62 protein-coding genes and 3 tRNA genes (2 of these 65 cut by a window edge) are annotated in these 57,671 nt (G+C 31.9%); 49 read left to right on the forward strand and 16 right to left on the reverse strand.

All coding sequences use genetic code 11. The features are described 5' to 3' along the window. The 5 genes from dnaG to AN960_RS19240 form a co-directional block, all read left to right on the forward strand. Nucleotides 1-286: the final stretch of a DNA primase gene (gene dnaG, locus AN960_RS19220; RefSeq protein WP_056474946.1), read on the forward strand. Its footprint begins 1,523 nt before the window's first position; the window shows 286 of its 1,809 coding nt (coding positions 1,524-1,809); its start codon lies off the left edge, out of view; the stop codon is at nucleotides 284-286. A gap of 29 nt (nucleotides 287-315) precedes the next feature. Continuing rightward, nucleotides 316-1,434: an RNA polymerase sigma factor RpoD gene (rpoD, locus tag AN960_RS19225; protein WP_056474947.1), complete on the forward strand. Its 1,119-nt coding sequence runs from the start codon at nucleotides 316-318 to the stop codon at nucleotides 1,432-1,434. 845 nt (nucleotides 1,435-2,279) lie between these two features. Beyond that, nucleotides 2,280-2,636, forward strand: a complete 357-nt coding sequence (cccA, locus tag AN960_RS19230; protein ID WP_056474948.1) for a cytochrome c550 — start codon at nucleotides 2,280-2,282, stop codon at nucleotides 2,634-2,636. A 294-nt stretch (nucleotides 2,637-2,930) separates the two neighbouring features. Beyond that, nucleotides 2,931-3,638 carry a tRNA (adenine(22)-N(1))-methyltransferase gene (locus AN960_RS19235; RefSeq protein ID WP_056474949.1) on the forward strand — a complete coding sequence of 236 codons (708 nt, stop codon included), beginning with the start codon at nucleotides 2,931-2,933 and terminating at the stop codon, nucleotides 3,636-3,638. After that, complete coding sequence (locus AN960_RS19240) at nucleotides 3,635-4,753, forward strand: Nif3-like dinuclear metal center hexameric protein (protein WP_056474953.1); 1,119 nt, start codon at nucleotides 3,635-3,637, stop codon at nucleotides 4,751-4,753. Before AN960_RS19235 ends, AN960_RS19240 begins: the two co-directional genes overlap by 4 nt. Nucleotides 4,754-4,809: 56 nt before the next feature. Here the strand turns inward: AN960_RS19240 and AN960_RS19245 are convergent, their stop codons facing one another. Both AN960_RS19245 and vrrA read right to left on the reverse strand, forming a co-directional pair. Beyond that, a complete protein-coding gene (locus AN960_RS19245; RefSeq protein WP_056474954.1) occupies nucleotides 4,810-5,754 on the reverse strand; it encodes a 4-hydroxy-3-methylbut-2-enyl diphosphate reductase in 945 nt (314 codons plus the stop codon). Between the two features lie 81 nt (nucleotides 5,755-5,835). Next, nucleotides 5,836-6,627: a VrrA/YqfQ family protein gene (gene vrrA, locus AN960_RS19250; protein ID WP_056474955.1), complete on the reverse strand. Its 792-nt coding sequence runs from the start codon at nucleotides 6,625-6,627 to the stop codon at nucleotides 5,836-5,838. 225 nt (nucleotides 6,628-6,852) lie between these two features. Here vrrA and AN960_RS19255 point away from each other — a divergent pair, with 225 nt between their 5' ends. Continuing rightward, the gene (locus AN960_RS19255; protein ID WP_056474957.1) at nucleotides 6,853-8,160 is read left to right on the forward strand and encodes a DEAD/DEAH box helicase; all 1,308 of its coding nucleotides are present in this window, start codon (nucleotides 6,853-6,855) and stop codon (nucleotides 8,158-8,160) included. Nucleotides 8,161-8,411: 251 nt separating this feature from the next. Continuing rightward, the gene (locus AN960_RS19260; protein WP_056474960.1) at nucleotides 8,412-9,305 is read left to right on the forward strand and encodes a deoxyribonuclease IV; all 894 of its coding nucleotides are present in this window, start codon (nucleotides 8,412-8,414) and stop codon (nucleotides 9,303-9,305) included. Nucleotides 9,306-9,543: 238 nt separating this feature from the next. On the opposite strand, the gene AN960_RS19265 is transcribed toward AN960_RS19260, so the two are convergent. The 3 genes from AN960_RS19265 to AN960_RS19275 form a co-directional block, all read right to left on the reverse strand. Further along, nucleotides 9,544-9,843: a hypothetical protein gene (locus tag AN960_RS19265; protein WP_056474961.1), complete on the reverse strand. Its 300-nt coding sequence runs from the start codon at nucleotides 9,841-9,843 to the stop codon at nucleotides 9,544-9,546. A gap of 118 nt (nucleotides 9,844-9,961) precedes the next feature. Further along, on the reverse strand, nucleotides 9,962-10,213 hold the full coding sequence (locus AN960_RS19270) for a DUF2624 family protein (RefSeq protein WP_056474964.1): 252 nt from the start codon (nucleotides 10,211-10,213) through the stop codon (nucleotides 9,962-9,964). Between the two features lie 374 nt (nucleotides 10,214-10,587). Continuing rightward, nucleotides 10,588-11,457, reverse strand: coding sequence for a YitT family protein (locus AN960_RS19275; protein ID WP_056474967.1), 870 nt, complete (start codon nucleotides 11,455-11,457; stop codon nucleotides 10,588-10,590). Nucleotides 11,458-11,723: 266 nt separating this feature from the next. On the opposite strand from AN960_RS19275, the gene AN960_RS19280 reads away from it, so the two are divergent. From AN960_RS19280 to AN960_RS19295, 5 genes are all read left to right on the forward strand, one after another. After that, nucleotides 11,724-12,500 (forward strand): metal ABC transporter ATP-binding protein, encoded by a 777-nt coding sequence (locus tag AN960_RS19280; RefSeq protein ID WP_056474968.1) that lies wholly within the window; start codon nucleotides 11,724-11,726, stop codon nucleotides 12,498-12,500. Further along, on the forward strand, nucleotides 12,497-13,333 hold the full coding sequence (locus tag AN960_RS19285) for a metal ABC transporter permease (protein WP_056474971.1): 837 nt from the start codon (nucleotides 12,497-12,499) through the stop codon (nucleotides 13,331-13,333). Before AN960_RS19280 ends, AN960_RS19285 begins: the two co-directional genes overlap by 4 nt. Before the next feature lie 7 nt (nucleotides 13,334-13,340). After that, entirely contained in the window at nucleotides 13,341-13,751 is a 411-nt protein-coding gene (locus AN960_RS19290; protein ID WP_056474972.1) for a Fur family transcriptional regulator, read from the forward strand. A gap of 161 nt (nucleotides 13,752-13,912) precedes the next feature. Further along, nucleotides 13,913-14,086 (forward strand): DUF4083 family protein, encoded by a 174-nt coding sequence (locus AN960_RS24140; protein WP_082459596.1) that lies wholly within the window; start codon nucleotides 13,913-13,915, stop codon nucleotides 14,084-14,086. Between the two features lie 158 nt (nucleotides 14,087-14,244). Continuing rightward, nucleotides 14,245-15,027, forward strand: a complete 783-nt coding sequence (locus AN960_RS19295; protein ID WP_056474976.1) for an SDR family NAD(P)-dependent oxidoreductase — start codon at nucleotides 14,245-14,247, stop codon at nucleotides 15,025-15,027. Nucleotides 15,028-15,162: 135 nt separating this feature from the next. Here the strand turns inward: AN960_RS19295 and AN960_RS19300 are convergent, their stop codons facing one another. After that, entirely contained in the window at nucleotides 15,163-15,594 is a 432-nt protein-coding gene (locus tag AN960_RS19300; RefSeq protein ID WP_056474978.1) for a VOC family protein, read from the reverse strand. A gap of 299 nt (nucleotides 15,595-15,893) precedes the next feature. On the opposite strand from AN960_RS19300, the gene AN960_RS19305 reads away from it, so the two are divergent. Both AN960_RS19305 and AN960_RS19310 read left to right on the forward strand, forming a co-directional pair. Next, nucleotides 15,894-16,349 carry a hypothetical protein gene (locus AN960_RS19305; protein ID WP_056474982.1) on the forward strand — a complete coding sequence of 152 codons (456 nt, stop codon included), beginning with the start codon at nucleotides 15,894-15,896 and terminating at the stop codon, nucleotides 16,347-16,349. 269 nt (nucleotides 16,350-16,618) lie between these two features. Next, entirely contained in the window at nucleotides 16,619-18,229 is a 1,611-nt protein-coding gene (locus AN960_RS19310; RefSeq protein WP_056474986.1) for a M20/M25/M40 family metallo-hydrolase, read from the forward strand. A gap of 42 nt (nucleotides 18,230-18,271) precedes the next feature. On the opposite strand, the gene AN960_RS25180 is transcribed toward AN960_RS19310, so the two are convergent. Together AN960_RS25180 and AN960_RS19315 are read right to left on the reverse strand one after the other, a co-directional pair. After that, on the reverse strand, nucleotides 18,272-18,403 hold the full coding sequence (locus AN960_RS25180) for a hypothetical protein (protein WP_286131754.1): 132 nt from the start codon (nucleotides 18,401-18,403) through the stop codon (nucleotides 18,272-18,274). 99 nt (nucleotides 18,404-18,502) lie between these two features. Next, nucleotides 18,503-19,267 (reverse strand): arylamine N-acetyltransferase family protein, encoded by a 765-nt coding sequence (locus AN960_RS19315; RefSeq protein WP_056474989.1) that lies wholly within the window; start codon nucleotides 19,265-19,267, stop codon nucleotides 18,503-18,505. A 441-nt stretch (nucleotides 19,268-19,708) separates the two neighbouring features. Between AN960_RS19315 and AN960_RS19320 the strand changes: the two genes are divergently transcribed. From AN960_RS19320 to AN960_RS19335, 4 genes are all read left to right on the forward strand, one after another. Beyond that, nucleotides 19,709-20,761, forward strand: a complete 1,053-nt coding sequence (locus AN960_RS19320) for a sulfate ABC transporter substrate-binding protein (RefSeq protein WP_056474991.1) — start codon at nucleotides 19,709-19,711, stop codon at nucleotides 20,759-20,761. Nucleotides 20,762-20,868: 107 nt separating this feature from the next. Next, the gene (gene cysT, locus AN960_RS19325) at nucleotides 20,869-21,699 is read left to right on the forward strand and encodes a sulfate ABC transporter permease subunit CysT (protein WP_056474994.1); all 831 of its coding nucleotides are present in this window, start codon (nucleotides 20,869-20,871) and stop codon (nucleotides 21,697-21,699) included. Between the two features lie 2 nt (nucleotides 21,700-21,701). After that, nucleotides 21,702-22,583, forward strand: a complete 882-nt coding sequence (gene cysW, locus AN960_RS19330; protein WP_056474996.1) for a sulfate ABC transporter permease subunit CysW — start codon at nucleotides 21,702-21,704, stop codon at nucleotides 22,581-22,583. Between the two features lie 11 nt (nucleotides 22,584-22,594). Then, complete coding sequence (locus AN960_RS19335; RefSeq protein WP_056474998.1) at nucleotides 22,595-23,677, forward strand: sulfate/molybdate ABC transporter ATP-binding protein; 1,083 nt, start codon at nucleotides 22,595-22,597, stop codon at nucleotides 23,675-23,677. Nucleotides 23,678-23,737: 60 nt separating this feature from the next. Here AN960_RS19335 and ispG read toward each other — a convergent pair whose 3' ends face one another. From ispG to AN960_RS19350, 3 genes are all read right to left on the reverse strand, one after another. Next, complete coding sequence (gene ispG / locus AN960_RS19340) at nucleotides 23,738-24,838, reverse strand: flavodoxin-dependent (E)-4-hydroxy-3-methylbut-2-enyl-diphosphate synthase (RefSeq protein ID WP_056475001.1); 1,101 nt, start codon at nucleotides 24,836-24,838, stop codon at nucleotides 23,738-23,740. 117 nt (nucleotides 24,839-24,955) lie between these two features. Next, nucleotides 24,956-25,288 (reverse strand): protein YqfZ, encoded by a 333-nt coding sequence (gene yqfZ, locus AN960_RS19345; protein ID WP_056475004.1) that lies wholly within the window; start codon nucleotides 25,286-25,288, stop codon nucleotides 24,956-24,958. Between the two features lie 116 nt (nucleotides 25,289-25,404). Continuing rightward, complete coding sequence (locus tag AN960_RS19350) at nucleotides 25,405-26,163, reverse strand: DUF1189 domain-containing protein (RefSeq protein WP_056475006.1); 759 nt, start codon at nucleotides 26,161-26,163, stop codon at nucleotides 25,405-25,407. Nucleotides 26,164-26,476: 313 nt separating this feature from the next. Between AN960_RS19350 and AN960_RS19355 the strand changes: the two genes are divergently transcribed. The 17 genes from AN960_RS19355 (at nucleotide 26,477) to AN960_RS19435 (ending at nucleotide 42,277) form a co-directional block, all read left to right on the forward strand. Then, nucleotides 26,477-26,551: transfer RNA gene (locus AN960_RS19355), tRNA-Asn, on the forward strand. Between the two features lie 12 nt (nucleotides 26,552-26,563). Beyond that, nucleotides 26,564-26,640: transfer RNA gene (locus AN960_RS19360), tRNA-Met, on the forward strand. Between the two features lie 12 nt (nucleotides 26,641-26,652). Then, nucleotides 26,653-26,742, forward strand: a tRNA-Ser gene (locus tag AN960_RS19365). Between the two features lie 236 nt (nucleotides 26,743-26,978). After that, nucleotides 26,979-27,587, forward strand: a complete 609-nt coding sequence (locus AN960_RS19370) for a superoxide dismutase (RefSeq protein ID WP_056475008.1) — start codon at nucleotides 26,979-26,981, stop codon at nucleotides 27,585-27,587. A 113-nt stretch (nucleotides 27,588-27,700) separates the two neighbouring features. After that, nucleotides 27,701-28,918 carry an MFS transporter gene (locus AN960_RS19375; protein WP_056475010.1) on the forward strand — a complete coding sequence of 406 codons (1,218 nt, stop codon included), beginning with the start codon at nucleotides 27,701-27,703 and terminating at the stop codon, nucleotides 28,916-28,918. Nucleotides 28,919-29,020: 102 nt separating this feature from the next. After that, entirely contained in the window at nucleotides 29,021-31,189 is a 2,169-nt protein-coding gene (locus tag AN960_RS19380) for a peptidoglycan D,D-transpeptidase FtsI family protein (RefSeq protein WP_056475013.1), read from the forward strand. Nucleotides 31,190-31,443: 254 nt separating this feature from the next. Beyond that, nucleotides 31,444-32,265 carry a phosphate ABC transporter ATP-binding protein PstB gene (pstB, locus tag AN960_RS19385; protein ID WP_502692559.1) on the forward strand — a complete coding sequence of 274 codons (822 nt, stop codon included), beginning with the start codon at nucleotides 31,444-31,446 and terminating at the stop codon, nucleotides 32,263-32,265. Nucleotides 32,266-32,288: 23 nt separating this feature from the next. Beyond that, nucleotides 32,289-32,942, forward strand: coding sequence for a phosphate signaling complex protein PhoU (phoU, locus tag AN960_RS19390; RefSeq protein WP_056475018.1), 654 nt, complete (start codon nucleotides 32,289-32,291; stop codon nucleotides 32,940-32,942). A 137-nt stretch (nucleotides 32,943-33,079) separates the two neighbouring features. After that, nucleotides 33,080-34,066 carry a nucleotidyltransferase family protein gene (locus tag AN960_RS19395; RefSeq protein ID WP_056475021.1) on the forward strand — a complete coding sequence of 329 codons (987 nt, stop codon included), beginning with the start codon at nucleotides 33,080-33,082 and terminating at the stop codon, nucleotides 34,064-34,066. 85 nt (nucleotides 34,067-34,151) lie between these two features. Beyond that, nucleotides 34,152-34,301: a 50S ribosomal protein L33 gene (rpmG, locus tag AN960_RS19400; RefSeq protein WP_056475024.1), complete on the forward strand. Its 150-nt coding sequence runs from the start codon at nucleotides 34,152-34,154 to the stop codon at nucleotides 34,299-34,301. Between the two features lie 112 nt (nucleotides 34,302-34,413). Next, on the forward strand, nucleotides 34,414-34,977 hold the full coding sequence (locus AN960_RS19405) for a 5-formyltetrahydrofolate cyclo-ligase (protein ID WP_056475027.1): 564 nt from the start codon (nucleotides 34,414-34,416) through the stop codon (nucleotides 34,975-34,977). 199 nt (nucleotides 34,978-35,176) lie between these two features. Beyond that, nucleotides 35,177-36,124, forward strand: coding sequence for an L-lactate dehydrogenase (locus AN960_RS19410; protein ID WP_056475030.1), 948 nt, complete (start codon nucleotides 35,177-35,179; stop codon nucleotides 36,122-36,124). Nucleotides 36,125-36,239: 115 nt separating this feature from the next. Beyond that, complete coding sequence (locus AN960_RS19415; protein ID WP_056475032.1) at nucleotides 36,240-36,986, forward strand: M15 family metallopeptidase; 747 nt, start codon at nucleotides 36,240-36,242, stop codon at nucleotides 36,984-36,986. Nucleotides 36,987-37,097: 111 nt separating this feature from the next. Continuing rightward, on the forward strand, nucleotides 37,098-37,301 hold the full coding sequence (locus AN960_RS19420) for a YqgQ family protein (protein WP_056475035.1): 204 nt from the start codon (nucleotides 37,098-37,100) through the stop codon (nucleotides 37,299-37,301). A gap of 56 nt (nucleotides 37,302-37,357) precedes the next feature. Then, a complete protein-coding gene (locus AN960_RS19425; RefSeq protein WP_156339737.1) occupies nucleotides 37,358-38,332 on the forward strand; it encodes an ROK family glucokinase in 975 nt (324 codons plus the stop codon). Nucleotides 38,333-38,631: 299 nt separating this feature from the next. After that, a complete protein-coding gene (locus AN960_RS19430; protein WP_056475041.1) occupies nucleotides 38,632-40,524 on the forward strand; it encodes an LTA synthase family protein in 1,893 nt (630 codons plus the stop codon). 820 nt (nucleotides 40,525-41,344) lie between these two features. Beyond that, a complete protein-coding gene (locus AN960_RS19435) occupies nucleotides 41,345-42,277 on the forward strand; it encodes a M14 family metallopeptidase (protein ID WP_056475043.1) in 933 nt (310 codons plus the stop codon). Nucleotides 42,278-42,362: 85 nt separating this feature from the next. On the opposite strand, the gene AN960_RS24145 is transcribed toward AN960_RS19435, so the two are convergent. Next, nucleotides 42,363-42,539, reverse strand: a complete 177-nt coding sequence (locus AN960_RS24145) for a DUF2759 domain-containing protein (RefSeq protein ID WP_069034124.1) — start codon at nucleotides 42,537-42,539, stop codon at nucleotides 42,363-42,365. Between the two features lie 157 nt (nucleotides 42,540-42,696). Here AN960_RS24145 and AN960_RS19440 point away from each other — a divergent pair, with 157 nt between their 5' ends. Then, nucleotides 42,697-43,323: an MBL fold metallo-hydrolase gene (locus tag AN960_RS19440; RefSeq protein WP_056475045.1), complete on the forward strand. Its 627-nt coding sequence runs from the start codon at nucleotides 42,697-42,699 to the stop codon at nucleotides 43,321-43,323. Between the two features lie 12 nt (nucleotides 43,324-43,335). Further along, a complete protein-coding gene (locus AN960_RS19445; protein ID WP_056475048.1) occupies nucleotides 43,336-44,466 on the forward strand; it encodes an SAM-dependent methyltransferase in 1,131 nt (376 codons plus the stop codon). A gap of 29 nt (nucleotides 44,467-44,495) precedes the next feature. Here the strand turns inward: AN960_RS19445 and AN960_RS19450 are convergent, their stop codons facing one another. After that, nucleotides 44,496-44,738 (reverse strand): DUF2626 domain-containing protein, encoded by a 243-nt coding sequence (locus tag AN960_RS19450; protein WP_056475051.1) that lies wholly within the window; start codon nucleotides 44,736-44,738, stop codon nucleotides 44,496-44,498. Between the two features lie 349 nt (nucleotides 44,739-45,087). On the opposite strand from AN960_RS19450, the gene comGA reads away from it, so the two are divergent. From comGA to AN960_RS19495, 9 genes are read left to right on the forward strand one after another with little or no spacing between them, the layout of a single operon-like run. Next, the gene (gene comGA / locus AN960_RS19455) at nucleotides 45,088-46,149 is read left to right on the forward strand and encodes a competence type IV pilus ATPase ComGA (RefSeq protein WP_056475054.1); all 1,062 of its coding nucleotides are present in this window, start codon (nucleotides 45,088-45,090) and stop codon (nucleotides 46,147-46,149) included. After that, nucleotides 46,142-47,185, forward strand: a complete 1,044-nt coding sequence (gene comGB / locus AN960_RS19460; RefSeq protein WP_056475055.1) for a competence type IV pilus assembly protein ComGB — start codon at nucleotides 46,142-46,144, stop codon at nucleotides 47,183-47,185. Before comGA ends, comGB begins: the two co-directional genes overlap by 8 nt. Nucleotides 47,186-47,196: 11 nt before the next feature. Next, complete coding sequence (gene comGC, locus AN960_RS19465; protein ID WP_082459599.1) at nucleotides 47,197-47,493, forward strand: competence type IV pilus major pilin ComGC; 297 nt, start codon at nucleotides 47,197-47,199, stop codon at nucleotides 47,491-47,493. After that, on the forward strand, nucleotides 47,459-47,932 hold the full coding sequence (comGD, locus tag AN960_RS19470; RefSeq protein WP_056475058.1) for a competence type IV pilus minor pilin ComGD: 474 nt from the start codon (nucleotides 47,459-47,461) through the stop codon (nucleotides 47,930-47,932). The genes comGC and comGD overlap by 35 nt, the downstream gene beginning before the upstream one ends. Then, nucleotides 47,919-48,248, forward strand: coding sequence for a pilus assembly FimT family protein (locus AN960_RS19475; protein WP_056475059.1), 330 nt, complete (start codon nucleotides 47,919-47,921; stop codon nucleotides 48,246-48,248). Before comGD ends, AN960_RS19475 begins: the two co-directional genes overlap by 14 nt. Then, nucleotides 48,229-48,663, forward strand: coding sequence for a competence type IV pilus minor pilin ComGF (gene comGF, locus AN960_RS19480; RefSeq protein WP_056475060.1), 435 nt, complete (start codon nucleotides 48,229-48,231; stop codon nucleotides 48,661-48,663). The genes AN960_RS19475 and comGF overlap by 20 nt, the downstream gene beginning before the upstream one ends. Further along, the gene (locus tag AN960_RS19485) at nucleotides 48,632-49,036 is read left to right on the forward strand and encodes a hypothetical protein (protein WP_056475063.1); all 405 of its coding nucleotides are present in this window, start codon (nucleotides 48,632-48,634) and stop codon (nucleotides 49,034-49,036) included. Before comGF ends, AN960_RS19485 begins: the two co-directional genes overlap by 32 nt. Before the next feature lie 13 nt (nucleotides 49,037-49,049). Next, entirely contained in the window at nucleotides 49,050-49,574 is a 525-nt protein-coding gene (locus tag AN960_RS19490) for a shikimate kinase (RefSeq protein ID WP_056475066.1), read from the forward strand. Between the two features lie 22 nt (nucleotides 49,575-49,596). Continuing rightward, nucleotides 49,597-49,806, forward strand: a complete 210-nt coding sequence (locus AN960_RS19495; RefSeq protein WP_056475068.1) for a YqzE family protein — start codon at nucleotides 49,597-49,599, stop codon at nucleotides 49,804-49,806. A 124-nt stretch (nucleotides 49,807-49,930) separates the two neighbouring features. On the opposite strand, the gene AN960_RS19500 is transcribed toward AN960_RS19495, so the two are convergent. Then, nucleotides 49,931-50,737, reverse strand: a complete 807-nt coding sequence (locus AN960_RS19500) for a YqhG family protein (RefSeq protein ID WP_056475072.1) — start codon at nucleotides 50,735-50,737, stop codon at nucleotides 49,931-49,933. Beyond that, on the reverse strand, nucleotides 50,724-52,409 hold the full coding sequence (locus tag AN960_RS19505; RefSeq protein ID WP_056475075.1) for a DEAD/DEAH box helicase: 1,686 nt from the start codon (nucleotides 52,407-52,409) through the stop codon (nucleotides 50,724-50,726). Before AN960_RS19505 ends, AN960_RS19500 begins: the two co-directional genes overlap by 14 nt. Nucleotides 52,410-52,766: 357 nt before the next feature. On the opposite strand from AN960_RS19505, the gene gcvT reads away from it, so the two are divergent. Genes gcvT through gcvPB form a run of 3 tightly spaced genes read left to right on the forward strand, consistent with a single transcriptional unit; the run spans nucleotide 52,767 to nucleotide 56,711 of the window. Continuing rightward, complete coding sequence (gene gcvT / locus AN960_RS19510) at nucleotides 52,767-53,870, forward strand: glycine cleavage system aminomethyltransferase GcvT (protein ID WP_056475077.1); 1,104 nt, start codon at nucleotides 52,767-52,769, stop codon at nucleotides 53,868-53,870. Nucleotides 53,871-53,896: 26 nt separating this feature from the next. Beyond that, nucleotides 53,897-55,282: an aminomethyl-transferring glycine dehydrogenase subunit GcvPA gene (gene gcvPA, locus AN960_RS19515; protein WP_056475079.1), complete on the forward strand. Its 1,386-nt coding sequence runs from the start codon at nucleotides 53,897-53,899 to the stop codon at nucleotides 55,280-55,282. Next, a complete protein-coding gene (gene gcvPB / locus AN960_RS19520) occupies nucleotides 55,254-56,711 on the forward strand; it encodes an aminomethyl-transferring glycine dehydrogenase subunit GcvPB (protein WP_056475082.1) in 1,458 nt (485 codons plus the stop codon). The genes gcvPA and gcvPB overlap by 29 nt, the downstream gene beginning before the upstream one ends. A 108-nt stretch (nucleotides 56,712-56,819) precedes the next feature. Here the strand turns inward: gcvPB and AN960_RS19525 are convergent, their stop codons facing one another. After that, a protein-coding gene (locus AN960_RS19525; RefSeq protein WP_082459615.1) for a bifunctional metallophosphatase/5'-nucleotidase crosses the window boundary here: on the reverse strand, nucleotides 56,820-57,671 show its 3' portion. The gene runs 705 nt beyond the window's last position; the window shows 852 of its 1,557 coding nt (coding positions 706-1,557); its start codon lies beyond the right edge, outside the window — the gene reads right to left on this strand; its stop codon occupies nucleotides 56,820-56,822.

Here is a 57,671-nt window from a genome sequence, read left to right on the forward strand (position 1 = left end):
TGAAGAGGGCAATGAGTCTAATATTAGTAAATTTATGAATTACCTTCCTTCAAAAAGGTTACTTGAAGTAGTTTCAAAAATTGTCAATTTACAGATAGCACCTGAACTAACAGAGCGAGAGTTAAAGGATTATTTAGATGCATTAAACAACTATGATAAACAACAACGTATACGTGAAAAAGAAATAGATCTGAAAAAAGCTGAACGTGAAGGAGATTTTGTAAAAGCTGCAACGATTCTTCAACAAATCACACAGCTAAGATCTAGTATGAAATATGTTAAATGATTCGCGAACTTTTCGAAGGAGGGGAACAGATGGCTGATAAATCGGCTCGTTCTAAAGATACGGAAACAGAAGTAACACTTGATCAAGTAAAAGCATTATTAATTGAAAATGGTAAAAAACGTGGTGTAATTACATATGAAGAAATTGCAGATCGTTTAAACGGATTTGAAATTGATTCAGATCAACTTGAAGAATTTTATGAGCAACTAGGTGAACAAGGTATTGATATTGTTGGTGACGCTGATGATGAACCTAGAGGAGCTCAATTAGAGAAGGAAGAAGAATTTGACTTAAATGATTTAAGCGTTCCTCCTGGAGTAAAAATTAATGATCCAGTACGTATGTACCTAAAAGAAATTGGTCGAGTTGATTTACTTTCTGGACAAGATGAAATCAATTTAGCGAAACGTATAGAAGAAGGCGATGAGGAAGCAAAACGACGCCTAGCGGAAGCGAACTTACGATTAGTAGTAAGTATTGCAAAACGTTATGTAGGACGCGGTATGCTGTTCCTAGACCTTATTCAAGAAGGGAATATGGGATTAATCAAAGCCGTTGAAAAGTTTGATTATCGTAAAGGTTATAAATTTAGTACATATGCGACTTGGTGGATTCGTCAAGCGATTACTCGTGCAATTGCTGACCAAGCAAGAACAATCCGTATTCCAGTTCATATGGTGGAAACAATTAATAAATTAATTCGTGTTCAACGTCAATTACTTCAAGATCTAGGTCGCGAGCCATCTCCTGAAGAAATTGGTGAGGAAATGGATTTACCACCAGAAAAAGTTAGAGAAATCCTTAAAATTGCTCAAGAGCCAGTTTCTTTAGAAACACCAATTGGTGAAGAAGATGATTCACATTTAGGTGATTTCATTGAAGATTCTGAAGCAACTTCTCCAGCTGAGCATGCAGCTTATGAAATGCTTAAAGAGCAATTAGAAGATGTTCTTGATACATTAACAGATCGTGAAGAAAATGTTTTACGTTTACGATTTGGTTTAGATGATGGACGCACTCGTACTTTAGAAGAAGTTGGTAAAGTATTTGGAGTTACACGTGAGCGTATTCGTCAAATTGAAGCGAAAGCTCTACGTAAATTACGTCATCCAAGCCGCAGCAAACGTCTAAAAGATTTCTTAGAATAGAATGTTTAAAAAGAGTTTATCCTTTATTGGGTAAACTTTTTTATTTTTAATCAAGAATATCAAAAATGAAAACGTTTTAATTAGTAAATATGTCACGATAAAAATTTTGTCAAAATATATCGAATGTCCGTACTAAATATATAATTGTAGTGCTATGCTACATACTAAGTAATACTGAACTGGATGACCAATGAACGAGATGGAAATCCGATTCTCTTAGAACAATATAAAAAATGATCTTTCAACTATTTATTCTAAAGATGAATCAAAGGATAATATAAGCAAAAATGGTTATTATAAATTATGGAGACGCTAGTAGTAATTCCATCATTTTAAAAAATTGGTTACCTATTTACTTTATTTTACAGAATTGTCTTTAAATTTGCAAATACTCATTTTCCCCACTTTTTTAATAATTTTTATAATTAGTTCAATACTACTAAATATAAAATAATTGGTTTGAAGACATATTACCTATATTGTAATAGCAATTATTTATTAGAATTTTCATAATAAAATTTAGTTGAATCTTTTGCTTTAGCTTTTTAGTGGAGATGATTAAATTCGATTTAAGAGTTTAATGGGTGACAATGGTTTTAAATGGTTTCTTAAAAAAACTTACTTATTTCAATTATTAAGAGGTGAGTTTATACAAATATAATTTGCAAATATGCTAGATCGAATTTAATTCTTTATAGTAGGAAGGTTTATATAATTTTGAAATCGTTTAACAATTTTTAAATTTATCCAATATAATACTTTTTTTATTGTTTTTAATCGTATACAATAATAATGTTATAGTAATTAATTTTATTTTTTTAAGGGGTTACATAAGGGGGATCATAATGAAACGAAATCCATTAATTCCTTTTGCTCTAATTGCAGCACTAGGAATCGCAGTCATGCTAATTATTTCATTAAAAGGAGCAAAACAGGCTGATGAAATTGCAAACGGTGACAAAAAACCGGCGCAAACAGCATCAACTAAGCCAGATGAAATATATGCTCAAACATGTGTTAGCTGTCATGGTGATCAATTACAAGGGGTTGTAGGACCAAACTTAACTAAAGTAGGTTCAAGATACTCAGAAGATCAAATCAAAGACATTCTTAAAAACGGTAAAGAAGGCGGAATGCCAGCTGGTTTACTACAAGGACCACAATTGGATGCTGTTGCTAAATGGTTATCTGAGAAAAAATAAGCAAGCATATAAAATGACCTCTTCGGTAGAAGGGGTCATTTCACTGTTAGTCAAAGTGCAAAAATTTGATTTTCAGACTGTTTGAAAGCGCTTGTCTTTCGAGCGCGAAGGTCGAAGAGGAGCGGAGTTATCTAAGACGGTAATGAGCATCGCAAGCGGCTGAAGCTACAAAGAAGGCGAGCGTTTGTCAGGCAGTCTAAAATGACCTCTTCGTTAAGAAGAGGTCATTTTGGTTTATTGACTACTTTAGTGTAAAATGATGTTATGAAAATAAAATGAAATGGTGATTTTTTTATGAATGAAGTTAATTTATCAAAGCGTTTAAAAAGAGTATTTGATTACATACCAGAGGGCACAAAATTAGCTGATATTGGATCTGATCATGCTTATTTACCTTGTTATGCAGTTTTAAATAAAAGATGTACCGCAGCAATTGTAGGGGAAATTACTGAAGGTCCGTATAATTCAGCACGTTCTACGATTCGTCAAAGTGGGCTAGAAGGAATTGTTGAAGCGAGAATGGGAGACGGGCTGGAAGTTTTAGTACCAAGTGAAGTAGATGTCATAACAATAGCTGGAATGGGTGGTTCTTTAATTTCTAGCATATTGGAAAATGGTAAAGAAAAACTTCAAGGTGTTGAAACGTTAGTTTTACAACCAAATATTGGTGCACAACAAATCAGAAATTGGCTTGAGCAAGAAGGATATTCTCTTGTGGAAGAAGATATATTAGAAGAGGATGGAAAAATCTATGAAATTCTAGTAGCTTCCAAATCAAATCCTAATAGTGCATACGGTGAAAAGAAAGATATGGAGTTATTTATAGGCCCATTCTTATTAAAAAACAAAAACGATGCATTTAAGAAGAAATGGGAACATGAAAGAAATAATTTTGAAAGAATCCTAACTCAACTTGAATCAGCAAAACAAACAGAGGAATCAGTTCAGAAAATTAAAGAAGTCGAACAGAAACTTGAGTGGATAAAAGAGGTGCTTTCATGAAATCGATAAATGGTTTTCAGGTAGTACAGCAATTTGAAGAACTATTCCCTAAGCATTTAGCTGAGGAAGGTGATCCAAATGGTCTTCAAATTGGTACATTATCAAAACAAGTGACAAAAGTATTAATTGCATTAGATGTCACAAAGGATGTCGTAGAAGAGGCAATTTCAATAGGAGCGAACCTAATTATTGCTCACCATCCTATTATTTATCGTCCTTTAAAAAAGATTGAGACAGACAGTGAACCGGGTAAAATTGTGGAACTTTGTATAAAACATGATATAGCCGTTTTTGCAGCACATACAAATGTTGATATTGCAGAGATCGGTGTGAGTGATTTTTTAGCTGAAGCTTTACAATTAGAAAATACGAAAGTTCTCGCTCCTACATATGTAGAAAAATTAATTAAGTTAGTTGCATTTGTACCGAAAACACATGCAGAAATTGTATTAAACGCAATTTGTGATGCTGGAGCAGGTCATATTGGCCAATATAGCCATTGTACCTTTAGTTCGAATGGAACAGGGACATTTATGCCTTTAGAAGGGACAACACCATTTATTGGGCAACAGGGTCAATTAGAAGAAGTTGATGAGGTAAAGCTCGAAACAGTTGTTCCCCAATTAAAATTAAAACAAGTTCTTAAAGTGATGCAAAAAGCTCATCCGTATGAAGAAGTGGCATATGATACTTACACACTAGAAAATGAAGGCAAAACATTCGGGATTGGAAGAATAGGAAGCCTTAAAGAAGAAATTTCGTTAGAAGAATTTGCTTATTATGTGAAAGAAAAATTAGATTTACAAGGTGTAAGAGTGGTTGGGAACTTAAGCGATCGAGTAAAAAAGGTTGCCATTGTAGGTGGAGACGGAAATAAGTTTGCCTATCATGCAAAAAGAAATGGTGCAGATGTTTATTTAAGTGGTGATATTTATTATCATGTGGCACAGGACTTTAAAATGCTTAATTTAAATATAGTTGATGCAGGACACAATATTGAAAAAGTAATGAAATTAGGTGTTAAACGTCTTTTAGATAATAAATTAAAAGAAAAAAACATGGCTTGTGAAATTATCGCTTCAACGATCCACACTGATCCATTTACATTTATTTAATCGTTTTTTCACTAAAAAAAGGACTTCAGGGTTAAAAATCCAGAAGTCCTTTTTGTTTAGTCTTTTATTCTAACTTTAGGTAGTATTTTATTTAATTCTACTATTGATTTTGTATCCCAAGTACTTTCATCGTTTGGATCGTACTTCTCCAAAAATGCGATAACCTCACGTGTTATCGGAGTTGGAGTTGAAGCTCCAGACGTAACGGCTACAGTCTTAACGCCCTCTAACCATTTTAACTGAAGTTCTGTAATATCTGAAATACGAAATGCTTTTGTTCCTGCAATTTCATGTGAAACTTGTGCAAGTCTATTTGAGTTGTTACTCATCGGGTCACCTACGACAATTGTTAAATCGGCTTGACTTGCTTGATCAGCAATCGCTTCTTGACGTACTTGAGTTGCCATACAAATTTCTTTATGAACATGAGCAGTCGGATATTTTTTAATTGCGTATTGAATTAATTCTACTACGTCCCATTGGCTCATAGTTGTTTGATTTGTAATGATAATTTTATCAGTAGGAATATCTAAAGCATCAATATCAGATTTATTTTGAATTAAGTGAACAATCGAAGGAGCGATTCCAACTGCGCCTTCTGGTTCCGGATGTCCTTTTTTACCAATATAAATAAAGTGATAGCCTTCAGCCATTCGTTCTTTAATTAAATCATGTGTTTTAGTTACATCTGGACATGTTGCATCAATCGTCGTAAGTCCTTTTTTGATTGCTTTTGATTTTACTTCTGGAGAAACTCCATGGGCGGTGAAAATAACAGTACCCTTTTCAATCTTATCTAAAATATCTAATCTGCTTGGACCATCTAAAGTAATGATTCCTTCTTCTTCAAATGCGTCTGTAACATGTTTATTATGAACAATCATACCAAGTATGTAGATTGGTCTTGGTAATGATGGATCTTTAGCTGCATTTCTAGCAATGACCATTGCATCTACAACTCCATAGCAATAGCCTCGTGGGGTAACTTTAATAACTTTCATGGAGTAGCCCCTCCTTTATAATATTGTTGTCATTTTTTATTATAAAGGAGGGAGATACTACTATACAAAGAAAAAGAAAATTTACATAAACAATTTTGGTTTTGGATTTACATTTGATGCAGGTTCTTCAATATTATGAGATGGTTCTACTTCTACTTCTGACTTAACTGGAGCTTTTTTTCTTCTTTTTGGTTTTGTTTCTTTTATTTGCTCTACATCTATTATTGCATTCGCTTCATTTTTTTTGCTTTTTTTTGTGTCGACCGGATCATCGGTATTTACTGCTTTAAATATTTTGTAAATTGAAGGGAAATTTTTAATAGCAGGAGCGTATTGTTGAATCATTGGCGTAACTTGTTGAGCAGCTTGAACAGCTTTTTGCATACCACCGATGACACCTGTAATAGAAGTGTCTCCACCCATTAAACGTGAGAAAAAACCTGGACTGCCATCATCTTCTTTTTCGGGTTTTTGCCCAGTCATTGGGTATTGATTTTGTGGTCCTTGTTGCTGATAATTACTACCGCCTTGTGCCTGCATTACTGGCTGATTTTGAAAAGGAACAGGTTGTAAAATTTTATTTTGGCTTATATATTGTTGATGTGCGTTTAACTGCGGCTGATATGAAATTGGTTGCTGATAATGACCTTGTTGCCCAACTATTTGTTGGATAGGTGGATAAAACTGTTGTTGAAATTGCTGATAAGGTTGCTGTGGCGATTGGGGATATGGATATCGTTGATCAAAATTTGGTCTTGCACCGTATGGATTTTGTGAATTTTGATAAGGCTGTTGATAACTATTATAATAATTTGGACCGTTCATAGGAAAAGGCTGTTTATTTTTTTTCTTAAACTTATCAAGTAATCCCAATCTAATACCTCCTTTCAAAAATGCTCTTTATTACTTAGGCTATGCACATAATTTGAAATGGTTAGTATAGGACAGAATAAAAATTAAAATGCTAAAAAAGAAGAAAGAAAAATTAGAATTAGCCTTATTGGGCAAATCTATTGTATAATAGATAATTGTAGCAATTTTGTACGAGGAGTTAGATTCCTCATTACATAGAAAGTTTAAATTAAGAAGGTGAGTTATATGGCAATTTCATTTAAAAATTTTCAATTAAAACCATTTATTTTGGAAGCGATAGAGAAGAAACACTTTTCAGAACCAACAGAAATTCAACAAAAGATCATTCCTCAAGTTAAAACTGGACGTAGTGTAATCGGTCAATCGCAAACAGGGTCAGGAAAGACTCATGCATATCTAATTCCGACAATTAATACATTAGATCCATCTTTAGATCAAGTACAATTAGTAATAACTGCTCCAACTCGTGAATTAGCGACTCAAATTTATAATGATGTTCAAGCAATCATTGAATGTTGTCCAGAAGATGAGCAGTTAACTGCAAAAAACTTCGTTGGAGGAACCGACTACAAACGTACTGTTGAAAAACTAAAAAAACAGCCACATATCGTAATCGGAACTACTGGACGTATTAAAGATTTAGTAAATGATAATGTATTATTAGTTCATACTACGAAATATTTAGTAGTAGATGAAGCAGATTTAATGTTAGATATGGGATTTATCCATGATGTGGACCAAGTTGCGTCAAAAATGCCAAAGAAACTACAAATGCTTGTTTTTTCGGCGACAATTCCTGAGAAGCTTAAACCGTTTTTGAAAAAGTATATGGACAATCCTGAACATATTCATATTAATCCGCAACAACTTTCAGCTCAGAAAATTGAACATATTATTGTTCCAAGCAGACATAAAGACAAAGTTAAAATGGCTAAAGATATTTTATTAAGTTTTCAGCCATATTTAGCAATTGTCTTTACAAATACGAAGAAAAAGGCTGAAGAAGTTGCGACTCAATTATCATCATATGGCTTAAAAGTTGGTCAAATTCACGGAGATTTAACTCCTCGTGAACGTAAAAAAATGATGAAGCAAATTCAAGATTTAGAGTTCCAATATATTGTTGCTACTGACCTAGCTTCCCGAGGCATCGATATTGAAGGGGTAAGTCATGTAATAAATATTGAATTACCAGCAGATTTAGACTTTTATGTCCACCGTGTAGGACGTACAGGGCGTGCAAACTTCTCTGGAACTGCGATTACTATCTATGACCAAGAAGATGATCAAGCATTAGACAAGCTTCAAGACCGTGGTATTACATTTGAGCATCGTGAACTTAAAAAAGGTGAGTGGGTTGATTTAGGTCCACGCGCAAAACGTAAGCTTCGTAAAAAAACAGATCGTAATTTAGATGCAGTTGCTAATAAAGCAATTAAAAAGCCATCTAAAGTTAAACCTGGCTATAAACGTAAATTGAATGCACAAAGAGAATCATTTAAAAATAATGTGAAAAGAAAAACGAGTAGATAGTTTGAAAAAAGAAAGGAAGAATATTCCTTTCTTTTTCTTTTACACTTTAAGAAAGTATAAATTGGCAACGAGGAAGTTAATTCGACGTGGTAGCCAATTTTAGGAATAAAGTATAAGTGCAACTAAACCTCTGTCTTCGCCTAAGACTTGCCAATCGGCAAGTTTTCTTTATAAACGGGCGAACAATTTAACCATGTTTGATTTTCGTGTTAAAATGGTAAGTATGATTAATTAAGGTAGGAGCTGAAAGAATGTTACGAATAGGATCTCATGTTTCAATGAGCGGTAAGAAGATGTTTTTAGCCGCTAGTGAAGAAGCTGCAAGTTATGGTGCTAATACATTTATGGTGTATACAGGTGCACCTCAAAATACACGCCGTAAAGCAATTGAAGATTTAAATATTGAAGCGGGTTTAAAACATATGGCTGAAAATGGAATTGCTGATATCGTAGTCCATGCACCATATATTATCAATATTGGAAATACTACAAATCCAGCTACCTATGAATTAGGTGTTGAATTTTTACAAAAAGAAATAGACCGTACAGCAGCATTAGGAGCAAAACAAATCGTATTACACCCTGGTGCTCACGTAGGCGCTGGTGAAGATGCTGGTATCGCTAGAATTATACAAGGTTTAAATGAAGTATTAACATCTGAAACTCCTGTACAGATTGCGCTTGAAACAATGGCTGGAAAAGGATCAGAATGTGGTAAATCATTCGAAGAAATAGCGAGAATTATGGAAGGTGTACATTACAACGATAAATTATCAGTTTGTTTTGATACATGTCATATTAATGACGCTGGATATGACATCGTTAATGACTTTGATGGTGTCTTAAAGCAATTCGATCACTTAATCGGGATTGATAAAATAAAAGTACTTCATATTAACGATAGTAAGAATCCAATGGGAAGTCGAAAAGACCGACATGAGAACATTGGCTTTGGATCGATTGGATTTAAAGCATTAAACTATATTGTTCATCATCCACAACTAATGGACATTCCTAAAATTTTAGAAACTCCATATGTTGGGGAAGATAAAAACAACAAGGTTCCGCCGTATAAATTAGAAATAGAAATGTTACGCAATCAAGAATTCAATGAAAATTTAATTCAAGAATTATTGAAAGCATAATTTAAAGAAACCAGTCCAATTTAAATAAAGGGCTGGTTTTTATTTTCTTATTAGTGATAAACTAGCAAATATGCTCTTATTCTTCCTAAATTGAATAAAAAACTGTTAATTATATTTAAAATAGAGCGGTTTATCAGCTACAAATAAAAATCCTTGTAGAGATACTCCCCCAGCAATAAAAAAAGGGCACCCATATGTCAGTTAATCCGACTTATGAGTCCGCCCCATTTGATCTTCTTTATAATTCTATTTCTACAATTTTTTTTAACTTACTATCTAAATATGAAGCAATTATCTTTCCGTCTTTAATTCTTTTCACAGTGACAACATTACTAACTAATTCATGATCATGTTCGTCTAAGTGCATTAATTTAATATAGACCACATGTGCCTTGTCACGTTCGATTAAACTACTAGCGATATTAAGAGCTAAGTTATGGCTTAAATCATCCATATGAAACATGTGTTTGAATTTCACTTCATCATCTGTTTCTTTGTCTAAATAAATTATTTCATAATGTAGCTCATGCAAATCCATATTAATCCCTCTCATTTCGTTTTGGAATAATTAGGTGATTCGTTGTATGAGCATTATATGATTAGTGAAATGAGGAGAGTAATAAATTAAAGCTTTTTAATGAACATTTTAACCAAGCTTAAGTTAGCTTTTGAAAAATAATATCAATTTGTTGTGCAGTGGCCTTAGAGGTAACATTTGCAATTTGGGAAAGAATTTGTTTTTTATGTTCAGTGTCATATATATTATAATTTTTCCCGTTTAATATTGCAGCCACTTTATTGGCTTGATCTGGAGTAATATACACTTGATATTGTTGACTTAATTTTAATAAATCCTTTGGTGTTATACTATTAACCTTTTTATTTATGAGAGTCTGGATAATATTCATTCTGAACCTCCTCTTAGGTGAAATACTTCATCAATAAATTTTATGAAAGGTCATTATAAATAATGAGCATAGGACACTAATCTCAATTAATTTTTCAAAAATAATATGTAAATCAGTAGGAGGAGCGTTATAAAACTTTGAAATTTCTATGATTTCATGTGGAAGATTCAGAAGTAACTAAAGGTGTTTGAAAAGACAAATACTACATAATAGCCGTGGAGTTCTTTAAACAGTGTTAAAAGGATCAAATCGTATTGAGGAGTTGAGGTATTTGATTGATGAGATTGAAAATGGAATTAAATTAACAACTCAATTAAACTATTAAAATAGAAAAGCTTGAATTCATGATCGAATTCAAGCTTAATTGTTTACTATTAATGGATTGCTTTCTTCTTAAACTTTCCACCTTTAACATCAGCTATATTTCCGATGGCTACAAAGGCATTTTCATCATAGTCTTCAACAATCGATTTTAATTTTGCTTCTTCAAGTCTAGAAATGACTGTAAAGATGATTTTTTTATCTTCACCCATAAAGCCACCTTCGCCATGAAAATATGTAACTCCTCGACCTAATCGGGCATTTAATGCATCACCGATTTCTTTATCATTATCACTAATGATCCAAACAGATTTAGTATCTTGGAACCCTTCAATTGTTAAATCAATTGTTTTAAATGCTACATAATAGGCAATTAATGAATACATAGCATTATCCCATCCAAATACAAATCCTGCACTTCCGAGAATAAAGACATTAAATGCCATAACAACTTCACCAATTGAAAAAGGTGATGATTTTGTTAAAAGTATTCCTATAATTTCTGTCCCATCAAGTGAGCCACCATTACGAATTACTAAGCCTACGCCAATTCCTAAACCTAATCCACCAAATAATGCAGCTAGTAAAGGGTCATTAGTTAAATGAGGAATGTCCTTAAAAAGAGAGGTAAATACTGAGAGAACAGTGATACCAAATAAAGTTGAGATAGCGAATGTTTTACCTATTTGTTTATAACCTACTATTACAAAAGGTAAGTTTAACAAGAATAGAAAAATACCGAGATTAATCGAAGTAATATGGGAGAGGATCAAAGAGATACCTACGATTCCACCATCAATGATATCAGTTGGAATAAAGAATGCTTTTAAGCAAGCTGCCATCAGAGCAGCCCCTAATGTAATAAAAAACCCCCGTTTAATAATCTTAAAGTTTGAAAGCTTACGATGTGTAATTGCGTTCAAAAAACCACCTCTTTATCTATATTTATATGTTAATTGTAACACATTGTATTTTTCGTCACAAAGTGATAAGTCTTATTTATTAAAAATACATTAAAGATTTTCCGTGGAAATTAAAGGATTTAAAGTATTGATAAAGATGAAATTAAATTAAAAACGTATATAAATTTTGCCGAGTTTTCTTTGTTTACAAATAAGAACTATTCTCTTATACTAAGAACTTGAAGTAAAACGTAATTATTCCTAAATAGATGAAGGTGTTTTAATAAATGAGTCAAGATATCATAAAAATTGAAGATTTGTCTTATAGCTATGAACGTCAAAAGGTATTAACCGACATTAATCTTCTAGTAAAAAAGGGAGACTTTTTAGGTCTAGTTGGTCCAAATGGTAGCGGCAAATCAACCCTACTAAAATGTATATTAGGTATCCAACAACCAGATGAAGGAAAAATAGAGATATTCGGTACAGATATTCGAAAAATGAAAAGCTGGGATAAGATTGGTTATGTATCTCAAAAAGCGAATAGTTTTAACTCTGGATTTCCAGCATCGGTTTTTGAAGTAGTATCATTAGGTCTTGTTTCTAAACTAGGATTGTTTAACGGTTTTAAAAATTCGGATAAACAAAAAGTCGCTGAGGCCTTAAAATCAGTTGGTATGTATGAATTTGCAAATCGTAATATCGGCGAACTATCAGGTGGACAACAGCAGCGTGTCTTTATTGCGCGAGCACTTGTAAGTAATCCCGAACTATTAATACTTGATGAACCAACCGTTGGGGTAGATGCTGAAAATGTAGAAAGCTTTTATGAATTACTTAGCGATTTAAATACTAAGCTTGGTATTACTTTATTATTAGTTTCTCATGACATAGGCATTATTACTGATAAAGTATCACATGTTGCATGTTTAAATAAAAGATTACACTTCCATGGTAGTAGAGATAAGTTTAAAGATGCTACTGAGAAGGATTTGTCTCTTCTATATGGCCATTCTGTGCATGTACTATCTCATAATCACGAGAATGGGGGAGAGCGAATATGATGGATTTTTTTCATTATGATTTTCTGAGAAATACATTAATCACTGGTATGATTATTGGAGTTATGGCTCCTTTATTAGGTGTATTTGTTGTATTTAGGAGATTATCACTTATTTCTGATGCGTTGAGTCACGTGACTTTATCAGGAGTTGCAGCAAGTCTTTTACTTGAAAAGTATTTCTTTACATCTGGTTTTGTTAGCCCTTTATTTATGGGGATGACATTTTCAGTTGCAGGAGCATTTTTAATTGAAAAATTAAGAAGTGTTTATAAACATTATCAAGAGTTAGCAATTCCAATCATTCTTTCAGGAGGAATGGGATTAGGTGTTATTTTAATTTCATTAGCTAATGGATTTAATACAGATCTATTTAGTTATTTGTTCGGTAGTGTTAGTGCTGTGTCACAAGAAGATTTAATTACTGTCATAATTATAGCTGTTTTTGTAGTAATATCTATTATAGTACTTTATAAAGAATTGTTCCTATTATCATTTGATGAAGAATATGCAGTTGCTTCAGGTATAAATGCAAAATGGATTCATTACTTGTTTATTTTATTAGTTGCTTTAGTAGTATCCATTTCAATGAGAGTTGTAGGTGTTTTATTAGTATCTTCTCTAATGACTTTACCAGTAGCATCGAGTATACGAATTTCGAAGGGGTTTAAGCAAACAATCATCTTTTCAATTATTTTCGGAGAGTTTTCAGTAGTTGCAGGTATTTTGCTTTCTTATAATTTAAATCTAGCGCCTGGTGGTACGATTGTGATCCTGCAAATCCTTATTCTTATTTTTACTTTAGGTTTGAAGAAGTTAAGAACAAGTCAAAGGTAGTGATTAAATGAAATTAGCAGATGCATCAAAATTATTAAAAGAAAGAGGCTTTAAAAATACGCCTAAACGATATGATATGCTTGAATATATTTTTAGGCAAAATAAATATGTAACTGCAAGAGATATTCAACAAGCATTAATAGATAAATACAAAGGCCTTAGCTTTGATACAATTTATCGCAATTTATCTACGTTTATTGAAGTAGATGTAGTGGAAGTTACGGAACTAGATGGTGAAAAGCGTTTTCGATCAAAGTGCTCTTCTTCAGAGCATCATCATCATTTTATTTGTTTAGATTGTGGTAATACAAAAAGTATTTATCGATGTCCTATGGAAAATTTATCTGTTGATTTACCTGGTTATACAGTACAAAGCCATAAATTTGAAATATACGGACTATGTCCAGAATGTAGTTGAATTCCAACCACTTTTAGAGAGTACAAATAGTACTCTCTATTTTATTTTAGGGATAAGATCTAATTTTTAAAATGTATTACATAATTTACCAATTTCGTATATACTTAAATTAGAAATGAAGAATTATTTAATGTACATTGATAAAACTAAGGAGTAAAAATATGGAAAATATAGCTATAGGAGATTTAATCTTTCAGTTGATTGTATTTTTAATACCGGTTGCTATTATTATTTTTGTTGTATTTATTTATCGATCTACTAAGAATAATAGGGTTCAAATGCAGAGACTTGAGGCAAAGCTTGATAAAATAAACGAAGACATAAAAAAAGATTAGTAGACTATATTCCAAGTTTCTAAAGACAATATATTATTGTCTTTTTTTCATTTATAAGGTATAGTAAGTTTCAACATATGTTTAAATGTTTAAACATATAATCTTAATTGAAATTAAATGATAAATAATATAAATGTGAAGAGCAGGGAGACAAAAAGATGAAATCAAATGAGACCGTATTAATTACAGGAGCGTCTGGAGGAATTGGTAAAGAATTAGCTATTTTATTTGCAAAAGATGGATTCGACTTAGTTTTAGTAGCTAGATCAATTGATAATTTGTTAAAAGTAAAAAATGAAATTGAATCAATGTCGAATGTAAAGATTCAGCTATTTTCAAAGGATTTATCTAAGGAAGATGAAATAGTTTCTTTAGAAAAGGAATTAAATGCTGAAAATATTCAAGTTGATTATTTAGTGAATAATGCTGGATTTGGATTATTTGGGGAGTTTGCAGCTACAAATTTAGACGAAGAGTTAAACATGATTGATTTAAATATACGTACAGTTACACATCTGACAAAACTGTTTTTAAAAGGGATGATTGAACGAAATAAAGGTGGGGTGATGAATATTGCTTCTACAGCAGCATTTCAACCAGGGCCTTTAATGGCAGTTTACTATGCATCAAAGTCCTATGTTCTTTCTTTTACAGAAGCACTTTCGAATGAAATGAAAGGAACAAATATTAAAGTAACAGCTGTTTGTCCTGGTGCAACAGAAACGGATTTTGGAAAACGTGCTAATATGCATGAATCAAATTTATTCCAAAGTGGAGTAGGGAATGTAAAAGATGTTGCTAAAGTAGCATATAGGGGATTTAAAGATGGAAAGACAATTGTGATTCCTGGAATGACAAATAAAATACTAGCAAATTCTGTTCGATTCATGCCAAGAAAATTAGTTACGAATGTTGTAAGGTATATCCAAAGAAGAATATAATTGATCAAAACGACTCAGTCCTTGACCGAGTCGTTTTTTGCAGCTAAATTATGTATGAATTTCTAATTAAGAATTTTTTGAAACCTGGAAGTTTAGAACTTGTAAAAATTAAACAAGCAATTATTCACTAATAGATTATTGCTGCCCGGCAGGGTGTGTAAATACTTGGAATAATACGCCAAATTTGTCGACTACTTTACCATAACATGGGCTAAATCCAGTATCTTGTAAAGGTAATTCTACTTCACCGCCATCTGAAAGGCCTTCAAAAAATCTTTTTGAAATTTCAATTTCATTTGTAGAAATACAAATTGTTACTTGGTTTCCACTTTGGAATGGGTAACCAGGATAAGTATCTGAAACCATTAATACTGATTCTCCGATTTGGATCGTTGCGTGCATGATTAAATTCTTAGCATCAGACGGTATTTTTCCTTCTGAGTCGTCTCCAACTTCTCCATAAGTTTGACTAAATAATACCTTAGCATCAAGTGCTTTTTCATAAAAATTAATTGCTTCTTGAGCATTTCCATCCATGATTAAATAAGGGATTAATTCTAATGACATGTCCACTACACTCCTTGTTTAAAAATTAAATTGTGAATTGAAAAAAATATGACTTAAATAGTCTAAAACGCTTGTCTAACTATTACCATATTCTATTCTATTCATATCTAAATTATAAAATAGAGAACATGCGTTTGCAATATAGATTATTTTAAATTTTTTTCGACATAAAAAGGGAACTTTTGTTCTTTTTTAATTGTTGTTTTATCCGTTAAATAAAGGGGAATTCCCTCTATTGTTGAATAGTATGCATTAGGGCAAGATGTTTAATAAACTTATAGCCTAGGAGGCTGAGTGGTTTGCAGGAGCTCAAAAAATATAGAAGAAATGTCTTCTTATTATTGTTTGTTATACTTATTTCATTTATAGGACATTTTGCGAACTCATTGCCAATTGTTAGCAGAAGAATCTTAGAAGGGATTTTTTGGCTTTCGCTAATTAGTTGTTTTGGAATTATTACAAATGGAGTAATAAAGTTTAGCCAAAAAATCGGTAAGTTAGCATACTTTTTTGTTTTAGGTAGTTTAATTAGTGCAATTTTTGCGTTTACGGTCGAAACTTTAAATACAATAAAAGTTATCTCATTTTATATTTATTATATTTGTCTTTTTGCAAGTTTAATTACTGGTGTAATAGCAATTATAAAAGAAGAAAAAGGGTTAGCAAAATTATCAGGATTTATATTGATGTTCGTATTTGGATTAATTTTTGTGTGTACTTTTATTGTGTGGAATATAAATGGTGCTCAGTATTAAGCATCAGACTGTCTACTAAGCGCCTGCAAGTAGTCTGACATTCAAGATTTTTAGATACTTTGACTAAAGACAATTTTAAATATTAATTTAGGATGCTATTAATTCAATTTTTTCCATCTAGAAATAGATGGTTTTTTATTTTTTACCGTTTCTACTATTTAAAAAAGGTATTCAGTCACATTTCTAGAATAGGTGAATTATTGATCGAATTACCCATTACAATTAGAGATCTTTAAAATTAAATTACAGAATGATTATGGGGGACAAATATGAATAAGATGTTATGGAATTCACCTGAAAACTTGAAAAAATTACTTACAGAGCTAGTTAGCTGGAAAAGTATAACGCTAACAGATGGCGAACGGCAATTTCCAGTAAATTTATTTAAAAAGCTATCTGCTTTACAATATTTTAAAGATTTACCGCATCAACTGAAGTTGCATGATTCAGATAAAGGTCGGAAATTTTTAACTGCATTGTATAAACGGCCAGATATAAAGGATACGATTTGTCTTATAAGTCATTTTGATACAGTAAATACAGAAGAATATGGTGAGCTTGAACATTTGTCTACAAATACAGAGGATTTAACAAATGCTTTTCAAGAACGGATAAATGAATTATCAAAAGATGTTCAAAGTGATTTGAATTCTGGTGAATATTTATTTGGTCGTGGTTCGATGGATATGAAAATGGGACTTGCGATGCATATGAGTATTATTGAGAAAGCTAGTATTGAGGAATGGCCAATAAATCTTTTATTATTAACCGTTCCTGATGAAGAGGTAAATTCAGCTGGAATGCGTGATGCGGTCTCAACACTTGTAAATCTTCAGGAAGAATATGATTTGAATTTCAAATTATTTTTAAATGGTGAGCCTGTATTTTCACAAGAACCGGGAGATCCAAAGTATTATATTTACTCTGGTACAATTGGTAAAATAATGCCAGCAGCATTATTTTATGGGAAAGAAACACATGCTGGAGAACCATTAAGTGGCGTAACCTCTCCATATATTGCATCCTTTTTAACTAGAAAAATGGAGTGGAATGAGGAGTTTCAAGAGATTGATTTTGGTGAGAAGACTCCGCTACCTGTTACATTACAGCAGAAGGATTTGAGGTTAGAGTATTCGACTCAAACGCCATTTCGTTCATGTGCGCTATACAATGTGTTTTTAATGAAAAGAAATGCTTCTGAAGTCTTTAATTTATTCGAAAAAATAGCACAAGAAGCTGCTGAAGAATGTAATTTTGAATATGAAAAGATTTGTAATAGACATAACGTAAATCCGGTTGGAAAAGTAAAGGTTATCCAATATACAGACTTGCAGCAATATGCTATCAGGAAGCTCGGCGAGGATTATGTGTTGAACCTTAAAAAAGAAATTCATTCGCACAATGAGTGGGATGATCGTGAGAAGTCCTTTAGAATTGCAGACAATTTAATGATTGAATGTCAGGAGCTTGCGCCTGCTATGATCATTTTATTTGCACCACCTTACTATCCAGCAATAAATTCTACTGGAGATGAGTTAGTGGAGCAGTGTATAAAATTTTCTTCAGAGCTTGCTAGTAATCAGTTTAATTTACCAGTAAAACGTATTCACTATTTTAATGGAATAAGTGACTTAAGTTATGTAAATTACAGTGATTCGCTTGGCGGATGGACAGCATTCGAGTTGAACACACCAGTATGGGGAGATAGTTATACTTTACCTTTTAGCTTAATGGGAAAATTAAATGCTCCTGTGTTAAATATCGGACCGTTCGGAAAAGATGCACATAAGTTAACTGAGAGGTTACATATGAGAAATGCATTTGAAGAAGTGCCTTATATAGTAGAAGAAGTGATTCATATGATTAGTAAAATGAAATGATAAAAGGACCTTCTAATTCCAAAAAATTAGAAGGTCTTTTTTTTAGTATTCTATTTCTTCAATATCCTTTGGCTGCGGAAGTGGTTGGTTATTTTTTTGGTTCTGATTTACAATACTTATTTCGTCTTCTTTTCTTTCTCTTATAATGCTGTTTTGCTTTTCGTGATTTTTCAAATTATTTGCTCCCTTCTCTTCGAATACAGTTAATTTGTGCAAAATTAACTAATTTATTAGAAGATTGAGGAGGAAAATGTCATGGCATGGCCAATTTGTTTAACCTTTCATTTCTGCTTTTTGATTAAATAGATGATTAAAAATTGATTGCCACTCTTCTTGATTTTTTATTTCAGTTACACAAATTCTATGATTTTTGGTTACTTTTAATTGGTGATCTGATAATGAAATTCTTCCTTCTTTCGTTAATAAGTTGACGATTTTATATTGGGTGAAAATTGTTTCTTTACTAGTTTGGAAGTAATGAAATTGTTCTTCGAATTGTTGTAGCTGCTTAGGAATAATTGAAATGAATAATAAGTCATTCCAAGTTCCATTAAACTTTTGAAGTATGAAGTTCGAATTGTCTTGTTCAATCATTCGATAGGATCCATTTGGATCTGAGTATTCATAATGGTCATGAAGCAAGAGGGGTTCTAAAAAACCGCCACCAATTCCTACGTCTGCGAGATAATTTTGATCGTTAATTTTTACTAATATAGATAAATGTGAGAATTCAGGATTCCAACATTGTTTTTCTTCATTCCAAAATTTGGTTGAAATAAATGATACATTAAAACCTAATTCCTGTAAGACTGAAAAAAGTAACGAATTCGTTTCAAAACAAATCCCACCTCGCTTACCTGTAGCTATTTTTTTCATAATTTTTGAAGGATTCATTGAGAGCGGAATTTGAGAAATAATATCGATATTTTCAAATGGTATTGAAAGTAAATGATGCTTATGAATTTGTTTTAATGAGGAATATGAAATTGTTTGGATTTGTTTTAAACGGATGTGTTTAAAATATGACTCGATTAGCATGAAATCCTCCATAAAATTTAATGTAAATAGTAAATATAATGAGTATACAATGAGGCATGTATAAAAAGTGAATAATAAGAGAAATAATTTTAAAAATTCTAAAATCATAGTTGACACATAGGAATAGTGTGTTTATTATTAAGCTTATATAAAAATTCAATATGGCTGATTGGAAGACCAAAGGCCCTTAACTATTTTCATTAGTTAAGGGTCTTTTTGCACTTTAAAAATGATAAATTGGCAGCGATGAAGAGTACTCGCCATAGCTGCTGATTATAGGAATAAAGTATAAGTGCAACTACGTCTCTGCTTTCGCTTAAAAGGCTAGGCAATCGACGAGTTTTCTTTATATTTGTGCCTTAAAGGGGAGATTTTAATGTGTTGAAGTGTAGGGATGGGTACAAATAAAAATCGGAAAATTGAAATTGAGAGGGGCAGATCATTGTGGGGGCAAAGAAATGGATTATTAGCTCGGTAGTTGTTGTATTAGCAGTTTCAGGAGTGTTATATGCAACCTTGAAAGACGATAAATCTGAGGCAACCAATACTGAAGCAGCAAATAAAAAAGTAGAATTGTTAAATGTTTCTTATGATCCAACTCGCGAATTATATGAAAGTTATAATAAAGCTTTTAGTAAATATTGGGAAAAAGAACATAACCAAACTGTCACAATTAAACAGTCACATGGTGGTTCTGGAAAACAAGCTAGGGCAGTAATCGACGGTTTAGATGCTGATGTAGTAACACTGGCTCTTGGATATGATATTGACTCGATCAATGAAAAGGCACAACTATTATCCCCTAATTGGCAAAAAGAATTTGAATACAATTCAACGCCTTATACATCAACAATTGTTTTTTTAGTAAGGAAAGGAAATCCGAAAAATATTAAGGATTGGGATGATTTAACGAAAAAAGGAGTTCAAGTAATTACTCCAAATCCAAAAACTTCAGGTGGTGCAAGATGGAATTATTTAGCTGCTTGGGGCTATGCAGATAAAAAATATAATGGTGATGAGAAAAAAGTAAAAGCATTTATGAAGAAATTATATAAAAACGTTCCAGTTTTAGATACTGGGGCACGTGGTTCAACAACTACATTTGTTGAAAAAGGAATTGGAGATGTATTAATAGCTTGGGAAAATGAAGCATTACTTTCAGTGAAGGAATTAGGTGAGGGGAAATATAAAATTGTTTACCCTTCGATTAGTATTCTAGCTGAACCACCTGTTGCGGTTGTAGATAAAAATGTGAAGGAAAAGAAAACTGAAGAAGTGGCAAAGGGCTACTTATCTTATCTTTATAGTAAAGAAGGTCAAAAAATCATTGCCGAAAATTATTATCGTCCGAGAGATAAAGAGATTCTCGCTAAATATAGTAAACAATATCCTAGCCTACCATTGCTAACAATTGATAAAGATTTCGGAGGATGGGCGAAAGCTCAATCGAAGCATTTTGATGATGGTGGAGTATTTGACCAAATTTATCAATAATCACGTAATTGAAAAATAAGGAGGACATTGGACTTTATTGGGCGTTTTACTAGAGCTTAAGCCAAGTCTTCTTTATTTGATTTTTATTTTAAGGAGGATTGACATAATTGTTTAAGAAGCGAAAAAGAATCCTACCTGGATTTGGATTAACGTTTGGATTTTCAATATTATATATAAGCTTTTTTATTTTTCTTCCGGTATCGATGCTGTTCTTACATTCTTTCGATATAGGTTGGTCTAAATTTATAAAAATCGTGAGTGAACATAGAGTACTAATGTCTTATAAAGTAAGTTTTGGAACTGCCTTTATTGCTGCGATTATTAACGCTGTTTTTGGTTTATTAGTAGCTTGGGTGCTTGTACGTTATCGTTTTCCTGGAAAACGAATTGTAGATGCATTCATTGATTTACCTTTTGCATTACCGACTGCAGTTGCTGGTATTACTTTAACAACATTGTATTCTCCTGATGGATGGGTTGGAAAATTTTTCTCTTTCAAAATTGCTTATACACCACTCGGGATTATTATAGCTCTTACATTTATTGGTTTACCATTCGTAGTAAGAATGGTTCAACCTGTTCTTGAAAATTTTCAAAAAGATGTTGAGGAAGCAGCGGCAAGTCTAGGTGCAAGTCGTTTTCAAATTTTTTGGAAGGTAATTTTTCCAGGGATTTTACCAGCATTATTGACAGGATTTTCTTTAGCATTCGCAAGATCATTAGGGGAATATGGGTCAGTCGTGTTTATTTCGGGAAATATGCCAATGAAAACTGAAATTACTCCATTGTTAATTATGACAAAATTGGAGCAATATGATTACTCGGGTGCAACTGCACTTGCAATTGTGTTATTAGTAACTTCTTTCTTACTCTTATTGATCATTAGTATTTTCCAGAGATACGCAAATCGTGCTTTTGTTCAAGGGGGTAAGGGTTAAAAATGGAAAGAGAATTTAAGATTGAGAGAAAAATAGAAATGAATGCTAGTACTGAGAAAAGAGCAAAATTGAGCGTCAATACTATTCCGATTATTTTAATCAGTATTGTCATACTTTTTTTAGCGCTATTTTTATTTCTTCCTTTAGTTTCAATTTTTATAAAGGCTTTACAAGATGGTTTTGGAGTTTATAAAGAAACGATTGTAAATGATGAAACATTGGCAGCAATTAAATTGACGTTTTTAGTAACGATTATTACGTTACCACTTAATGCCATTTTTGGCGTTTCGATTGCGTGGGCTACAACGAAATTTAATTTTAAAGGGAAAAATATATTAGTAACTCTAATTGAATTACCTTTTGCAGTGTCGCCGGTTGTTGCAGGATTTTTATTTGTTCTTTTATTTAGTCCGAATAATGGAGTTTTTGGTGGTTGGTTAAAGGAACATAATATGAAAATCATTTTTTCAACCCCAGGAATTGTTTTAGCAACAATATTTGTCACATTGCCTTTTGTAGCGAAAGAATTAATTGCGCTTATGCAGGCAACAGGGAGTGCTGAAGAAGAGGCTGCACTAACTTTAGGTGCGAACGGATGGCATATTTTTTGGAAGGTGACACTCCCGAAAATTAAATGGGGACTTTTGTATGGCGTAATATTATGTAATGCAAGAGCGGTTGGAGAGTTTGGTGCTGTATCAGTTGTATCTGGACATATTCGTGGAGAAACAATTACAATGCCACTTCATATTGAAAATTTGTATAATGAGTACCAATTTCCACAGGCATATACAGTTGCATCACTTATGTCCATTTTTGCGATACTGACATTAGTTATTAAAAATATAATTGAATGGAAAGTTCAAAAGGAAGAGAAACAATAGGAGAGGATTGTATGTCAATTAAAGTTTCAAATGTAATAAAAAGCTATGATAATGAAACTGCCTTAAAAGGAATTGATTTAAATATAAAAAAAGGGGAATTGGTTGCTTTATTAGGTCCATCTGGGTCGGGTAAAACAACATTGTTAAGAATAATTGCCGGTTTAGAAAATCCAGACTTGGGTGAAATATTTTTTGAAGATCAGGATGTAGCAAATGTGCAAGTAAAAGAAAGAAATGTAGGATTTGTATTCCAGCATTATGCTTTATTTCAGCACATGACTGTTTTTGATAATATTGCATTTGGTTTAAAAGTTAGACCAAGAGCTACACGTCCTTTAAAAAGAAAAATTCATGAGAAAGTGATGGAATTGCTATCATTAGTAAAATTAGAAAGCTTTGCTAATCGATTTCCTTCTCAATTATCTGGTGGACAAAGACAACGTGTTGCATTAGCTAGAGCATTAGCTGTTGAACCAAGTGTATTATTATTAGATGAGCCATTTGGGGCATTAGATGCAAAAGTTCGAAAAGATTTAAGAAGATGGTTACGTAAACTCCATGATGAAATTCATATTACCAGTATATTCGTAACACATGATCAAGAGGAAGCGCTTGAAGTTGCAGATCGAGTTGTCATTATGAATGGCGGGAAGATCGAACAAATTGGAACACCGGAAGAAGTTTATCATACGCCAGCAAGTCCGTTTGTTTATGATTTTCTTGGCAAAGTCAATTTATTTCATGGAAGGATCAATAAGGGTAACTTAATAAGTGGTGGATTAGAAATCCCATTACCAGAATTAGATGAACAAGAACATAAAGAACATAAAGAAGTTACGGGTTATGTTCGTCCTCATCAAATTACAATCGAAAAATTTGAAACAAATCAAACTTCGATCAGTGCAATCGTAACCCATATTCATGCTGTAGGACCGATCGTGTATGTGGAAGTCCTTCGGGAGGATACAAAAGATTATGTTGAAATCGAACTCATGAATGAATTATTCTACGAACTAAATATTCAACTTGGAGAAAGGGTATTTGTTCGTCCTAATGAATTGAAGGTATTTATTCCTCAGGATTATTCGATTTGATAAGATAGGAAAAGAATAAAAAAAGGTTAAGGAGCAGTGTCCTTAACCTTTTTGTTATTATTAACCTTTTGCTGCTTCTAGTTCAGCTAGTTTTTCTTTTGCAATAATGTCGATTTCGCGTTTTAGTTCTTCTACCATAGTTGCTTCTGGAACTTTACGAACGATTTCTCCATGGCGGAATAGTAATCCTTCACCACGTGCTCCAGCAATACCGATGTCTGCTTCACGCGCCTCACCAGGACCGTTTACTGCACATCCTAGTACGGCAACTTTAATTGGTACTTTTAGTGTTGAAATGTATTCTTCAACATCATTTGCAATACTAATTAAGTCAATTTCAATTCGGCCACATGTAGGGCATGAAATTAATGTTGCAGCGTTTGAAGATAAACCGAAAGACTTAAGTAATTCTCTTGCAACTTTTACTTCTTCAACCGGATCTGCGCTTAATGAGATACGCATTGTATTTCCGATTCCTTTACTAATGATTGCACCTAAACCAGCGGCACTCTTAACTGTACCAGCAAACAAAGTACCTGATTCAGTAATACCTAAATGTAAAGGATAATCGAAAGCTTTTGAAGCTTTTTCATAAGCTTCGATTGCTAGGTTTACATCTGATGCTTTCATCGATACGATGATGTCATGGAAATCTAAATCCTCAAGAATTTTAATGTGATGTAATGCACTTTCAACCATTCCATCAGCAGTTGGGTAACCATATTTCTCTAAGATTCGTTTTTCTAATGAACCAGCATTAACACCGATACGAATAGGAATTCCTTTAGCTTTAGCAGCATTTACTACTGCTTCAACTTTTTCTTTACGACCGATATTACCTGGATTAATTCTAATTTTATCTACTCCGCCTTCAATTGCTTTTAAGGCTAATTTATAATCAAAGTGTATATCTGCAACAAGAGGTATGTTAATTTGTTTTTTAATATCAGCGATTGCATTTGCAGCTCTTTCGTCTGGTACTGCAACTCGAACAATCTGACATCCAGCTTCTTCAAGTCGTTTAATTTCTGCAACTGTTGCTTCAACATCGTGTGTTTTTGTTGTTGTCATACTTTGGATTGAAATTTCATTTGCTCCACCAACAACTACATTACCAACTTTAACTGCACGTGTTTTACTTCTATGTGTAATTTCGTTCACGAGTAACTCGCTCCTTCAAAAATAACTTTATTTCTATTTTGTATAAATCTACATTATCATATTTTCTTCATGATTACTCATTTTATCAACTGGTTCTAAAGAAATATATCACAAATTTTATTTTTGTGAAGAGTAAATTGGGAATTTATATGATTTTCCACTTTGAATTTTAGTAGGTGAAAGTCCATTATTTAATGCACTAAAATCTTTTGTAATTTGGCTGATTGGCTGGTTAAAATCAGGGTTAAGATTTTCGATAATACCTAAAACAGTGTCACCGTTTTTGACTTGAATTTTTTCATATTTTGGAAGTGAGGTTGATTTTTTTTCTGATTTTGTTGCTTTTGCTACTGTAGCAATATGTTTAGTGGGGATCGTCCCTACTTGAAGGTCAAAGAATATTATATATGCAAGCAATAAAGAACCAAGTAAAAAAGCTATTTTTTTCATTAATAATCACTCCTTTTGTAGACTATATGCTTGTCCACAACGAATATTCCTATTAGGAGCTTGGAATAAAAAATTTAAAACAAAAAAAAGAAGTGTGCAACACACTTCAGTAAACATTATTTTTTAGAAGGTAAGTTTTTAATTGTTAATGTGTACATACCAGCTGTTATTAAAATAAAAATTAAAGTTTGGAATGGGATATTTATTTTCAATAATCCTAGCAATAAATAGATAATTGTAGGTAATGTTAAGCTATATGAAACCATTGCAAAGCGTTGTCTAAAAGGCAAATGCTTAGTCGACTTAAATAAAGCTGTTAAAAACGCTAATAATGTAGCAACTATAAATATGAAGATACAAGAACCTAAATAAAATAGGAAAAATAATGCGATTAAGAATACTGGAAGAGCTTCTTTTATACTTTTAATAAATTTTGAAACTTGCGTTTTGTGTATTTCTTTAGATTTTAATGAAGGATAAGGATAATCTTGTTCGCCTTTATCATTTTTAATAACTAGTCTATTCTTTAATACAACAAATGCATACTGTTCGTTTTTTAATTTTGAAGGTATAACTGTTTCATTTGGATAAAAAGCATATTTATATTCACCGATATTTCGTTCAAACGGCGTATTGTCGTTAATTGTTAAAGATCCTTTGTTTAAAGAAATCGACTGAATATTATCTTTAAGCAAGTCAGAAACATTGTTGACCTGAAGCTTCACATCTTTTACTAATGAAAAGAATCCCGGAAGAGTATATAAAATTGCTAGTAGGAAAAGAAAAAAGATTGTTTTACCGATTTTTTGGAGTCTATATCTTGATATTGTTTTTGGAGAGTATAAACTAAACCAAAATTGTTTAAATATATTCATAAACTCATCCTTTCTTATTATTGTTATTTCACTTCCCGAAATTTATTATGTAACTTTCGGGCTATTTTGTATATTATAATCTTTTTTTGGAAATTGAATATTAAACTTTAATTAAAATGATAAGAGTAAATAAGAAGAGAATGACAATGGTTTAAGGATTGAATTTATGTTTGGCTTTAAATATCGTTAAAACAATTTATTTTCAATAAAAAATAGTTAATATAAATTAATAATGAAAAAAATAATAAAAAGTGTTGACGTTTAGTTTGAAACATGATAAATTAAATATTGTCTTAAGGACAACGTGAATTATTCCGCAGTAGCTCAGTGGTAGAGCACTCGGCTGTTAACCGAGTGGTCGTAGGTTCGAACCCTACCTGCGGAGCCATTTTTATAGTTTGGCGGTGTAGCTCAGCTGGCTAGAGCGTACGGTTCATACCCGTGAGGTCGTGGGTTCGACTCCCTCCGCCGCTACCAATATTTTATTATGGAGTAATACCCAAGTCCGGCTGAAGGGATCGGTCTTGAAAACCGACAGGGGTGTAACAGCCCGCGGGGGTTCGAATCCCTCTTACTCCTTAATTAGTGAAAAAGTCTTCAACTATAATGTTGAAGACTTTTTTCGTTTTGGTTATTAAATTAACAAATGATGAGTTTAAATCTTCGATAATCCACTTCGCTTAATCAGAATTTTTCTTCCAAAAATTAATCTTTTTTACTTTCTTTCCCTTTTCTCAAGCATTACTATTGAAATCTTTCAGTTTATTTGATAACTTTAAATTGAAATTCACTATTATCTTTGGGAGGAAATAAAAATGTCAAAATTTGAATTACCACAATTACCTTATGCTTATGATGCATTAGAGCCACACTTTGATAAAGAAACAATGAATATTCACCACACTCGTCACCACAATACATATGTAACAAACTTAAACGCTGCTTTAGAAGGTAAAGAAGTAGCTGCTTCTTCAATTGAAGAATTAATTTCAAACTTAGATGCACTTCCAGAAGGTATCCGTACAGCTGTACGTAACAATGGTGGTGGACATGCTAACCATAGCTTATTCTGGACTTTATTAACTCCAGAAGGCACTGGCACTCCAGTTGGTGAAGTTGCTGAAGCAATTAACGCTAAATTCGGTAGCTTAGATGAGTTAAAAGCTGCGTTCACTCAAGCTGCATTAACTCGTTTCGGTTCTGGTTGGGCTTGGTTAGTAGTAAACAATGGTGAGTTAGAAGTGACTAGCACAGCTAACCAAGATTCACCATTAATGGAAGGCAAAACTCCAATCTTAGGTTTAGATGTATGGGAGCATGCTTACTACTTAAACTACCAAAACAAACGCCCTGACTACGTTGGTGCATTCTGGAATTTAGTAAACTGGGATAAAGTAGAAGAATTATACCAAGCTGCTAAATAATTTATAAAAAATGAACACTACTTAATTAATTAAGTAGTGTTTTTTTATGTTTAAAAAAGGATAAATTTTCATTTACTCGGAAAACTAGTTCATGAGACAAAGGAGAGTTTATTATGAGTAAGTGGAAATTTTTATTAGGTGACGTAGATTTAAATAAAGACTTAATTCTTTTACTGAGTGTAGGTGGATTGTTTACTTTAGCGACAGCTTTATCTAGCACATTTGTAAATGTTTATTTATGGAAGCAATCAAATAATTATTTACCAATTGCTTCTTATCAATTTTCGATTGCGTTTTTTCAAGCTCTTACATTCATAATTACAGGTAGATTAGCTAAAACAATCGATCGGGTTGTCATTTTAAGAGTGGGAATTTCTTTTTTGGCAGTATTCTATATAGTTGTTTTACTATTTGAAACGAAAACATTATTAGCAACAATTATGATTGGAGCAATTTTGGGAATTGGGAATGGCTGTTATTATTTAGCGTTTAATTTATTAACATTTGAAGTAACAGAACCAGAAACTAGACAATTTTTTAATGGTTTTTTAGGTCTAATTAATTCTTTTACGGGAATGCTTGGCCCCTTTATAGCTGGAGCGATTATTTCTTCAATGATAGGAAACAAAGGTTATCATTTTGTGTTCCTCGCTGCAGTCATTTTATTTGTATGTGCAGTTGTCTTAAGTTGTTTCTTAGTTAAAAGGGAACTTGATAGTGAGTTCAATATTAAGCGCGTCATTCTAGAAAGAAAACTAAATGAAAATTGGCGAAAAGTTACACATGCTAATTTCTTTCAAGGGATTCGTGAAGGGATTTTTATGTTTGTTATTTCGATTTATATTTTCTTATCTACAGGAAGTGAATTCGCATTAGGGAAATATGGATTAATTACATCGTTAATTAGCTTTATTACCTATTATATTGTTACAAGAATTATAAAAGAAAATTTTAGAATGAAAGCGATCTTTATTGGTGGTTTACTTTTATTCAGCGCTGTTTTTGTAATCGCTTTTAAAGTTACTTTTCCATTATTAATAATTTATGGTGCAATAATTTCTTTGGCATATCCAATCATTTTAGTACCTTACTTATCTTTAACATATGATATAATAGGAAAATCGTATAAGGCCAGGGAATATAGAGTGGAATATATCGTAATACGTGAAGTGTATTTAAATAGTGGTAGAATGTTTTCAATTGCAGTTTTCATTGTATGTACTAAATTATTTCCACCAGAACAATTTATTCCTATATTAATGTGTATATTTGGTGCAGGACACTTTTTGGTCTATTTCGTAATGAGGGACTTAGAATATGAACATGCTTAAGTATTGTCACTAAATTGTCAAAAACTTAGCAGTGATTCTTTTTCCGAATCATTAAAATATTAATATGTAGAATTAGTAATTGTAGAAAAAAGAGGAGAGAAAATGAATAAGCCTAAGAAATATAAAATCACATTACCCACACGACTAAATACACTATTTTTTCTTGTGTTTGTCTTATTTTCTTTTTTAATTCTAAGATTAGGTGTCGTACAAATTGTAAAAGGTGAAGACTATAAATTAGAATTAGAACGTACAGAAAATATGACCGTCGATCAAGCTGTACCAAGGGGAAAAATTTTAGATCGTTACGGAAAGGTTGTAGTAGATAATACGCCTTTACGTACAATTACGTACACTAGAAAAAAAGGAACATCTTCAAGTGAGTTATTAACAATGGCTACAAAGTTAAAAAGTTATCTTAAGATGCCAACTAATAAAATAACTGAACGAGATCGAAAAGATTTTTGGTTATTAAACAATCCTGAAGATGCAAAAAATCTAGTATCAAAAGAAGAAGATAAAACACTAAAAGCTCAATATAAAGATGATGACGCTTCTTACAATAAAGCTTACTATAATTTACAGCTTGATAAAATTACAGCAGATGAAATGAATTCATTTAATGCAAATGAACTGCAAATACTTGCAATTTACAAGCAAATGAGTGCTGGTTATGCACTAACTCCACAAACGATTAAAAGTGAGGGAGTTACTGAAAAAGAATATGCAACAGTTAGTGAACATTTGGACGATCTTCCAGGTGTAGATGTAACGACAAATTGGGAAAGAAAATATGTTTATGGTGATACATTCCGAACAATTTTAGGTAATATTACTTCTGAAAAAGAAGGTTTACCTGCTCAAAATGTAGATTATTATTTAGCACGTGGTTATGATCGTAATGATCGTGTAGGAAAAAGTTATATCGAAAAGCAATATGAAGATGTTTTACGTGGTACAAAAGGTAAGGCACAAAATGTTATTGATTCAAATGGCAATGTTGTTGATACGAAAGTGATTACAGAAGGGGAACCTGGAAGTGATTTAATGCTATCAATTGATATTGAACTTCAAGGTAAGGTTGATAAAATAATAAAAGATAGGCTTTTACAAGCAAAAGCAACGTCAAATGGTCGATATTTGGACCGTGCATTTGTTACGATGATTAACCCGAAAACGGGTGAAGTTTTAGCAATGTCAGGAAAGCAAATTGTTAAAGACAAAAAGACAGGAAAAAATAAAGTTGTAGATTACGCAACTGGAAATCTTACTTCATCTTATGAGATGGGTTCAACTGTAAAAGGTGCAACTCTTTTAACTGGTTATCAAACTGGGGCAATTACTCCAGGACAAAGGCAATTCGATACACCGATTAAAATTGCAAGTACACCAGTAAAAGCGTCATATAAAAACTTCGGATGGATTAATGATTTAGATGCTCTAAAGTATTCATCAAACGTTTATATGTTCCGAACAGCTATGGCTATTGGACATGCACATTACGTAGAGAATAAGCCTTTAAATATCGACGTAAAAGCGTTTGATACATTCCGAAACAGTTTCAGTCAATTCGGGCTTGGTGTTAAAACTGGAATTGATTTACCAAATGAAGCAATTGGATTTAAAGGTGTAGACAAAAGCCCAGGTTTCCTACTAGATATGGCGATTGGGCAATATGATACTTATACACCACTTCAATTAGCTCAATATGTATCTACAATCGCAAATGGAGGTTACAGAATTCAACCACATGTTGCGAAAGAATTGAGACAACCTTCAATCGGCGAAGATACTGGTGTCATTAAACAAGAAATTAAACCTAAAGTATTAAACCGTATTGATATGAAACAATCATACATCGATCATGTTAAACAAGGTTTAATCAAAGTATATAATGAGACTGGTGGTACTGCTCACAAATACTTTACAGGTGTAGACTATAAAATAGCCGGTAAAACAGGTACAGCACAATCCGTATACGACGGTCCAGATCGTAAAAAATACAATGGACCAGTAAAAACTTATAATGAAACATTGATGGGATATGCTCCATATGATGATCCCGAAATTGCCTTTGTAGTAGTAGTTCCTTGGTTACAAACTGACCAAGCGCCAGTAAATAAATACATTGGCCGAGATATTATGGATGAATACTTTAAATTGAAAAAAGAAAGACAATCAATTTATAATGACGAACCAAAAGACATTTTAGATAACCAAGACAATCAAGGCACTCAAGATAATCAAAACACTCAAAATAGTAATCAATAAGAAGAGAAGGGGTTAAACCCTTCTCTTTTTTATTTGGAAAACTCCTTTTTTACACCTTTCCTTCAGCTTCTGAACTTATTTACATAATCTTTACATTCGGTTAAAACAGGTTTAATAGTTTGAGAATATGATTATTCATGTAACGTATTACTGAATTTACACGATTATAAATTTTATCTAATGATTAGTTAATATTTTATCTATCAAAAATAGAAAGCTTCCTTTAGGATGAGAGGGGATCGAAAGTTATGACAATGACATTAAATAGAGAGAATACAATTAAAAACGATGATATTGAAGAGACAAATACAAACGTAAAAAAATCAATTGTTTATGATACTCAAGATTTGAATTTATGGTATGGACAAGATAAAGCATTAAAAAATATAAATTTAAGTATTTATGAGAATGAAGTTACTGCAATTATTGGACCTAGTGGATGTGGTAAATCGACTTATTTAAAAACGTTAAATCGTATGGTTGAATTAGTTCCTTCAGTTCGTACGGAAGGGAAGATTCTTTACCGCGAACAAGATATTTTTGATAAAAACTATCCTGTTGAAGAATTAAGAACGCATGTAGGAATGGTATTTCAAAAACCAAACGTATTCCCTAAATCAATCTGGGAAAATGTTGCATATGGACCAAAAATACATGGTATTAAAGATAAAGCTACATTAAACCAGATTGTTGAAAAAAGTTTAAAAGGCGCAGCAATTTGGGATGAAGTTAAAGATCGTTTACATGAGAATGCTTTTGGTCTTTCAGGGGGGCAACAACAACGTTTATGTATCGCGCGCTGTCTTGCAATTGAGCCAGATGTCATTTTAATGGATGAGCCTACTTCAGCACTTGATCCTATTTCAACTTTAAAAGTTGAAGAGTTAATTCATGATTTAAAGAAAGATTTTAGTATTATTATTGTTACTCATAATATGCAACAAGCAGCCCGTGTTTCTGATAAAACTGCTTTCTTTTTAAGCGGTGAAGTAGTTGAGTTCTCAGATACAAATAAACTGTTCTCAACACCTAAAGATAAACGTACTGAAGACTACATTACTGGACGATTCGGATAATAGAAGGGAACAGGTGAAAAGAGATGAGAAATCAATTTGAAGCAGACTTAAAATCATTACAAGAAATGATTATTGAATTGGCTGAGAAAACGAAAAAAGCAGTTATTAAAAGTATGGAGGCATTTCGTACTGAAAATATAGAATTAGCTTTAGAAGTAATCGATGAAGATGATCGCATCAATAAATTAGAAAAAGAAGTGAATGAATTAATTTTAGTAATTATTACAAGACAACAACCAGTTGCTGTGGACTTAAGAAGAAATTTAACGGCTATTAAGATTGCTCATGATCTTGAACGAGTGGCAGATTATGCAGTAAATATTGCAAAATCGACAATTCGTATACGTAGTCGTCAAGAAAACTTACCATTAGAGAATATCGAAAAAATGCATGAACTTGGCTTAGAAATGTTAACAAAAGCTTCAGAAGCATACCGAACAGAAGATTTACAAGCTGCTAAAGAGATTGGTGAAATTGATGATCTCGTTGATGAACTATATGGAACAACTGTTAGAACTCTAATGACAAGTATTGCAAATTCACCTGAGCATGTATCCAATATCATGCAAATGGCATTTATTTGCAGATATCTTGAAAGAATTGCGGACTATGCAACAAATATTGCAGAGAATATTTATTATTTAGTTAAAGGGAAACATTATTTATTAAATCAATAAATATAAGACGATCGTTTATAACAGTCAAATATGTTAAAAGGGTGTTCAGACAAAATTTACCTGAATGCCCTTTTGTCATATTTGTGTAATATAAAGCATACTTCTTTAACTAGTAGAAGATATTGAGGTGGTAATAAATGAAGGTTGTTATTTTAGCTGGAGGATATGGTCAAAGGCTTTTACCAATTACTAACAACATTCCTAAGCCACTATTACCAATCGCAAATAGAGCGGCAATTGAACATTTAATATTACATTTAACAAGACTTGGGTTTAATGAATTTATCATTCAGCTTCATTATATGTCCCAAGCAATAATAGAGACGATTAATGCAATGAAATTAATAAATGTTTCAATTGATTATATTATAGAAGAAAAAAGTTTAGGTTCAGCTGGTTGTTTAAGACTGTCTAAGCATTTTCTTAATGACCCCTTTCTATTAGTGAATGGTGATATTTTATTTGACGGTGATATTAGAGATGCAATTAAAATTCATTTTGAAAGTAAAAGTAAATTTTCTATGTTTGTAAAACAAGTTGATAAATGTGGATCATACGGAAATGTAAAAATAAAAAATGGACAAATAATCGATTTTATTGAAAAGCCGAATGAAGGTAGTGAAATTAGTAAATTAGTTAATACGGGAATTTATATTATGAATCCTGAATTATTAATTCAAATTCCAGAAAATCGTTATTTTGACATTAGTAATGATCTAATACCTTTAATGTTAAAAAATAATATCGGTTTAAATGCTTTTCATTTAGAAGGTTATTGGATTGATTATGGGACACCTAGAAGGTTTGCAAAGCTGAACGTAGATTGGATTGAAGAGAAATTAAACTTACCTATTCCTGCTGTTCAAATTTTACCTAGAATCTTTTTAGGTGAACATGTAACGATAAATAATAATGTTAAGATTGTTTCTCCCGTTATAATTGGGAATGATGTTACGATTGAAGAGAACTGTGTAATTGGCCCATATGTGTCGATTAGTTCAAATATTCGAATCGATCAAGGGAGTGTATTACATCATCAAGCTGTCTTTCAAAAATATACTCTGAATTATGAGAATAAGTTTGTACATAATTCAATAAAAAAAATTTCAAAAGAAATACATTGAATCAATAAAAACTATGGAAATTATCGCGAAAGAATGTTATTATATACAAGTCTGATTATGTCACTATGTCAGGAGGGAAAATAAAATGCGCGTAAATATTACATTAGCATGTACAGAATGCGGAGATCGTAACTACATCACTACTAAAAATAAACGTAATAACCCAGACCGTCTTGAGCTTAAAAAATATTGCCCAAGACTTAAAAAAGTTACAGTTCATCGCGAAACAAAGTAAACAGTAGGAATTTTCCTACTGTTTTTTTTATATTTAAATACTTATAATTTTAATTAGAATACATTTTATTAAACTCTTGAAAATTTAATCCTGACCTAAGGAGGACATTATTATGAAAAAAAAAGAAATTAGAAATTCTATGATGAAAAACTTGAAAAATATTTCAGTATCGGACCGAGAAGAAAAGTCAAACCAAATTATTGAAAAATTATTAAGCACAGAACAAATGAAGAATGCAGATATAATAGCAACAACAATGCCAATGGAGCATGAAATAAATACTAAGTATTTAATAACTGCTTGTTGGAAAATGAATAAATCAGTTGTTGTGCCTAAATGCAATCATGAAACTAGAGAAATGCATTTTTACAAAATCAATTCCTTCGATGATTTAAAGAAGGGGTATTTTGGAATACAAGAGCCAATTGAAGAAAAATGCGAGGAAATAAAGAAAGAATTTATTGATTTAATCATTGTTCCTGGCGTAGCATATACAAAAAATGGTGAAAGACTAGGATATGGTGGTGGTTATTATGATCGCTACTTAGAAGATTATAATAAACAACTCCTAGCCTTAGCTTATGACATTCAAATCATTGATGAACTACCGACAGAAAAACATGACATTATAATGCCGTTGGTTTTAACAGAATCAAGAATCATAAAAGCGATTTAATAAGTGTATAATGTGACACGATTTGTTTGAAAATAGGTAAGACTTAATTAGAGTAATTCAACATTGCACACAATGTATTTGTATACGACTAATATTGTAACAAATTTGTAAAAAGTTTCACAAACTTTGAGTGGAAATACATATATAATATAGAAGTCCCAGTTACTTACACTTTTATAACACAAATGAGGTGGATATTATGTTACACAAAGAAATAAATCGTGTCGCACTTATCGGAACAGGCGCAGTTGGAGCTAGCTATGCTTTTGGTATGTTAAATAAAGGTGTTGCCGAAGAATTAGTTATGATTGATTTAAATAAAGATAAAGCAGAAGGGGACGCAATGGATTTAAGTCATTGTCTGCCTTTTGTAGATTCTAGAACAAAAATTTGGGCTGGAGATTACAGTGATTGTAAAGATGCGAGTTTAGTCGTCATTACGGCTGGAGCAGCTCAAAAACCAGGAGAAACTCGTTTAGATTTAGTTGCAAAAAATTGCGCTATTTTTAAAGGGATCGTTGGAGAAATTATGGCTTCAGGATTTGACGGTATCTTTTTAATTGCCACAAATCCAGTAGATATATTAACTTATGCAACTTGGAAATTTTCAGGATTACCAAAAGAAAGAGTAATCGGATCTGGAACAAGTTTAGATACTGCGCGTTTTAGATATATGCTTGGGGATTATTTTAATGTTGATGCAAGAAATATCCATGGATATATTATCGGTGAACATGGTGACAGTGAACTACCAGTTTGGTCTAAAACAAATGTTGGTACCTCACCAGTACACCATGTATTAAAGAAAAATCCAAAATACAGTCAAAGAGAGCTTGATGAAATCTTTTTAAATACACGTGACGCTGCATATCACATTATTAAGAAAAAAGGTGCAACATACTATGGAATTGGAATGGGCTTAGTTAGATTAACAAAAGCAATTCTAAAAAATGAAAATAGTATTATTACGGTTTCTGCATATTTAGACGGACAATATGGAGAACACGATATATATATTGGTGTTCCAGCAGTAATTAATCGTGGTGGAATTCGAGAAGTTGTTGAACTAGATTTGAATGAATTAGAGCAACGACAGTTTAAAAACTCCGTAGACACATTAAGAAAAACGATGGAACCTATTTTATAAATTGTACAACTAAGACCTCTTTCTATTGAAAGAGGTTTTAGTGTATAGATTATTTGAAAAATATGCCATTTTTTTATATTGTTAAAGTAACAAAAAAGATGTTAGGGAGGTAATTTTGAAAAAGATAAATGGGAAGTACTATTGGGTTTTAATAATATTTATCATAATTATTATTGGACTAGCTCTATTTTTTAGAAATCAAAATTACTTCAATCATCAGAAGACATCACTGAAATTTCCGAATTACGATTATACAGCAGTAGAAGTTGAGGATGGATTATTAGCTGTAAAGAATCCTACATCTAATTTAGTATTAGTTAATAAAGAAAGAAAGCTACCAGATGGGTATGAGCCACCGGATTTAGTTTATCCGATTGTTCCTTTACATGGTGTAAACAAAGATAAGACATTAATGAGGAAAGAGGCAGCTCATGCTTTAGAAAAATTATTTGAAAGAGCAGAAAAAGATGGCATAAAGCTTACTCCAGTGTCAGCATATCGCTCTTTTGATCGACAAAAAAGCTTGTATAATTATTATGTACAAATTCATGGTGAAGATTGGACGCAATCTTTTAGTGCTGTTCCTGGTACAAGTGAACATCAAACTGGTTTATCAATAGATGTATCATCTCCAAACTTCGGTAACAAGCTTGAACAAGCATTTGGAGAAACGATAGAAGGAACTTGGCTTGCAGACCATGCACATGAATTTGGATTTATCATTCGTTATCCAGAGGACAAAGTAAAGATTACAGAATACAATTATGAACCATGGCATATAAGATATATCGGAATAAAATACGCTACATATCTCTATAAACATGATTTAGCTTTAGAGGAAGTAATGAAGCCTAAAAAATAATTATAAATGCCTATAAAATTAATGGTTTGTTTGGTATCTCACATTGACGAGTAATCGTTTGCAACTTATACTTATTACATGTTTAGAAAGATAAAATAATAGGAGTTAAGTATGAAATCCGTATATGATATTCAACAATTTCTAAAAAGTTATGGCACCTTTATTTATACAGGTGATCGATTAGCTGACTTAATGTTAATGCAAGATGAGCTAAAAGAATTATTTTTAGCGAATATACTTGAAAGTAAAGATTTACAAATTGCTACTATGATATTAAAGAAAGAAATGGATCAAATAAAAAATAAAACGGTTTGAAGAAATCGTTTTTTTTAGAATCTATTGCAAACGATTTCACTGCGAAGGGAGAAGGCATAATGGCTAAAATGATTGTAGGTGTAGATTTAGGTGGTACAAGCATTAAATTAGCATTATTAACAAATAACGGGGAATTCATCGATAAATGGGAAGTACCAACTGATAAATCTGATAGTGGTAAGCATATTCCTAAAACAATTACAATTGCAATTGAAGAAAAACTTAAACAGATGGATAAAACAAAAGAAGATATCGCTGGAATCGGTATTGGAGCTCCAGGTTCAGTTCGATTAGAAGATGGACTTATATTTGCAGCAGTAAACTTAGGGTGGGTTAATTTTCCTTTAAAGGAAATTCTAGAAAAGGAATCAGGTATTCCTGTAATCGTTGATAATGATGCAAATATAGCAGCTGTTGGCGAAATGTGGAAAGGTGCTGGAAATGGAGCAAAAGATGTAGTAATGGTCACACTAGGTACAGGTGTCGGCGGAGGCGTAATTGTAAATGGTGATGTTGCGCATGGTATTAGTGGATCTGCAGGTGAAATTGGCCATATAACAGTACAACTTGAAAATGGAGTACTATGTAATTGTGGAAAAACGGGATGCTTAGAAACAATTTCTTCAGCGACAGGAATTGCAAGAATAGCAAATGAGAAGTTACAAAATACGACAAAAGAGACAGTTTTAAAAGAAATGTCGAATGATTCGCCAATAACAGCAAAGGATGTTTTTGAAGCTTATTCAAATGGTGATGAAGTTGCAGAAGAAATCGTTAATCATGTAATGAAATATCTTGCTTTAGTTTTAGCCGGAGTAGGAAATACATTAAATCCTGAAAATATCATTATTGGTGGTGGAGTATCAAATGCAGGTGAATTACTATTAAGACCACTAAAGAAATATTTTGACGAATTTGCTTTTACTACAGTGCGTGATTCGACAAAACTTTCAATTGCCAAGTTAGGGAACGATGCAGGAGCAATTGGAGCTGCATATTTAGTAAAAAAATTTATTACTAATGAAATTTAACTTAAATTTAAGGTGCTTCTAATTGAAGTGCCTTATTATGTTTATTGTATTGAATTGAAAAAAAAATTAGTTATTTGACGAGGGAACTAGTTTATGATAAATTGAATGACGTTAGAAAAAAACCTAAGGTACGTCAGATAAAATTTTTTTGATCCATACATTAGTAGCTAATAATTGTATGAATCATTTCAAAAATTCTTGGTATTAAAATGCCAATAAAATAGATATGTGAAATGCCAAACATTGTTTTTATATTAGATAAAATAGATTAATAGTCTTAACAAGAGGAGGAACAGAATATGTGGAAAAAGTTTATTAAAAACTTTGGATTCCCGTTACTTGCTGTATTCCTTTTATGGATTAAAGCAACGATTCTAAGCCAATTTTATTTTGATTTAGAAATTGAAAATTCAATGCAAGAATTTATTTTAATAATTGCTCCTATATCTTCATTATTAATATTTTTAGGTATAGCTCTTTTTGCAAAAGGACCAAAACGAAATAGAGCAGTTATTTGGATTAGTATAATCATGTCCTTTATATTAGTGGCCGATACGGCTTATTATTCATTCTTTGACGATTTCGTAACGATCCCAGTTTTATTTATGACACGAAACTTTGGTGATCTAGGTTCAAGTGTTAAAGCAATGATCAGCTATAAAACTATCTTAGCCTTTTCAGATATTTTTATCCTAATTGCAGTTAATTATTTCTGGGGTAAAAAATTCTTTACTACTGGTAACATTAAAGGGAAAGCTAGAACAGCTTATTTCTTAGTAGCAGTTGCTATTTTCTTAGTTAACCTTGGTTTAGCAGAAACTGAGCGTCCTCAATTATTAACGCGTTCATTTGATAGAGAATACATTGTTAAATTCTTAGGATTATACAATTACCATTTATATGATATGGTTATTCAATCAAAAACATCTGCTCAAAAAGCGATGGCTGATGATAGTCAATTAGCAGGAATCGAAAACTTTATTCGTGCTAACGATACTGGTGTGAATGCACAATTACATGGTAAATATAAAGGTAAAAACGTTGTTGTAGTTTCATTAGAATCATTACAAAATTTCGTAATTGGACGAAAAATTAATGGACAAGAAATAACTCCTTTCTTAAATAAATTTACGAAAGAAAGTTATTATTTTGATAATTTTTACCACCAAACTGGACAAGGTAAAACATCTGATGCTGAATTCTTAATTGATAATAGTTTATTCCCGTTAGATCGTGGTGCTGTATACTTTACAAACAGTAGTAATACGTTTACAGCTACACCAGCGATTCTTAAACAGGATCAAAATTATTACACTTCAGTAATGCATTCAAATAATAAATCGTTCTGGAACCGAGATATGATGTATCCAAGTCTAGGTTACGATCGTTATTATAATGAAGTTGACTTTAAAGTATCTGCAGCTACTTCTATTGGCTGGGGACTAAAAGATAAATATTTCGTTGAACAAGCAGTAGACAAAATGGTAGCAGAGCCTAAACCGTTCTACAACCGTATGATTACACTAACTAACCATTATCCATTCGAATTAAATGATGAGGACTTAATGATCCCACGTTTAAAAACTGGAGACCAAACTGTTGATAATTATGTAACAACAGTACGTTATTTAGATGAATCAATTAAACATTTCATTGAAGAAATGAAAGCAAAAGGTTTATATAATAATACAATCATTGTTATGTATGGTGACCACTATGGTATTTCTGAAAACCATAACCGTGCAATGAGTGAAGTATTAGGACAAGACATTACTCCTGCAGAACATGTTAAATTACAAAAAGTACCTTTCTTTATCCACTTACCTGGACAAACTAAAGGTGAAACAGTTCATAAAGTTGCAGGTCAAATTGATGTTAAACCTACAATTTTAAACTTATTAGGTGAAGATCCAAATAAAACATCTATCAACTTTGGTAATGATATTTTCTCTCCTAAACACAAAAACTTTGTAGTTTTCCGTGATGGAACAATTGTTACTGATAAATATATTTACACTGGTGAGAAGATGTATGATCCAAATACTGGTGAAGAATTAAAAGGTCAAAAACCACCTAAAGAAGACTTAGCAAAAGCAAATAAATCACTTGAGTATTCAAACTCAATTATTTATAAAGATTTACTTCGTTTCTATGAAGTTAAATATAAAAAAGCTGATACGAAGTTTGAATAAACATGAAAAGCACTTCCTTAATGGGAGTGCTTTTCTTATGAACAGAAAAAGTAGTTCATATAAAAAAGTAATATCATGTTAATTTCCACTTTAGGATGCATGCCTTTAAGTGCGGCAAGAATTTTGGATCCCTTGTCATATTCATTCCTCCTGCAAGTCTTTTAACTCCATCTCTCAGCCATCACGTATCTTCACAGTAGTCGAATTCATGAATCTTTAATAATTCAATATGACAATGATAAAAAGCTAAATAAAGCACTTCCTAAACGAAAGTGCTTTCAGAGTGTTGCAATATAAAATCGTCAATAGGGAAAACGGACTTTAAGTGAACATTTAATAATGATAAAATTAGCATTTTTTGAATAATCTTTTAATGGTTTTAAATATAAATATGTTTGAGCAATTTTATTATTTCAATAACACTAGAAATGATTTTTTTTAGAAGTTAAAAATATTATAAGCTTTTTTAGAAAACAAATTCGATTATTCTAAGTAAATGCTATTTGATTAGGGTTTATCGCAGACATTTTTTGATGAATAAGTTGATTGGAATGGAGGGATGCTGGACTCCTATGGGATTAGCGGGAAGGCTGAGACCCCGCAGGCTCGCCGAGGAGGCTAAAGAATCTCGCCCCATGGAAAGCGAGCATCCTGGCATCCTGCAATGGAAATCAACATCACTCTACTCCTTTTACGAAAATTTAATAATTAATTGACAGGTAGTTTTTCAACAGCATGAGAGCACTTTCATAAACGAAAGTGCTTTTCTTAATTTTAATTACATACAATTAACTAGAAAATAACTGATGAGGTGAAAATTTTGTATAAAAACAATCTACCTTTATCCTTTCATCCAAGAAGATACGATTTTAATGAACTTTCGAAAGATATTAGTTTATTAGTACAAGAATTTTCTTTTCTTCGTTTAAATACAATTGGGCGGAGCGTCTTAAATCAACCAATATATGAGATTCAAATTGGAAGTGGACATAGAAAGGTGCATTGGAATGGTTCGTTTCATGCAAATGAATGGATTACAACCTGTGTAATCATGAAAATGCTTTATTGGATCTGTAACACTTTAACCACTGAGGATTTGCCATTTCATAAAGAATTATTAGGTTTATTTAGTGAAAATACCTTGTCGATTGTCCCAATGGTAAATCCTGATGGGGTAAATTTGGTTATAAATGAAACTGTTGAACAAAGTGATTATATGGAATTTGTTCATAAAATTAACGAAGGAAATGACGGTTTTACTGGATGGAAAGCGAATATTAGAGGTGTTGATTTAAACAATCAATTTCCTGCAAATTGGGAGTTAGAAAAAGAAAGAAAGAAACAAAAAACTTTCTCTCATAGAGACTACCCCGGAGATGCTCCATTAACTGAACCAGAAACAATTGCAATGAGTAACTTAGTAATCGAAAGGAAGTTTGATCTTATTTTGGCTTTGCATACTCAAGGTAAAGAATTTTATTGGGGTTATGACAATCTTGAACCGCCTATCTCGGAGGTTTATGCAAATTATTTTTCTAGTATCAGTCCCTATAAGGCAGTAAAAACAATTGATAGCCATGCAGGTTTTAAGGATTGGTATATACAAGATTTTCGGAAACCAGGATTTACACTTGAATTAGGTAAAGGAATCAATCCATTGCCACTCTCTATGTTTGAATCTATTTTTTCAGAGACTTTCCCAATACTGTTAGCGTCTTTATTTAATTTAGAAAACCAATCATTCTCAAAATAAAAAAGCTGACAACTTTGTCAGCTTTTTTATTTTAGTAACATGTTTTCTATATGTAGAAAATAGACCGTTACAAAATAAATAAATATTATAAGTGCGCTGGTGGATAACCGTTATGTAAAATTGTCATAATGGCAAACCAACCAAATAAAACTAATGTAGCGGCAGACCAAAAAACGGCTAAAAAGTTCTTCTTCTTTAATGATCCTAATAAAGCAGGAACACTTAGAATAGCTACTAGTATAAAAATAATAACTGTACCCATTGTAAACCCCCTATAAATTTCGTCAAGCAACCCCTGTTTGCTATCACATCATTATTATTGTAAAACTTTTGTGAACAATTGTCTATTTGAAATTAAGTGCTGAAACAAAATTATGATATAGTATTATATAGATTAAAAAAGAAAGCAGGGTATGAATATGAATGTTTTACAATTACCATTAGGTCCATTACAAACTAATTGTTACATCTTAAGTAATGATATGAATGAAGCGGTTATTTTTGATCCAGGCGAAGAAGCACATGTAATCTTTAATGTTATTGAAGAAAATAAATTAAAGCCATTAGCGATCCTTTTAACCCACGCTCATTTTGATCATATTGGGGCTGTTGATGATGTGCGTGATGAATATAATATACCCGTTTATATTCATAAATATGAAGCAGATTGGTTAACAGATGGACAAAAAAATGGTTCTGAATTATTTATGAGAAATCAGTCAATTTTTGCAAGAGAAGCAGATCACTTGATTGAAAAAGAAGGCAAAATGGAAATTGGTCGTTTCTTATTTTCAATTTTTGAAACTCCAGGCCATTCACCGGGAAGTGTTTCATTTTATTGTAAAGAAATAAAGACAGTTTTTTCTGGTGATGCATTATTTGAAGGAAGCATTGGACGAACTGATTTACCAGGTGGGGATCACGACCAGTTGATCAGAAGTATAAAAGGTAAGCTTCTTTCTTTACCTGATGATGTCGTTGTATGTAGTGGTCATGGAGAAACTACAACGATTGGTGATGAGAAAAGACATAATCCATTTTTATAATAAGGTAATACAATGAAAAACATAATTATTAATGCAATAAAAAACAGTAAAGAAGGTTTTATTACATACGAACAATTTATTTCGTTAGTGCTATATGATCTTGAAAAAGGTTATTATCAAATGGAAAATGAAAAAATTGGACGAAAAGGTGATTTCTATACTTCAAGCTCAGTTGGTTCAGTATATGGTGAAGTAATTGCAGCTTCATTTTGTCGTTTTGTTAAGAATAAGCTAATCGAACCTTTTTTTGTTGAAGTTGGTGGTGGAAATGGCAGATTCGCATCATCCTTTCTTTCGTACTGTGAAAAAAAAGAGCCCGAAATATATCGTAATTTAACTTACTATATGATTGATGCAAGTCAATATCATCGTAAATTACAAATAGAATTATTGGCGAACCATTTGAATTGTAAATACTTCTCAAATATATTAGAAATCGAGCAAATCAAAAATGGAATGGTATTTTCAAACGAATTGTTTGACGCTTTACCCGTTCGAGTAGTTGAATTTAATCAAAACGAATGGCTTGAGGTAGTAATTTTAATTGATGAACTAAATAATCTGAAAGAAAATCTCGTTAAAATACAAGATGATAAAATTAGTGATTTTCTAAGAAGAAATAATTTTGTTGGAACAAATGGGCAAAGAGTTGAAATTCCTGTTGGTATGAAAAAAGTTTATGATCTTTTACAATCGAAAATTAGTAAAGGAATCATTTTAACTGTTGATTATGGTTTCACGAGGGAAGAATGGGATGCACCCCATCGAATTAAGGGAAGTTTGCGCGGTTATTACAAGCACGAAATGAAATCAAATATACTAGAGAATTTGGGACATATGGACATTACAACTCATATTCACTGGGATGAATTAAAAATGTTCGGATTACAGAATCATATTGAAAATCTATACTTTTCTAGCCAAAGAGAAGCAATATTAGATTTTGGTATATTAAATTGGCTTATTCCGCATGCTCAGTCAAATCCATTTTCAAGCGAATATAAACAAAATAGAGCAGTGCAATCTTTAATTATGCCAGGGGGAATAAGCGATTCGTTTCAATGGCTATTACAAACAAAAGGTATGTCAACAAACGATCATACTAAGTTGAATGAATTGATTTCATTAAATGAATACAAATAAAAAAACCAGTCATATGACTGGTTTTTCTATTATTCACTAAAGCCAGGTACTAATAAGAAAGTACTATAATATGTAAATCCAATAAAGAACACAGTTAAGTATGCGCCAAAGATATAGATGTACATACGCTCAGAAAGCTTTAGATAGCCTAATACTACGAAAAATGCTGTTTGACATGCGAAAATAAGTGCAGCTGCTGACATATGTCCAACAAAGAACATTACCGTAAATATTGCTGTCCAGAATCCTAGAACGCGGAACATTCGATCCATCCTAAATCCCCCCATAAAAAATTTCTACCCATTCATTATTATAAAATAAGAAAGTTACAATTGTAAACAATGTATTAATACAATTCTAAATTGATTCAATAGATATTCAAATGAACTATATCTGATATTATTTTTCTTATTTAATGATTTTCTATACATTAATTTGAAAACATACTTTTTGTTTTACAATATATAATTGATTTTTTTGAAAGTTATTTCGTTAAATTACCTTTAGTTGGTAAATAAATTTTAGCTAAATTTAATATTTTCGTTCAGTTTTATAAATATCATGATTTGATAGACAAGGGGAACAGAAATATAATTGCTTATATAGAAAGGGGGAATAAAAATGGTATCAGTAGAAAAAATGGTTGAAGAACTTCTAAAAAAAGCATGCTATTTTGGAGCATCGGATATACATTTGTTACCAAAAAAAGATGATGTACAAATCCTTTTTCGTGTTGATGGTGATTTGAAACTTATTCAACGAATAAATAAGGAGAAGTCTAAGAGGATCATCATGCATTTAAAATTTTTAGGAAGTATGGATATAGGAGAAATAAGGCGGCCACAGACTGGAATTTTAGTTGTTAATATTAATGAAATTATATTATCACTTCGCTTGGCAACTTTACCAACAATTATTGATGAATCAATGGTTATTCGTATTCATCCCCAACAAAAAATCGCCCCAATTGAAAGTCTTTCCTTATTCCCATCTACAACTCGTAAGCTTTTGTCTTTATTACATCATTCACATGGGCTAATGATGTTTACAGGACCAACTGGCTGCGGGAAAACGACAACTTTATATTCATTATTACAATCAGCTAAAAAAGACATAGCAAGAAATATTATTACTTTAGAGGATCCGATTGAACGGAAATCTGATGAATATTTTCAAGTCCAAGTTAATGAAAAAGCAGGCTTAACATATGCAACAGGATTAAAAGCTATTCTTCGATCTGATCCGGATATAGTAATGGTAGGAGAGATTAGGGATGAAGAGACTGCGAAAATTGCCGTTCGGGCAGCATTGACCGGTCATTTAGTATTAACGACAATTCATTCTAACAACACAAAAGGTGCATTATATAGAATGTTAGAGCTTGGAATTCCAAAAGAGGAATTATTTCAGGCAATGGTTGCAATCGTTTCTCAAAGATTAGTTCCAATAAAATGCCGTTATTGTGAAGGTGAATGTAAACCAAATTGTTTTGTTAATCGAAATCACCGAAGATTAGGGGTATATGAATTGCTTTATGGTAATGCTCTAAATTCGGTTATTAATGAATTTAGAGGGATACAAGAAGAAGTTCAATTATCTACATTAAATAGTCAACTCATTAAAGGATATGCCTTAGGTTTTATTGATAACAAACATTTGGACAGAAGTATGATCTATGGGTAAATTTTTTAATAAAAGAAAATTAACTTATATTGAACAAGCTAAGCTATTAAAAATATTAGGAGAGCTTTTACAAAAAGGTTATCCTCTTATTCAAGCAATTGAATTCTTAACGATTCAATTCCCAGATGACCTAAAAGAATTGATTCATAAAGCTAACATAGCTTTGGTGGAAGGAAGATCATTTATCGATTTTGCTAAAATGCTTGGTCTTCATCAAGATGTACTCGTTTACTTGTATTATGCAGAAAAGCATGGCGATTTGTCCTTAGCGCTAAATGAAGGCAGTTTTATGCTTGCAAAAAAGATCCAACATAGAGCTTACATAAGGAAAATCATGGGGTATCCTATTTTTTTAATCGCAATATTGGTGCTAATTTTGTTTTTGTTTAGAAATATAATCATTCCTCAATATGAAATGCTATTTTCAACATTCCATTCCAATCAAAATTCTTTTATTTTCATCTATCTACAAGTTATAAAAAGATTACCTTCAATTATGTTTTCTTCTCTTTTCTTAATTGGATTGATCGTTTATGGATACTTATTTGCAATTAATAAATTAAATTCAATCGAACGGATGGATAAATTAATTCAAATTCCTTTAGTTAGTAAGTATTTAATAACAATGAATACTTATGAATTTTCAATGCAGTTAAGTATATTATTACATGCTGGATTTCCCATAGTTGATGCCCTAAAAACGATGCAGAATAATGATAGTAGGACATTTATAAAAGAAAAAGCCGTAGTATTTTACAATCAAATTTTAAACGGAATTTCTATGCAGGAAGCATTTAAAAATGAACGTGCATTTCATAAAGATATTATATTTGTGATTGAACATGGCATGAACAATAGTACTCTTAGTAAAGAACTTGCTGATTATGCTGATTATTTAAAGGATAGTATTGAAGCATACTTTCACCGATCGATAAGGATCATTCAGCCGATTATATTAATCCTTATTTCATCAAGTATTCTATCACTGTATATAGCCATCCTGTTTCCTATGTTTCAATTGATGAACAATATCTAGGAGGAGTTAGTTTGAATGAAAAAGGATTTACTTTAATTGAAATGTTAATTGTTTTATTTATCATTTCACTTCTTTTATTGCTAGTAATACCAAATTTAGGAAAGCAACAACAGTCGATTCAAACGAAAGGATGTTCTGCACTTCAAAAAATGGTCCAGTCAAGTGTTGAATCGTATCGATTAGAAAATGAACAATTACCTGAAAGTTTATCAGTCTTAAAAGAACAGGGCTATATAACAACATATAAATGCAATAACAAAGTTGAGTTATCGTATGACAAAGCAACTGGATCCGTATCTATACCTTAAAAAAAAGTTGGGTAATTCGTTTGGTTTTACATTTGTTGAAATGTTATTAGTCCTTTCAATTATGATATTGTTATTAATTTTACCAATCAATCAAGTTAGGAAGATTGAAGATGAACAAAAGTTAACATTATTTATTCAAATGCTTCAAAATGATATTTTTCTTGCACAAAGAAACGCTATAATAAAACAAATTCCTACTAGGATCATCTTTTATCAAGATAAATATGAAATGGAAGATAATTTACTAAATCCCCCTGTAGTTATTCGAAATTTTGACAAATCAATTAGCATAACTTACCTTACTTTAAAACCTCCGTTAAGATTTAACTCCGATGGTAATATCTCAAGCTCTGGAACAATTTCAATTAAATATAAAAAAGCTGAATATATTATTACTTTTTATTTAGGAAGTGGTCGATTTAAATATGATCGGAAATGAAAAAGGGTTTACATTTATCGAGGCAGTTATTTCTTTAAACTTATTAATTATTTTTTGTATTATGATTGTTCCTTCCATGTCATTATTTTTACAAAAAAAAGATAAGTTAACGATTAACAATATGGCAGATGACCTATTAACAGATATGGTTCATCTTTATTTTATTAACAGAGAAGATTTTAAAGAGGGTTTCCATACAAAGAATGGAAGAGAGTTTTTAGTAAAAATAAACTCTAGAAATAATTTAAATTCGATTTGTATTCTTTGGACTGATCGAAATAAGGAAAGTGAAATATGTGAAGAATTTACTGAATGAAAGAGGATTTACTTTACTTGAAACACTTTTTTCACTTGTTTTATTTTTAATGATTATTTCGATTTCAACTTCAAGTTTAAAAAGCTTTGTTAAACGTAATTACAGTTATGAATCCGTAAATAGGTTAGAATTAGATAATTTTATAAAAGAAGTTCAAAAAGAGGCAAACAAGAGTATAAGTTTTACAGTTCATCCTGACCTTCTTCTCTTTGAAGAGTTTAATCAAGCTACGATTAGTTATCGTAAATACGCAACGATTATTAGACGACAAAGGCTTGGATTAGGACATGAAATTGTACTTCAAAATATAAAGGATATAAAGTTTGTACAAATAAGTGAAAGGCAAATCCTAGTAAAAGTAATCGATTTAAATGGTGGGACTTATGAAAAAACTATTCGGATATTTATCAATTAAATTTAAAATACTTGGTGAAAATGGAGTGTATATACCTTACACGATCTTTATGATAAATATTTTACTAATTTTTTTTCTAATACAGATTGATATGTTTCATTCGTTAAATACCTTTTATTCTTATACGAGAAATCAAAACGAACTAGACCGTATACATTCACAAGCAATTTACGATTTAAGGCATGGTAATTTATCACTTCAAGGAAATACAATAAAGTATTATAATAATACAAAAATTATATTGAATACTTCTTTAATAACAAATGATGAATATCATGTAACTTTAACTAGTAGTAATTCAAAAATAAAAAAATATGTAGTTCAATTTAAATATAAAAAAAGTACAAACCAAGTATTTGATTGGATCGATTAAGTTGGAGGATGAAATGGAATCAATTTATTTAGTAGGATTTATGGGGTGTGGTAAAACAACTGTTGGAAAGGAATTAGCTAAAAAAGTAAACAAAAAATTTATTGATTTAGATGAGGAAATTGTTTCTCAAACAGGCAAAAGCATACCAAAATTGTTTAATGAGTTTGGTGAAAGCGGATTTCGTGAGATAGAAACGCAAATATTAAAAAATTTACCATCAAAAAAAATGATCACTTCAACAGGAGGTGGAATTATTCTTCGTGATGAAAACATTGGGTATATGAAAGAAACTGGCAAAATAATTTATCTTGAAACACCAATTGAAATAATATACGAAAGAATACATTTGGATTCTAACCGACCAAACGCTGTAAATCGATCGGTAGAAGAATTGACTGAACTATTTCAAAGGAGAGAATCACAATATAAAAAAGCAGATTATGTGATTTCAACGAATAATTTAACGCCAATTGAAATTGCGTTGGAAATCATTGACTGTTTAAATTATTCAAAAGGAGGAGATAGTAAAGATAAGTGATAAGAAAGTAAGGTGATTTCTTTTGAAAACAAATGATTATGTAAAATATATGACAGAACAATTTATTAATTATATCGATCAACCAAAAGAGAAACGTGATTCAATAAAACAAGAAAAAGAAGAGTTGAAAGCTCCATTTTCTACTAACATGTTTGGAATGTTACCATTAAGTCTAGCTTTATTTATGAAAAAAATTCAAAATCGTAAAGAAAAAGAAAAGAAAAGTATTTAGTAAATAAGACTGATTTCAAATTTAGAAGTCAGTCTTTATTTTTTTTCTATAAAATTTTTAATAGTAGGAAGAGGAACAATCTAATATAGATCTCCCTCATTAACAATTCTTCACTTAAAAGCCTTTAACTTAATTTATTCATTGTGTTTGGTGATAGATAAAAAAGTCCACCATTAATTGCATCAACATGAATAATTGGTTCATAAAGTTCTTTAAGTGCATTGAATTCTACATGGTAATTTTCAGGTTTGTCTTCATCATCTTCATAAAATTGATTTAATAAATCTAAATCATGTTGCCATCTATTCCGTGCTTCTTCAGCCCATACCATATCTTCTTTTTCAATTTTGTTTCGAAGTAATTGTTCCATTCGATTTAAACCACTAATTGGTTTAATTATAGGTGACATCGAATAGCAAAAATCAGGTATTTTAGAGTTGAACTGGATTTTTTCAAGTTTTGTATGAAAATCTTCTATAATTCTTCCAGAAATTAAATGGATCCCAAAAGAATATAAATAATCTTTTTTATGATCACAAGTAAAAGAAACCTGATAATTAACAGCTAACCAAGGGTGTAATGCAATTTGTTGGCCCATAGGTGCTTTTGTGTCTTCATAAAGTCTAATTGACTGTCCTAGTTCATTAACGATTGAGAAAATTTGGTGAAGACGTGGCGAACCGAAATGAATTTGTTCACCTTTAAGATCTTCAGGTGCATTATCACTATCTGTAATAAGTGTTAACTTCATTGGATTTGGGATGCCGCCTGTTTTTTCTAAATAATGCCAATAGAAAGGGCGATTCATTAATTTTTTATCCATCTCAATTGTTAATTGTATTTCTAAATATGTCGGAGTTTTCTTTATGATTTCACAATCATTATGTGTGAAAAAGTATTCGATATAATCATGGATTTCATGTTGCTGCATAACTATCACCTGCTTGTTTATGTTGCTGTAATTGAATGATGGACGTTAAATTTTCCATTTTAATTTTCATTTCACCTTCAGTTTTAGAGTGAATAAATATTTCATTCATATGAGCTTCAAAATCCTTATAAGGTATTCTGGTTAGAATATCATCCAGTTCTCCAATCACACGCTCAAATAAATTGATTTTTTCATAAAGTAGCCTTAGTATGTGTTCTTCAATTGAGCCAACGGTCGCAAAGTTATAGATGCTTACATCTTCTGTTTGACCAAGTCGATGTATACGACCTATTCTTTGTTCTAGTCTCATAGGATTCCATGGAAGGTCATAATTAATCATGTTTGAACAAAATTGTAGGTTAATACCTTCACCACCAGCTTCAGTTGCAATTAGAACTTGTACACGGTTTTTAAATAATTCTTTCATCCAGTCTTTCTTACCACGTTTAAAGCCACCCCGAAATGGTACAGATGTAATACCGTTTTGCTTTAATAACCATTGTAAATATAACTGTGTTGCGCGATATTCGGTAAAAATAATTACTTTATCATTTATTTTTTTTATTAATTCAACTACTTTATTTGCTTTTGAATTAGAGGTAATTTGATTAATTTGATGAAAAATTTTCTCGATATAAGGATCGGTAATCTCGATATTTTCTTTTTCAAATCTTTGAAGCATTTTTTTCATTGATACATAAACTGCTTCGCGACTGCTACAAGCTTCACGCTTAAATGTTAAAAAGGAGAAGGCTGAGTTTACCCCAGTATATTGTGATTTCTGCCATTCATCGATTAAATCATAAAGTTTTTGTTCTTCCTCATTAAAATTAATTAATACTGTTTCTACCTTTCGCTTTGTCCATTCGATGCCTGTATCCTGTCTACGATTTCGAACCATTACTTTTCCAATTAGTTCACGTAATAAGTCTTCATGTTCTAGTGAGCGGTTTTTAGCAGAAAAGTATTCTTCAAAACTAGATTTATTACCTAAATGGCCAGGTTTTAATAAAGAAACTAAATGGAAAATTTCTTCTATGTTATTTTGAACTGGAGTAGCAGTAAGCAATAAACAATATTTCTTTTTAAGATGTTGTACAAACTCATAGTTTTTTGTTTTATTATTTTTAAGTTTATGAGCTTCATCAATAATGACGAGATCATAATTAATACTTAATATTTTTTCTCGATGAGGATCTCTTTTTGCAGTATCGATTGATGATACAACAACATCACAGCTATCCCACACATAATTCTTTTTTTGTTGTGCGATTGCAGGAATATGGAATTTTGTATTTAATTCAAAGGTCCACTGTGATACAAGTGATGCTGGAACTAGTATAAGCACCTTATTAACTAAACCACGAATCATGTATTCTTTTAAAATTAAACCAGCCTCAACTGTTTTACCTAATCCTACTTCGTCAGCTAAAATTGCTTTTCCATTCATTTTTTCAATTACAGTCGTTGCTACATCTAATTGATGAGGCAATGGAGTTAAGTTAGGTAAATGAGTAGGAGCAATCATTCCTGTAAAAGATGGAATTACTAATTTTGTAGAAGTATGATAGGCAAGCTTATAATTCTCCCAATTTGACCATGGTCCATCATTTTCAAGCTTCTCTAAGAACTCCTCTTGCCACTCTGTATGGAATTTAATCTCAATTGACATGTAAACCTCACCTATTTCATTTTTATATTGGTTAATCATGAACATTATTGTGAAATAACAGCTATAATGTTCGTTATTTTATTTTTAAAAAAATTCACTTTGATATTGCTGAAACTTGTCGTTTAATGTTAGGATAATAGTGTAGAAAAAAGTAAAAATTTATTATTCTTTTATTAAACAAAAAACTCTTATTGTTAAGAAAAAACAGTTAACTAATATAGTTTGATAATATTTTCTTGTTTTCTACTAGTTTTTCCGAAAATATACAAAATATGTAAATTATTTAATGGTTAGCTGGACGAACTATTAATTTAGTTTTCCATCATGCTAGCATGTAGATAAGGGGGAAATGGCTACATGACGACTTTATTACGCACACCATTGTTTGAAGATTACAAAGTATTAGGTGGTAAAACAATTGATTTTGGTGGCTGGGAGCTACCTGTGCAATTTTCGAGCATTAAAGAAGAACACGAAGCTGTTCGTACAGCAGCTGGTTTATTTGATGTTTCTCACATGGGAGAAATTGAAGTAACTGGTAAAGATAGTCTTAAATATTTACAAAAAATGATGACAAATGATATTTCAAAATTAAATGAAGAAGGCGCATTATATACTGCAATGTGCTATGAAAATGCTGGAACGGTAGACGACTTACTAGTTTATAAACATAACGAAGAACACTATTTATTAGTTGTAAATGCGTCTAATATTGAAAAAGATTTCGCATGGTTAATTTCACATGTTGAAGGCGATGTAAAAGTAGTTAATAAAAGTAATGAAGTTGCACAATTAGCTCTTCAAGGGCCAAAATCTGTTGCAATTTTACAACGTTTAACGAATGAGAACGTTTCTGATATTAAGTATTTCACTTTCAAAGATAATGTATTAATAGGTGATTTAAATGTTTTAGTTTCACGTACAGGTTACACTGGTGAAGATGGATACGAACTATACTTAGCTGCTGAAGATGCGTCTAAGCTTTGGACTTTACTATTAGAAGCAGGTAAGGAAGACGGTTTAAAACCATGTGGATTAGGTGCACGTGATACACTTCGTTTCGAAGCGGCTTTAGCATTATATGGTCAAGAACTAACAAAAGACATTACTCCATTAGAAGCTGGTATCGGCTTTGCTGTGAAATTAAATAAAGAAGAAGATTTCTTCGGTAAAGAAGTTCTGAAAAATCAAAAAGAGCAAGGTGTACCTCGTAAACTTGTTGGAATTGAAATGATTGACAAAGGTATTCCAAGAACTCACTATCCTGTTCTTGTTAATGGGGAAGTAGTTGGTGAAGTTACAAGTGGTACGCAATCTCCAACATTAAAGAAAAATATTGGACTTGCATTAATCAAATCTGAATTTTCTGCTTTAGGTACTGAACTTGAAGTTGAAATTCGAAATAAAAAATTAAAAGCAGTTGTAGTTTCAAAACCATTTTACAAAAGAGAGAAGAAGTAACTAGGGGGAGAAAGGGGATTACCTTAATGCATCGTTATTTACCAATGACAGAGCAAGATCGTCAAGAGATGTTAAAAGTAGTAGGTGTTTCATCAGTTGATGAATTATTTAGTGATATTCCTGAAAAAGTTCGTTTTAATGGCTTATTAAACATTAAAAAGGCAAAATCTGAAACCGATTTAATTCAGGAGTTAAGCGAATTAGCAAAGAAAAACGCTAACTTAAGAGAATATGTTTCTTTCTTAGGTGCTGGTGTTTATGATCATTATTTACCAACAGTTGTAGATCATGTTATTTCCCGTTCAGAGTTTTATACTGCTTATACACCATATCAACCTGAGATTTCTCAAGGTGAGCTTCAAGCAATCTTTGAATTCCAAACAATGATTTGTGAATTAACTGGTATGGATGTGGCAAACTCGTCAATGTATGACGGTGGTACTTCTTTAGCAGAGGCAACTACTTTAGCAGCAGGTCACAATGGTAAAAAACGTATTTTAGTTTCAAAAGGTGTTCATCCACAATCACGTGAAGTTATCTTATCTTATGCAAAAGGTCAACATTTAGAGGTAGTTGAAATTGGCATTAAAGATGGAAGAACTGATATCGAAGAATTAAAAAATGAAATGAATGACAATGTAGCATGTGTTGTTGTTCAATATCCTAACTTCTATGGACAAGTAGAAGAATTAGCTGAAATCGAACCAATTGCACATACTGGTAAAAGTTTATTCGTTGTTTCAAGTAACCCATTAGCATTAGCAGCTTTAACTCCTCCAGGTGAATTCGGAGCGGATATCGTTGCAGGTGATGCTCAAACATTTGGTATTCCAACTCAATTTGGTGGACCTCACTGTGGATACTTCGCTACAACATCTAAATTAATGCGTAAAATGCCAGGTCGTTTAGTAGGGCAAACTGTTGATGGAGAAGGTCGTCGCGGATTTGTATTAACACTTCAAGCTCGCGAGCAACATATCCGTCGTGATAAAGCGACTTCAAATATTTGTTCTAACCAAGCTCTTAATGCATTAGCAGCTTCTGTTGCAATGACAGCTCTTGGTAAAAATGGTGCTGTAGAGATGGCAATGCAAAACATTTCTCGTACTCAATATATGAAGAAAAAATTAATTGAAAACGGTATCTCGGTTGTATTCGAAGGTGCTGCATTCAACGAACTTGTAATAGATGTAAAACAAAATGTTTCTGAAATCAATAAACAATTATTTACTAAGAAAATTATCGGTGGTTATGACTTAGCAAAAGTTGAACCTACTATGGAAAATCATATGTTAATCGCAGTAACTGAATTACGTTCTAAACAACATATTGATACATTTGTAGAAGAATTAGCATTATTAGTAGACGGAAAGGGGATTCAACATGCTGAAGGATCAACCGTTAGTTTTTGAGATAAGTAAAGAAGGTCGTATTGCATATAGTCTTCCTATAATGGATGTAGAAGAAATTGATATTAATGAAGTTATCCCAAGTGCTTATATCCGTAAAGAAAAAGCGGAATTACCAGAGGTTTCTGAATTAGATTTAATGCGCCATTATACTGCTTTATCTAAACGTAATCATGGTTTAGATTCAGGGTTCTACCCACTTGGATCATGTACGATGAAATACAATCCAAAAATCAACGAAGCTGTAGCTCGTATTCCAGGTTTTGCGCATATTCATCCACTTCAAGATGAGTATACTGTTCAAGGTGCATTAGAATTAATGCATGAGCTTCAACAAGAATTAAAAGAAATTACTGGAATGGATGAAGTTACTTTACAACCAGCTGCAGGTGCACATGGTGAGTGGACTGGATTAATGATTATCCGTGCTTATCACGAAAGCCGTGGTGACTTCAACCGTACTAAAGTAATCGTACCTGACTCTGCTCATGGTACAAACCCAGCATCAGCTACTGTTGCAGGTTTCGAAACAATTACGGTTAAATCAAATGAAAAAGGCTTAGTTGACTTAGATGATTTACGTCGTGTTGTTGATGAAAATGTTGCAGCATTAATGCTTACAAACCCTAATACATTAGGTCTTTTCGAAGAAGATATTTATGAAATCTCTGAGATCATCCACGCTGCTGGTGGTAAAGTTTACTATGATGGAGCAAACTTAAATGCTGTATTAAGTAAAGCACGCCCAGGAGACATGGGATTTGACGTAGTTCACTTAAATCTTCATAAAACATTCACTGGTCCTCACGGTGGAGGTGGTCCTGGTTCTGGTCCTGTTGGAGTTAAAGCAGATTTAATTCCTTACTTACCAGCACCAATCGTTGAGAAGGTTGGAGATGAGTACGTATTAAATTCAGACCGTCCAGAAACAATTGGTCGTGTTAAACCTTTCTTCGGAAACTTTGGAATTAATGTAAGAGCATATACTTATATTCGTTCAATGGGTCCTGAAGGATTAAAACAAGTAACTGAAGATGCGGTACTAAACGCTAACTACATGATGCGTCGTTTAGAGCCTCATTTCGATCTACCATTCGATCGTCATTGTAAGCATGAGTTCGTTTTAAGTGGAAAACGTCAAAAGAAATTAGGTGTTCGTACTTTAGATATTGCTAAACGCCTATTAGACTTTGGTTACCACCCACCAACAATCTACTTCCCATTAAACGTGGAAGAGTGTATCATGATCGAACCAACTGAAACAGAATCGAAAGAAACTTTAGATGCGTTCATCGATGCAATGATTACAATTGCTAAAGAAGCTGAAGAAAATCCAGAAATCGTACAAGAGGCTCCACATACAACTGTTGTAAGTCGTCTTGACGAAACTTTAGCAGCTCGTAAACCTGTATTACGTTATATTAAAGCATAAATAAAAAAAGTTCCCTCATCGAAGGGAACTTTTTTTATGGTCGAACTTCTGAGTAGTATTATAGAATCATATCAAAATGAAACTCGTGTTTTTAAACCTTCTAAAAATCTATTTAATCCGATTAATCCGACCATCAAATGCCTGGACCAATGGTAACTTTTGTTCCTTCACATAATCTTCAAAAGCATCAAAAACTGTTTGACCTTCCACTTTATTTTTCCCTGTTAGTAATACCGAGAAATTGTCACCGCCATTGGCAAGATAGCTATTTGTAGTAACAGTATAACTAGTTTGTGGATTAATTGGAGTACCATCTGTATGCATGATATTAATAACTTTTTGCCCAGAATCCTTCGTACTATCCCAAGTGTATTTTAAGCCTGATATTTGTAGCATTCGAACACTTCCATTTTCCTGCCATTGCTGATTGAGAAGTTTCCGAATTTGTTCACCAGATAATGTCATTTTAACGAGTTTAATTTTAAATGGCTGGATCGTGAACAAATCATTCAAAGTTACATCCCCTTTTGGAAGATCAGCACGGATTCCACTAAAGTTCATAAATGCGAAATCGGACTTCATTGCAATTCGTTGTGAATCTGCAATCATATCTCCTAAACTAGATTCTCCATTATGATTCTTCTTACTTAAAATGTCGTTTGCAGCTTTTCCAACGACCTTATTTACGATCGGTTCAATTTTAGATTCATAATTTTGTATCATTTTCTTTATTTCAGGATCTGGTCTAATATCATCTTGATAGACCATCTTTATACTTGCCTTTTTGTTTATGATATCTTTCGTATTTGGATCAATTTTTAACTGAATATCGGAGAAAGCTGTTCCATAAGAGTAAGATTGGACAATCAGCTTTCCGTCTACTTCTTTGTTAAGAAAAGTATGTGTATGTCCAGAAATTATTACGTCAACTTCATCATCCATTTTTTTGGCCATTCTAAC

The sequence above is a fragment of the Bacillus sp. FJAT-25509 genome (genome assembly GCF_001420605.1).
GTDB lineage: Bacteria > Bacillota > Bacilli > Bacillales > Bacillaceae_G > Gottfriedia.

What these genes read in the sequence shown, in the direction of transcription:
- rpoD (WP_056474947.1), top strand. Translation starts at nt 316, where the DNA reads ATGGCTGATAAATCGGCTCGTTCTAAAGATACGGAAACAGAAGTAACA.
- cccA (WP_056474948.1), top strand. Translation starts at nt 2,280, where the DNA reads ATGAAACGAAATCCATTAATTCCTTTTGCTCTAATTGCAGCACTAGGA.
- AN960_RS19235 (WP_056474949.1), top strand. Translation starts at nt 2,931, where the DNA reads ATGAATGAAGTTAATTTATCAAAGCGTTTAAAAAGAGTATTTGATTAC.
- AN960_RS19240 (WP_056474953.1), top strand. Translation starts at nt 3,635, where the DNA reads ATGAAATCGATAAATGGTTTTCAGGTAGTACAGCAATTTGAAGAACTA.
- AN960_RS19245 (WP_056474954.1), bottom strand. Translation starts at nt 5,754, where the DNA reads ATGAAAGTTATTAAAGTTACCCCACGAGGCTATTGCTATGGAGTTGTA.
- AN960_RS19255 (WP_056474957.1), top strand. Translation starts at nt 6,853, where the DNA reads ATGGCAATTTCATTTAAAAATTTTCAATTAAAACCATTTATTTTGGAA.
- AN960_RS19260 (WP_056474960.1), top strand. Translation starts at nt 8,412, where the DNA reads ATGTTACGAATAGGATCTCATGTTTCAATGAGCGGTAAGAAGATGTTT.
- AN960_RS19265 (WP_056474961.1), bottom strand. Translation starts at nt 9,843, where the DNA reads ATGGATTTGCATGAGCTACATTATGAAATAATTTATTTAGACAAAGAA.
- AN960_RS19270 (WP_056474964.1), bottom strand. Translation starts at nt 10,213, where the DNA reads ATGAATATTATCCAGACTCTCATAAATAAAAAGGTTAATAGTATAACA.
- AN960_RS19280 (WP_056474968.1), top strand. Translation starts at nt 11,724, where the DNA reads ATGAGTCAAGATATCATAAAAATTGAAGATTTGTCTTATAGCTATGAA.
- AN960_RS19285 (WP_056474971.1), top strand. Translation starts at nt 12,497, where the DNA reads ATGATGGATTTTTTTCATTATGATTTTCTGAGAAATACATTAATCACT.
- AN960_RS19290 (WP_056474972.1), top strand. Translation starts at nt 13,341, where the DNA reads ATGAAATTAGCAGATGCATCAAAATTATTAAAAGAAAGAGGCTTTAAA.
- AN960_RS24140 (WP_082459596.1), top strand. Translation starts at nt 13,913, where the DNA reads ATGGAAAATATAGCTATAGGAGATTTAATCTTTCAGTTGATTGTATTT.
- AN960_RS19295 (WP_056474976.1), top strand. Translation starts at nt 14,245, where the DNA reads ATGAAATCAAATGAGACCGTATTAATTACAGGAGCGTCTGGAGGAATT.
- AN960_RS19300 (WP_056474978.1), bottom strand. Translation starts at nt 15,594, where the DNA reads ATGTCATTAGAATTAATCCCTTATTTAATCATGGATGGAAATGCTCAA.
- AN960_RS19310 (WP_056474986.1), top strand. Translation starts at nt 16,619, where the DNA reads ATGAATAAGATGTTATGGAATTCACCTGAAAACTTGAAAAAATTACTT.
- AN960_RS19315 (WP_056474989.1), bottom strand. Translation starts at nt 19,267, where the DNA reads ATGCTAATCGAGTCATATTTTAAACACATCCGTTTAAAACAAATCCAA.
- cysW (WP_056474996.1), top strand. Translation starts at nt 21,702, where the DNA reads ATGGAAAGAGAATTTAAGATTGAGAGAAAAATAGAAATGAATGCTAGT.
- AN960_RS19335 (WP_056474998.1), top strand. Translation starts at nt 22,595, where the DNA reads ATGTCAATTAAAGTTTCAAATGTAATAAAAAGCTATGATAATGAAACT.
- yqfZ (WP_056475004.1), bottom strand. Translation starts at nt 25,288, where the DNA reads ATGAAAAAAATAGCTTTTTTACTTGGTTCTTTATTGCTTGCATATATA.
- AN960_RS19350 (WP_056475006.1), bottom strand. Translation starts at nt 26,163, where the DNA reads ATGAATATATTTAAACAATTTTGGTTTAGTTTATACTCTCCAAAAACA.
- AN960_RS19370 (WP_056475008.1), top strand. Translation starts at nt 26,979, where the DNA reads ATGTCAAAATTTGAATTACCACAATTACCTTATGCTTATGATGCATTA.
- AN960_RS19375 (WP_056475010.1), top strand. Translation starts at nt 27,701, where the DNA reads ATGAGTAAGTGGAAATTTTTATTAGGTGACGTAGATTTAAATAAAGAC.
- AN960_RS19380 (WP_056475013.1), top strand. Translation starts at nt 29,021, where the DNA reads ATGAATAAGCCTAAGAAATATAAAATCACATTACCCACACGACTAAAT.
- pstB (WP_502692559.1), top strand. Translation starts at nt 31,444, where the DNA reads ATGACATTAAATAGAGAGAATACAATTAAAAACGATGATATTGAAGAG.
- phoU (WP_056475018.1), top strand. Translation starts at nt 32,289, where the DNA reads ATGAGAAATCAATTTGAAGCAGACTTAAAATCATTACAAGAAATGATT.
- AN960_RS19395 (WP_056475021.1), top strand. Translation starts at nt 33,080, where the DNA reads ATGAAGGTTGTTATTTTAGCTGGAGGATATGGTCAAAGGCTTTTACCA.
- rpmG (WP_056475024.1), top strand. Translation starts at nt 34,152, where the DNA reads ATGCGCGTAAATATTACATTAGCATGTACAGAATGCGGAGATCGTAAC.
- AN960_RS19405 (WP_056475027.1), top strand. Translation starts at nt 34,414, where the DNA reads ATGAAAAAAAAAGAAATTAGAAATTCTATGATGAAAAACTTGAAAAAT.
- AN960_RS19410 (WP_056475030.1), top strand. Translation starts at nt 35,177, where the DNA reads ATGTTACACAAAGAAATAAATCGTGTCGCACTTATCGGAACAGGCGCA.
- AN960_RS19420 (WP_056475035.1), top strand. Translation starts at nt 37,098, where the DNA reads ATGAAATCCGTATATGATATTCAACAATTTCTAAAAAGTTATGGCACC.
- AN960_RS19430 (WP_056475041.1), top strand. Translation starts at nt 38,632, where the DNA reads ATGTGGAAAAAGTTTATTAAAAACTTTGGATTCCCGTTACTTGCTGTA.
- AN960_RS24145 (WP_069034124.1), bottom strand. Translation starts at nt 42,539, where the DNA reads ATGGGTACAGTTATTATTTTTATACTAGTAGCTATTCTAAGTGTTCCT.
- AN960_RS19440 (WP_056475045.1), top strand. Translation starts at nt 42,697, where the DNA reads ATGAATGTTTTACAATTACCATTAGGTCCATTACAAACTAATTGTTAC.
- AN960_RS19445 (WP_056475048.1), top strand. Translation starts at nt 43,336, where the DNA reads ATGAAAAACATAATTATTAATGCAATAAAAAACAGTAAAGAAGGTTTT.
- AN960_RS19450 (WP_056475051.1), bottom strand. Translation starts at nt 44,738, where the DNA reads ATGGATCGAATGTTCCGCGTTCTAGGATTCTGGACAGCAATATTTACG.
- comGA (WP_056475054.1), top strand. Translation starts at nt 45,088, where the DNA reads ATGGTATCAGTAGAAAAAATGGTTGAAGAACTTCTAAAAAAAGCATGC.
- comGB (WP_056475055.1), top strand. Translation starts at nt 46,142, where the DNA reads ATGGGTAAATTTTTTAATAAAAGAAAATTAACTTATATTGAACAAGCT.
- comGD (WP_056475058.1), top strand. Translation starts at nt 47,459, where the DNA reads ATGACAAAGCAACTGGATCCGTATCTATACCTTAAAAAAAAGTTGGGT.
- AN960_RS19475 (WP_056475059.1), top strand. Translation starts at nt 47,919, where the DNA reads ATGATCGGAAATGAAAAAGGGTTTACATTTATCGAGGCAGTTATTTCT.
- AN960_RS19485 (WP_056475063.1), top strand. Translation starts at nt 48,632, where the DNA reads ATGAAAAAACTATTCGGATATTTATCAATTAAATTTAAAATACTTGGT.
- AN960_RS19490 (WP_056475066.1), top strand. Translation starts at nt 49,050, where the DNA reads ATGGAATCAATTTATTTAGTAGGATTTATGGGGTGTGGTAAAACAACT.
- AN960_RS19500 (WP_056475072.1), bottom strand. Translation starts at nt 50,737, where the DNA reads ATGCAGCAACATGAAATCCATGATTATATCGAATACTTTTTCACACAT.
- AN960_RS19505 (WP_056475075.1), bottom strand. Translation starts at nt 52,409, where the DNA reads ATGTCAATTGAGATTAAATTCCATACAGAGTGGCAAGAGGAGTTCTTA.
- gcvT (WP_056475077.1), top strand. Translation starts at nt 52,767, where the DNA reads ATGACGACTTTATTACGCACACCATTGTTTGAAGATTACAAAGTATTA.
- gcvPA (WP_056475079.1), top strand. Translation starts at nt 53,897, where the DNA reads ATGCATCGTTATTTACCAATGACAGAGCAAGATCGTCAAGAGATGTTA.
- gcvPB (WP_056475082.1), top strand. Translation starts at nt 55,254, where the DNA reads ATGCTGAAGGATCAACCGTTAGTTTTTGAGATAAGTAAAGAAGGTCGT.